This is a genomic window from Streptomyces sp. NPDC048590 (assembly GCF_043199535.1).
Lineage (GTDB): Bacteria > Actinomycetota > Actinomycetes > Streptomycetales > Streptomycetaceae > Streptomyces.
In genome coordinates this window covers 762,831-818,859 of sequence record NZ_JBICWC010000002.1, presented here as the reverse complement: position 1 = coordinate 818,859, position 56,029 = coordinate 762,831, and the positions used below count along the sequence as shown (strand labels likewise).

Genomic DNA, 56,029 nt, shown 5'->3' with positions numbered 1-56,029 from the left:
GAGCTCGGCCTGCCCTCCACGGTGCCGGAGGTGGTACTCGATCCGACCGGTGCCGAGGGGACCGAGGGGGACGCGGTCCTGCGGGTGGGATTCGTCCCGCGCGCGGACGGGGCCCTGCTGCGGTTGCGGTACAGCACGGAGGTCCTCGACGAGCGCTGCGCGCGTCGGATCGCCGGATACCACCTCACCGCCCTCGGGCTCATCGCCGCTGATCCGGATGCGGAGCACGGACGGCAGAGCCTGCTCTCGCCGGACGAGCTCCGCCACCAGCTCGACGGACTCGGCGGGCCGCACCGCGAACTGCCGGACGTACGCTTCCATCAGTTGTTCGAGCAGCGGGTACGTGCGCACCCGGAGTCGGTCGCGGCGGTCCAGGGTGCAAGGCGGTGGACGTACCGCGACGTCAACACCCGGGCGAACAAGCTGGCGCACGCCCTGCTCGACGCGGGACTGAGCAGGCAGGACGTCGTCGCGGTGGTGTCGGAACGCAGCCTGGAATGGCTCGTCGCGGTCATCGCCGTCCTCAAGTCCGGTGGTGCCTACCTGCCGGTCGAGCCCCGCTTCCCGGCCGAACGCGTCGAGAGGATGCTCGACCGGGCCGGCTGCCACCTGGTCCTCACCGAGTCCGGCAGCACCCGGACGCTCGACACCGCTCTGCACTCGCTGCCGGAAGTCCGGACGCTCGGCATCGACGCGGTCTGCGAGGGGAGCGGCGAGGAGACCGATCCGGGCGTGCCGGTGGGCCCCTCCGATCTCGCCTACGTCTTCTTCACCTCCGGCTCCACCGGGGAGCCCAAGGGCGCGATGGTGGAACACGCGGGCATGCTCAACCATCTCCTCGCCAAGACCGGCGATCTCGGCATCCGAGAGGGTGACGTGGTCGCCCAGACCGCGCCCCAGTGCTTCGACATCTCCCTCTGGCAGCTGCTCTCCCCGTTGACGGCCGGAGGGCGCACCCTCCTGGTCGCGCAGGAGGCGGTGCTGGACGTACGGCGGTTCGTCGGCACGCTCGCCGACGGCGACGCCGCCGTGCTCCAGGTGGTGCCGTCCTACCTCGACGTGGTCGTCTCCTTCCTGGAACGTCACCCGCGCCGACTGCCCGCACTGCGCTGCGTCTGCGTCACCGGCGAGGCGCTGCGGAAGGACCTCGTCGAGCGGTGGTTCCGCGTCATGCCCGGGGTCCGGCTGGTCAACGCGTACGGGCTCACGGAGACGTCCGACGACACCAACCACGCCGTCATGGACCGGGCTCCGGACACCGAGGTGGTACCGCTCGGCCCCCCGGTCGCCAACGTGCGCGTCTACCTCGTCGACGAGCATCTCTCGCCCGTCCCCCTGGGCGCCCCCGGTGCTATCGCCTTCTCCGGGGTCTGCGTGGGCCGGGGGTACATCAACGATCCCGAGCGCACCCGGGCGGCGTTCCTGCCCGATCCCCACCGCGCGGGCGAACGGCTGCATCTGGGAGGGGACTACGGCCGCTGGCTGCCCGACGGCAGTCTGGAGTTCCTCGGCCGCCGCGACTCACAGGTCAAGATCCGGGGGTTCCGCATCGAACTCGGCGAGGTGGAGAGCGCCCTGCTCCGCCAGGACGGTGTGCGCGACGGAGCGGTGGTGGCCGTCGAGGGTTCCGGCCACGGCCGGCGCCTGGTCGCCTTCTGGACGGGCGGCCCCACTGTGACCACGACGGCCTTGCGCGACCGGCTGAGCGGCACGCTTCCCCCCTACATGATTCCGTCCGCCTTCCACCGGAGGGAGACTCTGCCGCTGACCGCCAACGGGAAGGTGGACCGGCGCGAACTGGCCGCCCTGGCCGAGCAGTCGGAGACCTCCGACGGGCACGGCGCGGACAGTTCCCCCCGCACCCCCACCGAACGGCGGCTGGCGGCGGCCTGGGCCGAGGTGCTCGGTGTCCCCGAGGACCTGGTGGGCCGGCGGGACGACTTCTTCGACCGCGGGGGCACCTCGCTGTCCGCGGTCCGCGTGGCCGTGTCCATGGACCGGGAGCTCTCGCCGAAGGACCTCGTCCGCCATCCCGTGCTGACCGACCTGGCGGCGCTGATCGACACACGTACCGACCGATGACTTCCGCCCACTTTCCGAAGGAGACGCAGATGCCTTCCATCGACACGACCACCCGTCCGCTCGGTCCGGTGCACGGGCCCGGAGGTCCCGCGAAAGTGCGGATACCGGAGGACGAGGACCCGGCCCGCTGGGTCGCGGAACACCGTGCCGGGATCGGTGACACGCTTGAGGAGCACGGCGCGGTCCTGGTCCGCGGACTCGGTCTGCGCACCGTGGACGACGTCGGGGCGGTCCTCGGGCAGCTCGGCGCCGAGCCGGTGACGGAGCGGGAGTCCTTCGCTCCCAGGGTCACCCACTCCCCGGGCATCCACTCCTCGTCCGCCTGGCCGCCGAACCAGCCGATGTGCATGCATCACGAGCTGAGTTACACGCTCGGCTTCCCCGGCCTTCTCCTCTTCGCCTGCCTCGGCGAACCGACCAGCGGCGGAGCCACCGGGCTCGCCGACGCGGCGGCCGTACTCGACGCCCTTCCCCGGGAACTGACGGAGAGGTTCGAACGGGAGGGCTGGCTCCTCACCCGCAGCTACAACGGCGAGATCGGGGCGACGGTGACCGAGGCCTTCGGCACCGACGACCGCGACGAGGTGGAGCGCTACTGCCGGAGCCACGCCATCGACTGCGCCTGGCAGCCCGACGGAACCCTGCGCACCTCCCAGCGGCGCGACGCCGTCATCACCCACCCGGCCGGCGGCCACCGCTGCTGGTTCAACCAGATCGCCTTCCTGAACCGCTGGACGCTCGCTCCGGAGGTGGCCGAGTACCTGGTCGACGAGTACGGCGTCGACGGCCTGCCGTTCAACACGTGGTACGGCGACGGCGCGGCCGTCGAGGAGGACGTCGTCCGCACCATCAACGAGGTGTACGAGGAACGGACCGTGCGCGAGCCATGGGTGGCGGGCGACCTGCTGTTCGTCGACAACATCCGTACGGCACACAGCCGTGAGGCGTACGAGGGACCGCGCGAGGTGGTCGTCGCCATGGCCGCTCCCACCGGTCCGGGCAGCTCCTCGCCGGCGACGGCCGGGACCGGGCGGCGATGACGATGACGGACCACACCACCGCGTCGGCGTACGCCGCCCCCGGGGAGGCCGTCGTCCCCCCGTTCGCCGTGATCTCGGGATCCCAGGTCAGGCAGGCTCTCGACGGCCGTGAGAAGGAGATCGTCGAGGTGGTCGAAGCCGCCTACCGGCTCCACGGTGCGGGACGGACGGTGAACCCGCCCTCCTCCTTCCTCCGTTTCCCCGACCGCCCGGCCTCCCGGATGATCGCCCTCCCCGCCTCACTGGGCGGCGAGTCGCCGGTGGACGGGATGAAGTGGATCTCCAGTTTCCCGGGGAACGTGACGTCCGGGGTTCCGCGGGCATCGGCCGTACTGATCCTCAACGACCCGGCCACCGGTTACCCGTTCGCCTGCATGGAGAGCTCGATCATCAGCGCGACCCGCACGGCCGCGTCCGCGGCAGCGGCGGCGGACCGGCTCAGCCGGGACCGGCCGCGCCCGACCCGGGTGGGATTCTTCGGAACCGGTCTGATCGCCCGTTACATCCACACCTTCCTGGTGGGTTCGGGCTGGTCGTTCGACGACGTCGGGGTGTACGACGTCTCTCCCGGCAGCGCGGCCGGATTCCGCGTGTACGTGGAGCAGTCCGGCAGCGCGGCTGCGGTCACCGTGCACCAGGACCCCGAGGAACTGATCCGGACCAGCGATCTGGTGGTCTTCGCGACGGTGGCGGGACAGCCGCACGTCCACGCCCCGGAGTGGTTCGCCCACAACCCCGTGGTGCTGCACGTCTCGCTGCGGGATCTCGCTCCCCGGGTACTGCTGGCCTCCACCAACATCCTGGACGACATCGAGCACTGCCTGAGGGCGTCCACCTCGCCCCATCTCACCGAACAGCTCACGGGTGGGCGGGACTTCGTGCACGGCACGCTCGACGACGTGATGGCGGGACGGGTGGCCGTGCCGGGCGACCGGCCCGTGGTCTTCTCCCCCTTCGGGCTCGGTGTGCTGGACCTGGCGGTAGGGAGCTATGTGCACGACCAGATATCCCGTGCGGGTGAGCTCCGCTTCGTCGACGACTTCTTCCATGAACGGAGTCGCTACGGATGACGGAGCCCCGTCCCGATCCGCCGCCCTGCCCGGGCGCCGGCCGCAACAGGAGGAGGAGTTCACCGTGTCGGTCATCACCGTCCCTCAGGCCTTCAACGAGGAGGATCTCTACGTCGACGTCGAGCCGGTCTTCGGCCGCTCGCTCCTCCTCAAGTGCGAGGGCTTCAACTTCGCGGGATCCATCAAACTCAAGGCGGCCGCCGAGATGGTCGCTTCGGCGGAGCGCGACGGCACACTGCGGCCGGATTCCGTCCTGGTCGAGTCCTCGTCCGGGAACCTGGGCGTCGCGCTGAGCATGATCGCGGCGAGCAAGGGATACCGGTTCATCTGTGTGACGGACGCCCGCTGCAACCTGGCCACACGGCTGATGATGGAGGCTCTGGGCGGCGAGGTGCATCTGGTGGGCACCCAGGAGGCCAACGGTGGGTTCCTCGCCGAGCGACTGGCCCATGTGCGGCAGTTGTGCGCCTCCGACGACCGGTGCGTCTGGCTGAGCCAGTACTCCAATCCGGCCAACTGGAGGGCCCACTACCGGACCACCGCGCCTGAGATCGCACGCGCGTTCCCGCACCTGGACGTCCTGTTCATGGGCGCGGGCACCACGGGGACCCTGATGGGTTGTGCCCGCTACTTCCGTGACCGGCGACGCCCCGTCCGGATCGTGGCGGTGGACATCGCCGGTTCGGTGGCGTTCGGCGGGGCACCCGGGCGCCGGATGATCCCCGGCCTCGGCATGAGCATGCGTCCGCCGCTCCTGGACGAGTCGTACGTGGACGAGGTGGTCAGGGTCGAGGAGACCGACACCATCCGCGCCTGCCGCCGTCTGGCCCGGCGAGGCTTCCTGTTCGGCGGCTCCACCGGCACGGTGGTGAGCGGAGCTGTCGACTGGCTGGCCCGGCAGGGGACCGATGACCTCACCGCGGTGGCGGTCGCTCCGGACCTCGGCGAGCGCTATCTCGACACCGTGTACCAGGACAACTGGGTCGAGGACCTCTACGGCAGCCGGACACTCGACGTCCCCGGCTCCGCCCCTGGCAGCGCGAATCTGACGGTGTCCGGGCCCGAGCCGGCCGCCCGCGCCGCCGCACGGGAAACGGGATGAGTGAGCGGGCCACCTCGGCCCGGCGGTCCGGCACCCCTCACCTGGTGCCGGACCGCCGGCACGAGGAGCGTGCGACACCCTCGGTCCTCGGTTCGCGAGGACTCCTGAGCCCGTCGTTCGCCGTCCTGCGTGGGCGCCCCGGGGCCGTACGCGAGGTCGCCGCCGCGGCGAGCGGTGATCCACACGGTCCGGCGAGGCCGACGAACGTGAGGAGTCGGTCCCGGTCCTGTGAACGAAGAGGCACCACTCCGCCTCGTCGGCTCCCCGCCACGAGGGCTTCCCCGTGATCATGGTTGTTAGCCTTTTCAGCATGACTGCCACGTTCGACGAAGCCGTTCGCGCCCGGCTGCGGGCACCCCACATCTGGTACGTCGGGACCGTGTTCCCCGACGGCGCACCGCAGGTCAGCCCGATGTGGGTGGATCTGGAAGGCGAGGGGGAGCTGAGCTTCAACACCTCGGTGGGCCGGGTGAAGGAGGAGAACCTGCGGAGTGATCCGCGCGTCTACCTCTCGCACGCGGACGCCGAGGACCCCTTCGACCGGGTGCAGATCAGCGGGGTCGTCGCCCGGTTCGTCGAGGGCGAGGAGGCGCGCACGCACATGGACCGGCTGGCACAGAAGTACCTGGGCAGCGAACGGTTCGAATGGCTCATGCCGGGCGAGGAGCGGGTCGCCGTGGTCGTACGTCCGCTCAAGGTGCGGCACATCGTCGGGGTGGAGCGCTTCCGTCCCGGCGGCCCCGTCCCCGCGCCCTGACCGTCGTCGGCCGGCAACATCCGTTCGCGGAGCCGGCCGCGCTCCCCCGGCCTGTTCCGTTCATGGACCCGGTGGTCCGATCGGGCGGGCGCGGACATCGCCGACTCCGTGCTCCGCCAGCGGTCCCACGCTCAGGCCGCGTTCACGGCACGCTGCGAGCAGACCCGGCAACGCCTCCAGCGTGGCCCGCCAGGCGCCAGGCGCGCTCCAGTTGTCCGCGTCGTGCAGGAGGACGGTGGCTCCCGCGCGCAGATCCTTCACGACCGACGCCCCTACCGAACGGGCGTCGGCGTCTCCCGTCCAGTCGCGGCCCCACGCCGACCAGAGCACCGGCCGCAGACCCGCGCGTCGGGCGGCGGCCAGCCGGCCGCCCGTCAGAATCCCGTAGGGCGGCCGGTACCACAGCGGATCGGCCCCGCAGACCCGGCGTACCGCTTCGGCCGCGCGCGCCACCTCCCGCAGATCGCGCGAGGGGTGCGGCAACCACGGACGGGAGTGGCGCCAGCCGTGCACGGCTACCTCGTGCCCTGCCGCCACGAGTGTCCGGCCGAGCTCGGGGTGGCGCGTGAGCGAGGTTCCGACGAGGAAGAAGGTGGCCCGGACCCCGTGTGCGTCGAGGAGCCGCAGGAAGTGCGGGGTGCTGGCCGGATCCGGGCCGTCGTCGAAGGTCAGCGCGACGTGATCGGCGCGGCCCCGTCCGTCCAGCGAGGGGGCGAGCGCCCTGCGCACGGGCGGAAGCCAGGTGGCGGCGGGGCCGATGTGCCAGGCGGCCACCGCTCCCAGCGCACACGCCGCCACGGCACGGGCCCGGTGGGAAGCGTCCGTGGATCCGATGTCCCTCACCATCGTTGCGCCTCCTTCCCCGAGACGAGCGGCGATCTGCTGAGATGCACGCAGGCGTACGCGATCAGACCGAGGGACGCTGCCTCCGGCAGGACGAGCAGGCCGAGTTCGATCCGTTCCTCGAACAGCGTGACGCCCAGGATGACGCTCAGCAACGCGTCCCCGAGGGTGAGTGCCGGCTGCGACGCCGCGAGCGAGCCCGACCTCAGGGTCACCTGGAGGGCCAGGAACGAGCCCAGGCCCACGGCCACCGCGGCATAGATCTGCCAGGTGGTGGGCAGGGCACCCGCTCGGCCGGACACCGTGCCGAGGCCGTCCTTGAGCAGCGCGGCGGTGAAGGCGAAGCCGATGGCCGTGGCCGACCCCAGCACGGCCGCTCGTGCGGAGCCCCGAAGCCCTCTGCCCACGACGCCCAGCACGGCGGACACGGCGACGGCGGGCACGGCGCTGACGGGCCACCGTCCGGGCGGCACGGTCTCCGTTCCGCCCGAGGGCGCTGCCAGCAGCAGGAACGCGGCCAGCCCCGCCGCCATGGCGAGGAACGCGCCCCAGGCACGGGCACCCGGTGGCCGGCGGAAGACGACAGCCGCGAGTACCAGGGTGAAGAGCAGCTCCGTCGTCATCACCGGTTGCACCACCGCCAAGGGGCCGGTCGCCAGGGCGGCAGCCTGCGCCACCCCGGAGAGGACCAGCATGCCCGCCCCCCACAGCCAGGCCGGGCGCCGGACCAGCCCCCGCCATCCCCGGGCACGGACCGGTCCGGCGCCCGCGGGCGGCGCGGGCTCGGCCGCGGCGGCTCGGCGCTGCAGCACGGAGGCCGCGGCGTTGCCGGTCGCGGCTACCAGTGCCAGGACGACGCAGAGGATGATCACGGAGCACCGGCCGGGGTCGCCCGGGCGTGCGCCGAGGGGTGCCCCGGCCGTCCGGCCGGCGGGCACCGCACAGCGGCGGGCGGGCACGCGGTGCGCCACCGTGCGGACGGCGTCGGCGCGGGCCGTGCCTCCCGCCGGCCCGCGGTCCGCTCAGCCAAAGCGCGCGGCCAGCCTGTGAAAGAGGTGCGGGGCCACGCCTTGCAGCCGGGCGGGTACCTCCATCCACCGCGGCACGGTGATCTCGTGCCGCTTTCCCGACAGCGCCTCCTCCACGGCCGCGGCGACCCGCTCCGCGGGGACCGGCCGTGGCCGGGAGCGGGTGTACGGGGTCCCCCGCCGGGCGAAGAAGGGGGTGTCGACGGGGCCGGGCATGACCAGGCAGAGACGTACTCCCGTGCCCTGGAGTTCGTAGCGAAGACTCTGGACGAAGGGGATCAGCGCGCCCTTGGTCGCCGCGTACGCGGCCTCGCCGCGCACCCCGAAGCGGCCGGCCACGGAGCCCAGCACCACCAGCCGGCCCGAACCCCGGGTGAGCATCGGCGGCAGCAGCTCGCTGACGAGATGCATCACCGCGCAGACGTTCACCTTCACCAGGCGGTTCACCAGGGCGGGTGTCATGTCCGTGTAGGTGCCCGCCCAGCCGAGCCCCGCCGCCGCGACGAGCGCGTCGACCCGGCCACCGACCGCAAGCGCTTCCTCCGCCAGGCTCCGGCAGCCCTCCTCCGACGCCAGATCCCAGGGCAGCGCGCTTCCGCCGGTGCGTGCGGCCACGTCGGAGAGCCGCTCCACGTCGCGGCCGTTGAGCAGGAGATCCCACCGCCCGCCGACGGAGAGTCGGTCCGCGACGGCCGCGCCGATACCGGACGAGGCTCCGGTGATCAGTGCCACCGGGCGCCCGGGGTGCGGGGACGAGTCGGTACCGGCCGCCTGTGTGCCGCGGTGTGGGGGGATCGCGCGCATGGGCCGTCCGTTCTCGGGGATCGCCGACATGCTGTGTTCCATTCCGGGCGGGACGTCCGGGCGAACCGGGCTGATGAATCCTTCATGCGACCGGCGCACGAGTGGCCCGGCGGGGCGTGCGGGACCGGATCTCCCGGGGCCGGGTGTGGCGGACCGGCCGGTCCGGGCGGAACATGCTGAAGTGAGCAGGTTTCTGGTGGTCAGCGCGAGTATGGGTGCCGGTCACGACGCGGTCGCCGCGGAGCTGGGCCGACGGCTGAGGGCGGACGGGCACCGGACCGCGCACATGGACCTGCTCGATCTCCTGCCCGCCGGTGCCGGCCACGGCCTGCGCGCCGGGTACCGGACCGCGCTCCGGCACTTCCCATGGGCCTACGAGGCGGTCTACTCGGCGTTCTTCCGCGACCGCGGCCCCGTCTGCGGCCTTCGGGTCCGGGCACCGGACACCGGTCCCCTGGCCGCCTGCCTCGAACCCCGGCTGCGCCGGGTCGTGGAACAGCGGCGTCCTGACGCGATCATCACCACCTTCCACCAGGGTGCGCAGGTCACGGGACGTCTGCGGTCGGCCATGGGTTCCGGGGGTCCGCCCAGCACGGTCGTGGTCACCGACTTCGCCGTGCACCGGCAGTGGCTCCATCCGGGCAACGACCTGTACCTCTGCGTGACGGGCACCGCCGCGTCGCACGTCCGGGCCGCGACCGGGTGCCCTGCGAAGGTGTGCGGCCCCGTCGTACCCGTCCGGTTCACCGTTCCCGCACCGGCCGGAGGGCAGGGTACGGACTCCCGGTGGGCCGGAGAACTGGCGCTGAGAGGCGCCGGCCGCCCCGCGGTCCTGCTGTCGGCGGGTGCCTGGGGTGTGGGGCGGGGGCTGACCTCGACGGCGCTCATGCTCGCCCGCGCCGGACATCTTCCGGTGCTGCTGTGCGGCAGGGACGAGAAGCTGCGTGCCCGTGCCGCCAGGCTTCCCGGCGTCCTGGCGCTGGGCTGGGTCCATGATCTGCCCTCGCTGATGGCGGCATCGGCGGCCCTGGTGGACAACGCCGCCGGACAGACCGCCGTGCAGGCGCTGGCCGCCGGGGTGCCGGTCGTCGGCTACCGGCCGATCCCCGGGCACGGCGCAGAGGGAGTGCTCGCGATGGCTGCCGCGGACCTCACCGAGTACGCCGCCGACGGGCCGGCGTTGCTGCGCTCGCTGGACCGGCTGGTCGGCCCCGGTCCGGTGCGGGAGGAGCGGATCCTGGCCGGACGGGCCGTGTTCGGCCGGGACGCGGCCCGCCTGGTGGCCCGCTGAGCCTCGTTACGCCCGGGCCGCCTCTCCCCGCGCCGGCCGGATCAGGACGACGGCGAACCCGGCGGATCCGAACGGGACGATCTGGACGGGGTGTGTGTTCCGTACTCTGGTGTCATGCGTATGCGCCCCACTCTGAGCTGGACGCCCACCGGGGACCCTTCGCCGGGGACCACGGATCTCGGGCCGCTCGCCGACGCGCTGGGTTCCGGAGGCGTGCTGGTGCTCAGCGGGGCGGGCATGTCCACCGAGTCGGGCATCCCCGACTACCGCGGCGAGGGCGGCAGCCTCAGCCGGCACACGCCGATGACGTACCAGGACTTCACCGGCGGCGTCCGGGCGCGGCGCCGGTACTGGGCGCGCAGCCATCTGGGCTGGCGCACCTTCGGCCGGGCGCGGCCGAACGCGGGGCATCTGGCGGTGTCGGCGTTCCAGCGGGAGGGGCTGCTCTCGGGTGTGATCACCCAGAACGTGGACGGGCTGCACCAGGCCGCCGGAAGCGCGGACGTCGTGGAGTTGCACGGGAGCCTCGACCGCGTGGTCTGCCTGTCCTGCGGCGCGTTCAGCGCGCGTCGTGAACTGGCCGTCCGGCTGGAGGAGGCCAATCCGGGCTTCGGACCGGTGGCCGCCTCCATCAACCCCGACGGTGACGCCGACCTCACGGACGAGCAGGTCGGGGACTTCCGCGTGGTGCCGTGCGCGGTCTGTGGCGGTGTCCTCAAGCCCGATGTCGTGTTCTTCGGTGAGGCCGTCCCCCCTCAGCGGGTCGAGCACTGCCGGCACCTGGTCCGCGAGGCGCGGACGCTGGTCGTCCTCGGCTCCTCGCTCACGGTGATGTCAGGGCTCCGGTTCGTCCGGCAGGCGGACCAGGCCGGTACACCGGTGCTGATCGTGAACCGCGACCCGACGCGGGGCGACCGTCACGCCCTCGTGCGGATCTCCCTGCCTCTGGGCAAGGCCCTCACGACGGTGGCCGGCCGCCTGGGGTTCGCCGTCGACGACGCGGCGGCCGGGAGCGCGTGACCTCACCGGACGGACCCGGCACGACGCGGGCCCGGGTCCGTCCGGGGGTGCTCACGCTTCTCGGTGGCGCGGGGCGCGGTACGACTGCGGCAGGGGCAGGCCCCTGGCGGCCATGATCTCGCGCACGCGGTCGGGGTAGTCGGTGATGATCCCGTCGATGCCCATGTCCATGAGCGCCTCGATGGTGGCGGGGTCGTCGCACGTCCAGGGAATGACGGCGAGTCCGCGCCGGTGGGCGTCGCGGATCATCTTCCTGTCGGGGTAGAACCGGAAGCCGGGATCCGCGACCGTTCCGTTCTGGGGGAAACCGTAGTTCGGCGACAGTGCGGTGACACCGGGGACGGCTGCGGCGGCCCGGACGAAGTCTCCGTCGTAGTCGTCGGCGTCGATGCCGCCGAGCCAGGGTGAGGCGCCGGGCTCGCCCACCTGGAGGAAGTCGTAGTTGGTGAGGGCCACCAGCGGATAGGAGGGGGCGAGCCGGTGCATCTCCCTCAGGGCTCCCCAGTCGAACGACTGGATGGAGACCTGCCGCTCGATCCCCGACCGGTGGATCTCCTCGAAGACGCGGCGGACGAACAGCTCGCGCGGCGCGGTCTGCTCAGGCGCTCCGGCTTCCACCTTGGTCTCGATGTTGAGCTTGACGTTTCTGGCTCCGTAGCTCTTCACCAGGCCCAGGACGTCCTTGAGCTCGACCATGCGGAAGCCGGCTGCCCGCTCCTGCTCCGGATAGCCGGGGAGCTGCTGGAAGCCGCAGTCCAGCGTCTTGATCTGCTTGAGGGTCAGGTCCTTGATGTACTTGCCGACGTACGGGTACATCGGGTCCCCGGCGGTGAGCGGACCGGTGTCCGCGCACTTCTGCGCGCTGATCTGCCGGTCGTGGTTGACGACCACCTTGCGGTCCTCGGTGATCTGGGTGTCCAGCTCCAGTGTGCTGACACCCAGGCGCAACGCCTTGCCGAAGCCCTCGAGGGAGGACTCCGTGGTGAGACCGAGGCCTCCGCGGTGGGCCTGGAGATCGAACGCCGCCCGGTGGACCGGCCGGTGCTCGTGGGAAACGGTGGCCGCCTGCGCCGACGCGGGAACCGCGAGCGCGGGTAGCAGGGCCAGGCCGGCGACTGCGTGCCTCAGGGACATGTGTGCCTCGTCTGTTGCGTGTAGCTGGACACGGCGAAGCCAAACCGGCGAATCCGGCCCGCGGAGGGACCGGACGTGAGGACGACGTGAACCCCGGGGGAACGGCCGCTCCCGGGACGTCCTGCCCGGAACGTCTCGGGCCGCGCCGCCTCCCCGCCCGGAAACACCCTGTTCAGAAGGTCCACCGGGTGTGGGTGTAGACGCCGTCCTGCCTTCCGAAGCCGTACGCCGTCGCGGGGGCCAGTGCGAACACGATCGCGCTCCCCGAACGGAAGGAGTCACCGATGCCGTGGAAGGTCCCTTCGGTTGAGGTGATGTGCTCCCCGTACTTCGCCTCGTGGACCGCGATCACCCGCTCCAGCTCCGCCGGACCGGAGACCCGTTCCGCGATCCCCTCGACCACGAGGTCGAGGCCCTCGCCGAGGGAGTTCCTTCCCGTGGTCAGGGCGCAGTGTCCGTCGTGAGCCAGGTTCTTCGCCTTCTGCTCCTCGGGACCCGTGGAGAAGTACACCACTCCGCGGTCCCACGCCGCGATCACCGGGGTGACGTGCAGCCGACCGTCGGGCCGCACGGTGGAGGCCCAGAAGATCTCGGCGGTCTCCAGCTGCCGCTGGGCGTCGGCCCACTCGGTCGCGGTGACGTCCGCGGCACCGGGACGGGGCTGGAGCGCGGAGCTGTAGCGTGCGTCGAGCTCGGTCCTCGGCCGCTGCGGAGGCTGCTGTTCCGGCATCTTGGTTTCCCGTCTCCTCGTCGTGAGCGCTTCCCCCACGACGGGGCGCGCGCTCTCACGCAATCCGTCACGAGACCCGGGTGTCCATCCGCACCGCCGGATCCGGACCCGATCGGTGGCCGCCGCCACCCGGATGGTACGAAGTCAGGTGTGGAGGAACAGAACCGGCCCGCGACCGTACGCGTCTTCATCGCCCTCGCCCCTCCGGACGAGGCGAAGGGGGAGCTCGAAGACGCTCTGCTTCCCGCCTACGCGAGTCACCCGCGGATGCGGTGGAACCGTATCGAGGACTGGCACATCACGCTGGCCTTCCTCGGAGAGCTCCCCGCCACGACCGTGCCTCTGCTGATCCCACCACTGGCCGGCCTGGCGGCGGCACACCGGCCACCCCTGCTGAGCCTGCGCGGCGGCGGGGCCTTCGACGACCGGGTGCTCTGGAGCGGCGTCGACGGGGACCTCGACGCTCTCCACGCGATCGCGGACGACGTGCGCGGCGCCGTCAGGGACTGCGGCATCGCGTTCGAGGGACGGCCGCTGCGCCCGCATCTGACACTGGCCCGCGCCCGCCGGGGCGACCGCTCGTCGGTGGCCGAGATCGCCGAGGGGATCGCCGGGTTCAGCGGGCTGCCCTGGGCGGCGGAGTGCCTGCACCTGGTGGGTAGCAACGCCGGCCGGAGCCCCGGCCCGATCCACTACCGCGACGTCGAGGCGTGGACGCTCGGCAGTGGGAGGGCGCGGAGCGGCACCTGACCGGAGATGCCTCCGCGGACCCACGGACGCGGTCGCCGACCGGCCTTCAGGGACGCTCCGTCTCCGCCGGCGCTCCTTCGGGTACGACGATCCGGGCCAGGGCCTCGGCAGCGGTGGGATAGGTGGGGATCAGGTGACCGACTCCCGTGATGTCCAGCAGCCTCGCGAGGTGCGGGGGTGCTCCGGCCAGGGACAGGGAGCCGTGGCGGTCCTTCGCGTACCGCAGGATGCCGATCATGGTGTTGAGGCCGGAGGAGTCACAGAATTCGACCGGTGCCAGGTCGAGGACGAGATGCGGTTCGCCCTGCCGGATCAGCTCCATGGCTCTGGACCTCAGGGCAGGCGCGCTGTCCACATCGATCTCGCCGGTCACCTCGAGAACGGCGATCGAGTCCGCCGGATGCCGGACGGTGAGGACGAGGGGCGGGTTGTGCGTCATGGTTGTCAGTACTCCAGGCCGGTGGGCGGTCGCCGTCGTGGCGGATCGGCGGTGACTGCTGGAAGATCACGCATCGGTTGTCGCTGCGAAACCGTACCTCATGGCAACTATTGCCATGAGGAAACAGATGAAGGACGTTCACAGCCTCGGAGGCTGCTGCCGACCGGGGTAGGATGTCCGGGGCCACGGACATGTCCCGAGATTCGTTGTCCTGGTCTTCCATACGAGCGCATCGGATGCCCGGCTCGTTCCTCGGTCCGGTGACGGGACGGACGAGTGAAGCGATGCCGGATCGGAGTGTCATCACCATGGGCCTGAGCCCCGAACCCGACCATCGGTCCCGGGAGGCGGCCCGCGAGGGTTCCGAGTTCGTCGAACTCCTCGAAGTCCTCTGGGAACAGGGCCGCGAAGCCGTCCCCACGGGCCCGGTCTCCCCCTCCCAGCTCCGCGTGCTCTACACGCTGGACCGCGACGAGGGCATCAACCTGCGCATGCTGGCCGAGGCGTTGGGGTCGGCGCCGCCCTCGGTCAGCAGACTGTGCGACCGACTGCAGGCGACCGGGCTGGTGGAGCGCACGCCCAGCCCGGTGAGCCGCCGTGAGCTCGAGCTCCGGCTGACCAGTCACGGCAAGGCCTATCTCGTCGATCTGCGCCTGCGCAGGGAAGCGGTGCTGATGTCCACGATCGACGCCATGCCGGCCAAGGCGCGGCGCGCGTTGCTCGAAGGGTTGCGGGCCTTCCGGAACGCGGCCGCGGCGCAGGACGACGACGGGGCGAGACCGTTGCGGTCGACCGGATAGGAGTCGGCCGACCGGTACAGCTCACACGGACACGTCGCCTGCGGAGGAACCCCGGCCGAACCAGTCCAGGCAGACCACGAGGGCGTCGTCGTCGAGCGGCACGGAGGACCGGTAGTCGCGCAGATCGCGCAGGACCGCCAGCGGCACCTGCTCGGACGGGAGCAGACGGTGCGCGGAGAGCGAGCGCGCCAGGGCACGTTCCCCGTAGCGTTCACCCGCCTTCGAAGCACCGTCGTAGACACCGTCGCTCCCGATGAGCAGCCGGTCGCCCGGCTCGACGACCAGGCGCTCGGTGACGTACTCCGTCTCCTCGAACATCCCGAGCGGAAGCTGGGCGTCGAAATCGAACGACTCGACGCCACGCCCTCGCAGCCGCCACATACGGGGGGATCCGGCGTCGACCGCTTCGACCTCGCCCGTGGCCAGGTCGAAGCGCAGCAGCAGGACGGACGCGTACAGCGCCCCGCGGTGCTGGGCGTACACGGCCTGATCGGCCAGGCTGGCCTGTCCGGCGAGGTCGAGTCCCGCCCGCCGCGCGTTGCGCAGCGAGTTGACCACCAGGTTGGTGAGCAGAGCCGCCTCCATGCCCTTGCCCATGCCGTTGGTCACGGTGAGCGTGAGGTGATGGGCGGAGACCGACCAGTCGAAGTTGTCACCGAAGATCGCGTACGCGGGCTCGAGATGAGCACCCATCGAGAACTCGGGGCGGGTGACGGAGCGTCCGGGCAGCAGTTGCCACTGCATCTCCGCCGCAAGGGTCAGCCGTGTGGCACGACGCGCCAGGAGGTAGAGGTCCGTGTCCCGCTCGGCGACGAGGATCTCGTGGCCGAGAGCCTCACAGATCTGCTGCATGCCCGCGAGCTCGTCGGGGGAGCAGGAAGCACGCGGAGCGGTGACACTGAGCACCCCCATGCGGTCGCCCCGGACCGACACCGGCAGATGAACAGTGGCCGGGCCCGTCTCGGCGAGAGGTTCCACATAGGGCTCCTGGGCGCCGAAGGCCCGCCCCTGCGGGCTGTCATGAACGGGCACCGGCTCGGCGAGCGGCGCCTCGGACACGACCTGGAGCGTGGTCATGCCGTAGTCGGCCAGCCTCAGTTCGACGCCCTCGACGTCGTACCGCTCGCGCAGGGCCGCCGTGGCGACGTCGAGAAGCAGATGGGGTGCGGCCTTGCGCAGTTCCCGCTCGACGGCAACGAATCTGTCCACGTGATCCTGTTTCTCATCGTGCTGCGCCGAAACCCGGACCATCCGAGGGCGCCTGGTCGTCGGCCTCCAGCGTACGGGGCCTGAGCCCGGTCCGATGCGTAGCACGCCAGGTCGCGCCGCCGGCCGGGGCTGCTCATCTTACGATGTCCAGGGACAACTGTTTCCACGCAGCAAGAAAATTGGGGAAGGTGACGCATGGGGATCCCGGCGCCGGGAAGGGGCTCGTCAGGAAGCGCTCGTGCGAGCAAGGGTGGGAACGAGAATGATCACTGAAGAGACTGTCGGGACCATACCGGCTGACGGGACGTCGACCGTGGAGGCCGCACCGGAGCATGTCGGTGAGCTGCCCTGGATCGAGGACACGGGCAAGGTGTCACCGAAGGACGCCCGTGCCCTGTCGGCCCTGTTCTTCGAGAAGCTGCAGGTCCTGGAAGAGGGCACGCACGAGTACCAGTACGCGCGCAACACCCTCATCGAGATGAACATCTCCCTCGTACGGTTCGCCGCACGCCGCTTCCGCAACCGGGGCAGCGGCGACATGGAGGACATCACCCAGGTCGGGACCATCGGCCTCATCAAGGCGATCGACAGGTTCGAACTCTCCAGGGAGGTCGAGTTCGCCACCTTCGCCGTTCCGTACATCGTGGGTGAGATCAAGCGCTTCTTCCGCGACACCACCTGGGCGGTCCACGTTCCCCGGCGACTGCAGGAGTTGCGCGTGGACCTGGCCAAGGCCAAGGACGAGCTGGCCACCGTGCTGGACCGCGATCCGACCGCGAAGGAGCTCGCGGAGCACATGGGGCTCAGCGAGGACGAGGTCATCGAGGGCATCATCGCGTCGAACGGCTACACCGCCGGCTCCCTGGACCTTCCGACCTCCGCCGGCGAGGCCACGGGATCCTCGGCCCGCACCTTCGCCGACATCCTGGGTGAGCCCGACGCCGCCATGGAGACCGTGGAGAACCTGCACGCCCTGGCCCCGCTCGTGGAGCAGCTCGACGACCGCGAGCGCCGCATCATCGAGATGCGTTTCGGCCAGGAGATGACGCAGGCGCAGATCGGGCTCGAGCTCGGCGTCTCGCAGATGCACGTCTCCCGCCTCCTCACCAAGACGCTCGGGAAGCTCCGTACGGGCATGCTGGAGTCGTAGGAACGACCGCCCCCACCGACCGGCGTCCTCCCGCCCGGAGGACGCCCTCCGGCTCCGGGTGGGGTCCGGTTGTCAGTGGCGGGTGCGAGACTTCCGGCATGATCGAAGCGAATCCGAAGGCGGAGCTCCTCAGGTATCTGCAGGAGGGCCGCGACGCGTTGCTCTGGAAGCTCGAAGGGCTCCCCGAGTACGACGTGCGCCGGCCGCTGACGCCCACCGGCACCAATCTGCTGGGGCTGGTCAAGCATGTCGCGGGCGTGGAGCTGGGGTACTTCGGCGACACGTTCGGCCGGCCCTTCTTCACCGGGCAGCCACCGTCCTGGTGGTGGACCCGGGATCCGGATCCCAACGCGGACATGTGGGCCTCCGCCGACGAGTCACGCGAGGAGGTCGTCGAGCTGTACCGGGCGGCGTGGGCACACTCAGGCGCGACGATCGAGGCGTTCCCCCTCGAAGCCGTCGGCCATGTCCCCTGGTGGCCCGAGGAGCGCCGGGAGGTGACGTTGCATCATGCGCTGATACGCGTCATCTCCGACACCCAGCGGCACGCGGGCCAGGCGGACATCGTGCGTGAGCTGATCGACGGCGCCGTGGGGTGCACGCGGAGCACGGACGCCATGCCTCCGCAGGACCGGAAGGCGTGGGAGGAGCACCGGCGACGGCTGGAAGAGGTGGCGCGGGAGGCGGGTGCCTGAGCGCAGGCCGGTCCCGCCGCCGACCCGGGGGCCGTGGGACGCCGCGGTGGCGGGCGCAGCCCCACGGCTCCCGGGTCAGGGGTCGGTTCCACGGTCACTCGAAGAACTTCAGGCTCCAGCCGGTGTCACTGGTCGGCCCCGGCACATTGGCGCGGCTGTAGGTGGTGTTGCCCCACCAGGCGAACGTGCCGGTGTACCAGTACCGGTTCTCCCAGGCGTACGGAGTCCCCTTGGGCACCGCGTGGAACATGGAGGGGAACTTCGGACCGGCGGGTGGGCTGGTGGCGATGTCACCGTTGAGCAGCACGAAGCTGTGGTGACCCGGCCCGTTGACGTACAGCGTCGGGTCCCAGCCGGACATCATCGTCGCGCGGTTGGAGCCGAACAGGCAGCCGTTGGACTTGTACCAGTCCCATACATACGTCGGGTCCCCGCCCGCACGCAGCCTGAGGTCCGCGAGACAGTACTGGTCGCTCCAGCTGCCGTTGGCCGAGTAGACGATGTGCAACTGGCCGTTCGGGTCCTTGATCGGCTCGGGCCCCTCGTTGATGAAGGGGTTGCCGACGACGCGTTCCCAGCTTTCCCGGGGCTGCGAGATGACGTATCGCGCGCCGGTCGGAGTGGTCGGGCTGCTCATGCGGGCTATGTAGAGGTTCTGTTCGACGTTGGTGTCGCCCGCCCAGCCGGACCAGACGAACCAGCGCTGCCCGTTGAATGTGAACAGCGCACCGTCGATGGCCCACTTGTCGTCGGGCAGCGCCAGCTTCGTCTCGGCGGTGTATCCGGTGTCGGGGGACGCCGAACTGATCGCGTACATCCGGTGGGCGGTGCCCCGGCCCGCGGAGAAGTAGACGTAGTAGCGGCCGCCGTCGACGACGATCTCGGGGGCCCAGACCTCGCCGAGCCCCCGGGTGTCGGACCAGATCTGCCGCGCCGCGGCCGAGGCGAGGGCAGCGGTCGACGACGCCTGCCGCACGGCGATGCCACCGCCGGTCGACTGTACGGAGATGTAGGTGCTCCCGACCCGCACCACGCTGGGGTCCGCCGCTCTGAGGCCGGTCTGTTCGGCTCGGGCGGACTCGGCGGAGGGCAGGGACATCAGGACGAGCAGAACGCCTGACAAGAGCAGGGCCGCGGCGCCGTACAGACAGCGAGAAATTCTCATGGCCTCGTTCCCGGGTTGGCCGCCGCCATACCGACGCCGACTTTTACATCGATGGAAGAGTGTCGTAACAGGATCGTGTTTTATCCTGAACATGTCAACCACTCGGTGCGGTGGCCGCTACGGATGGAGCAACTCCCGGGCGGTGCCGCCGCATCGGGGCGGCGGCACCTGTCGTCGCGGACCTCGTAGGCGAGAGGAGCGCCCCGGTCAGGTGTCCACGCGTGAACCGGGGCCGTCGGTCGCCCGCGGGGGCGCCGTACTCCCCCGCACCACCAGCTGGGTCGCCAGTTCCAGCCGGAGCTGGTCCGCGGGCTCGCCGTCGATGATCCGCAGGAGCGCGTTGGCCGCCACCGTGGCCATGTCGAACAGGGGCTGCCTGACGGTGGTCAGAGGAGGATGGGTCCACCGCGCGACCGGGAGGTCGTCGAATCCGACGACGCTGATGTCCGTGGGGATGGAGTAGCCCCGGTCCCGCAGGGCTTCGAAGGCGCCGAGCGCCTGGAGGTCACTGGCCGCGAACACCGCGGTGGGGGGTTCCTCGCCCGAGGCGCCGAGCCCGTCGAGCAGCCGCGCGGTCTCGGCCCTGCCGGAGGTGTCGTTGAACTCGCCGTGCACCACCCACCCGTCGGGCATCGGCAGCCCCGCGCGTTCCATGGTCGCCCGGAACCCGTCCGCGCGCGCCCGGCTGCAGAGCACCTGCCGTGGCCCCGCGAGGTGAGCGATCCGGGTGTGCCCGAGCGCGATCAGGTGTTCGGTGGCGCTCACCGCGCCGGCCCAGTTGGTGGCGCCGACCGTGGGTACGAGCGCGTCCACGTTGCCGACGGGGTCGAGCAGGACGAAAGGCACGTCGAGCGCGGTGAGGCGTTTGCGCTGCTGCTGGGTGAGGTCGGAGACGACCAGGATCGCTCCGTTGCTCCGGCGGGCGGCGAGCTGGTCGATCCACTCGCGGGTGTCGGAGCTGCGTCCGTGGACGGCGGAGAGGACCATGCTCGCCCCCGCCCCGTGGAGAACCTCGTCGACGCCCCGGATGATCTCCACCGACCAGAGGCTGTCCAGTTCGTTGAGGACCAGGTCGACGACCGCGCCGCGCCTCCGGGCGGGCCTGCGCTGGTAACCGAGCTGGTCCATGACTCCCTCGACCCGCTCCTTGGTGTCCGTGGACACGTCGGAACGGCCGTTGAGCACCTTGGACACGGTCGAGACGGAGACCCCGGCCTCGGAGGCGATCATGGTCAGGGTGACCCTGCCCGGCGCGTCCGGTGTGTGCGCTGTCATCCGAGGTGTCCGTTCGAGTGAGGGATTCGCCTGGGGCCGGTCAGGTCCTGACTGCCGAGTCTGCCACGGCCCCGAGGCCGCTCTCACCTGCCCTCATGAGGGCCGGGCGTCTCGCGGTACTCGGACCAGGCGAAGTCGGCGTGAAGAGCCGCGCCGGTCAGGTCCTGGACGCACAGCCCGGCGAACGCTCCGGTGAAGCCCCAGGACGAGTAGTGCCCGGAGGCCGGGTCACCCTGGGTCGCGCTCTCGTCGGACAGCCGGGTGACGTCGAGTTCCTGTCCGGTCTCCCGCCACTCGGCCGTGCCTCCCGGACGCCAGCCGAACCGTCCGCTCTCCCCTCGCACCACGAGCGTCAGCTCGACCGGGCCGACCGGGACCTGGACGGCCGGCACCTCCTCGGTGTATCTGCCGTGGTCGCACTGCCCGACGCGCAGGACGCGGCCCAGTTCCTCGTCCCAGGTGAGGTGAAGGTAGTGCCAGAGGGCGGAGTTGTAGTAGTGGACGATGCCCGCCATCTGCCGGGGTGAGGACGGTTCGGCCTCCACGCGCGCGGAGAAGTCGAAGGACGCTGCCTGCTGCCGTCGCGCGACCATGCTCTGACCATGGGTGGATCCGAGGGACTGGCCGCCTCTCAGCCTGAGGTGTCCGGGCCGGTCGGTGAGGCTCAGCCAGCTCGGATCCGGGTGGCGGCGCAGGGTGGACCAGGCGGCGCGGAGCCGCGGCTCGTCGAAGTGGTCGCGGGCACGGGGCACGGTGACCGGAGCCGGAGGCAGCGCGGGCCCCGGCACCTCGGTCCGCGGGAGCGGACTCGGGAGGGCCTGCGAGGCGGCGTCGGGAAGGGAATGAAGGCGCGGCCATCCGTCGGCGCTCCACACGACACGCTGGATCGCCGTCTCCCGGCCGAGCACACACGGGCCGAGCGGGGTGAGGGGACGGGCCGTGAGATGCGCCAGGTACCACTCGCCGTCCCGCGTCCGTACGAGACTGCCGTGCCCGGCCTTCTGAAGGTCCCAGGTGTCCCGGCCGGCCGAGGTGAGCAGTGGCCCCGCGGGGTCGGGCTCGTACGGGCCGGTGAGGGTACGGGAGCGGGCGACGGTCGCGGCGTGAGCCCAGGACGTGCCGCCCTCCGCCGTGAGCAGGTAGTACCAGCCGTCCTTGCGGTACAGGTGCGGTCCCTCGGTGTGGGCCAGTTCCGTGCCCTGGAAGACGCGGTGCAGCGGACCCGTGACCCGCCCCCCGGCCCGGTCCCACTCCTGCATCAGGATGCCGGCGAAGGGGTGGCGCCCCGGCCGGTGGTCCCACTCCATCCACAGCGCCCAGCTTCTGCCGTCGCCTTCGGGCCCGTCGTCGTGGAAGAGGGACGGGTCGAACCCGTGGGAGGGGAACGGCACGGGATCCGACCACGGCCCGTCGAGCGAGGGTGCGGTGATGACGAGATTGCGGACGTCCTTGAACGCTCCGGAGAGGTTGGTGACATCGCTGTAGACCAGGTGGAACAGGCCGTCGGTGTGGCTGAGGCAGGGTGCCCAGACCCCGCCGGAGTCCGGACGTCCGGCGAGGTCGACCAGCCGCTGTTCCCGCAGGATCCCTCCGAGCGGGCGCCAGTTCACAAGATCGCGCGAGTGGTGGAGGGCGACACCGGGCAGCCACTCGAACGTGGACGTGGCGATGTAGTAGTCGTCCCCCACGCGCAGGATCGAAGGGTCGGGATGGAAGCCCCGGAGCACCGGGTTGGCGATCGTGCCGGCCGAAGGGGCGGCGGGCTCCGAGGGGTGGGAGCGGCTCTGGCCGGGGACGGTGGGCACGGCGGTCATCGGTTCTCCCTGAGGTGGAGTGCACGGGTGGAAGGCACGCTCAGCCCTTGACCGCGCCGGCCATGACGCCGGAGACGATCCGGCGGGCGAGGACGGTGAACACGACCAGGACGGGCAGCACGGAGACGACGACACCGGCCAGCATGAGGGTGTAGTCCGTGTAGTAGCCCGCCGCGAGCTGGTTGAGCGCGATCTGCACGGTGCCGTTCTCGGGAGGCAGCGCGATGAGGGGCCAGAAGTAGTCGTTCCAGGCGAACATGAAGGTGAACATCCCCAGGACCGTGGCCGTCGTCCGTACTCCCGGTACGACGACGTACCAGTAGGTGCGCAGCAGTCCGGCCCCGTCCATGCGCGCGGCCTCGATCAGTTCGTCGGGGATGTTCTCCTCGACGGCCTGGCGCATCCAGAACACACCGACGGCGGAGACCAGGGCGGGCACGATCAGGGCGGAGAGCTTGCCGTAGAGGCCCATGTCGGTGACGAGCATGTACAACGGGATGATGCCGAGCTGGGTGGGCACCATGACGGTGACCACCACGCAGACCAGCAGCGCGTTGCGGCCGGGGAAGCGGAGCTTGGCGAAGGCGAACCCGGCCAGGGAGGCCAGGAGCACGTTGCTCACCGCGGTCGTCGAGGCGACGATCAGGGAGTTGCCGAGCGCCTGCCAGAAGGCGGAGAGCTCGAAGACCCGCTGGATGTTCTCGATCAGGTGACCGCCGGGTACGAGCGGTGGCGTCGTGCCCGCGAGTACGGAGTTGTCGTCGTGCGAGGCGACGACGAAACTCCAGTAGAGCGGGAAGACGGAGGCGGCGGTGACGGCCGCGAGGATCGCGTAGGCGAGCGGGCCCGCCCTGTCGAGCCGGCCGGGTCCCCGGCGGGGGACGGCGCGCGCGAGCGAGCGCGCGCTGCGGACGTCCGGGCGCGCGGCGGATGCCCGGGACGGTGTGGTGAGGGCCATGCGATTCTCCAGTCTGCTGCCGTGTCAGCCGCGGTCGGAGCGGCGTGCGAGCAGGAAGTTCACCGCGGCGACGACCGCGATCACGAGGAAGAGGACCCATGAGACGGCGGATGCGTATCCGGCGTCGTTGTTGATGAATCCGTACTTGTAGAGCATCAGCGTCAGTGTCTGGAACTGGTGCTCCGCTCCACCCTCCGCGTTGCCCTGCTGGTCGAAGAGGAAGGGTTCGGCGAAGAGCTGGAGACCGCCGATGGTGGAGATCACGACGGTGAAGACGATGGTGGGGCGGATGGAGGGCAGGGTGACCTTCCGGAAGGTCAGGAACCGTCCGGCGCCGTCGATCTGCGCCGACTCGTACAGGTCCCTGGGCACGGCCTGCATCGCGGCGAGGAAGATCAGGGCGTTGTAGCCGGTCCACCGCCACATCACCATGAAGCTGATGGCCAGGTGCGAACTCCAGGTGTCCGCTGTCCAGTCGACGGGGTCGCTGATCAGGCCCAGGCCCTGAAGCGCCCAGTTGACGATTCCGAAGTCGCGTCCGAAGAGCTGGGAGAAGACCAGGGCCACGGCGACGACCGACACGTACTGCGGCACCAGGACGAGTGCCCGCCACACGCTTGTGGCGCGCAGGTGGCGGTCGAGGAGCCAGGCAAGCGCCAGGGCGGCGACGAGCTGGGGAACGGTCGACAGGAGGAAGATGCTCAGCGTGTTGAAGGTGGCGGTGTAGAAGTCCGAGTCCTCCAGCAGCCTGCTGAAGTTGCCCAGGCCGACGAAAGCGCCCTGGCCGGCCAGCCGGTCCCAGTCGTGCAGGGAGACCCAGAAGGTCTGGAGCAGCGGATAGAGCCCGAAGACGCCGAAGACGACGAAGAAGGGCGCGATGAAGAGGTAGGGCAGAAGATGCCGGTCGGTGCGCAGCCGGGGTGGGCTGCTCCGGGGGTCCGGGGTGGTGCGGATGGCCTGGACCGCCATGCTGGTTCTCCGGGAGGTGGGAGGGTCGGGTCGGGGGACGTCCGGGGCCCGGCGGCTTTCGGCGCGGATCGGGCCCCGGTTTCGCCATGCGCCGCCCGCCGCTCGCCGTCCACCCGCGGCGGGGCGGGGCGGCGAGGGCGGAACGGGCTGGGAAGTGCGGTCAGCGGAGGTTCTTGTCCGCTTCCTCGATGGCCTTGTCCCATGCCTTGCCGGGATCGGCCTTCCCCTGCTCGACCAGCTGGAGAGCGTTGCCGAAGGGGATGCGGGCCTGCTGGTCCTTGGTCCCCCGGTAGTTCGGCTTCAGGCTCTTCGCGGACACCGCGAACAGCTCACCGGTCGGCGCGTCGTTGAAGTAGGCCTGCTTCGTCCCCTTGACCTCGGGATCGTCGAGCACGGTGACGAGCGAGGGCAGTGCGCCGACGGGGCCGGTGAAGATCTTCTTCTGGGACTCGGCCGACGTCAGGAAGTCGGCCAGTTCGGCAGCCTCCTTGACGTGCTTGCTCTGCTTGGGCACCGTCAGGAAGGACCCGCCCCAGTTGCCACCGCCACCAGGCACGGCGGTGATGTCCCACTTGCCCGCGTTGGCCTCGCCGGCCGCGGTCTTGATCTGGCCGGTCATCCACGCGGGACAGGTCATGGTCGCCATGCGGCCGAGCTTGATACCCGCGTTCCACTGCTGGCTGAAGGGCTGCAGGTTGGCCGACTGCTTGTCCGCGGTGGCGCGGGCCGTGGCCTCGAAGAACTCGCGCACCTTCGGGTTGGTGTCGCCTATGTACGTGTCCTGGGCATCGAAGAAGCCGAACTCGGTCTGGTTCATCATCGCGGTGAAGATGTTGCCCGAACTGTCGAACCAGGCCTTGTCCTTCACCTTGTCCTGGAACTTCTTCCCGGTGGCGAAGTAGTCGTCCCAGGTGGGCCAGAGCTTGGCGACCTCGGTCCGCTCGGTGGGCAGGCCCGCCTTCGCGAACAGGTCCTTGCGGTAGCAGATGGCGAGGCTTCCGACGTCGGTGCCGTAGCCCATGACGAAGTCCGAGGTGCCGAGCGTCCCCTGCTTCCACTTCCAGCCCAGGTACTCGTCGCTGCGGCTCAGGGCACCGTAGTCGGCGAGATTGGTGAACTTGTCTTTCACCGCACGGAACTTGGGGAGATACCCCTCTTCGATGGCCACCACGTCTGCCGCGCCGCTGCCGGAGGAGATCTGCGTGGAGAGCTGGTTGTGGTGCTGGTCGAACTGGGAGATGCGCTCCTTGACGACGATGTCGGGGTGGGTGCGCTTGTACTCCTCGATGAGCGGCTTGTAGCCGAAGTCGCTGAACGTCGCGACGGTGAGGGTGATCTTCCCGTCGGCCGCGTCCGAGCCCGACCCGCAGCCGGGGAGGGCGACGAGAGCGGTTGCGGCGGCGAGCGCGACGGCGGTTCTGCGGGCACGCGTACGGCCCATGGTGATCCTCCGGACAGGAGAGCTGGATGAGTGCGACCACGGTGCGGTTCAACCGAAACCACTGTCAATAGTTTCGCGAAAATTATCGCCAGCTAACTACCGGATTACCGACAGACGGACCGTCAGGCACCCCCGCGTAGAGGCAATGGCTTTGACCTGCATCTTTATATGCGGCCCCCGGAACCCCTGGCGAAGTTTCGTAAGCGCAGCCCGCTGAGCTGCGGCAAGTTACGAAACTTTCGCGAGCTGTTGACCTGGCTGCGTCAAGGCCTCCACCATGCGAACGCCCTGCGGCGACCGCCGGGGGCGCCCCACCCGCACAGACACAGACGGAGAAGCCCATGAGGTACTCGGGACATCGGCCTGCCCGAAGAGCGCTGGGAGCGGCGGCGGCCGCTGCCACCGCCCTGATCTCCCTGGCAGCACTGCCTTCCTCGGCCGAGGCGGGCACGGCATCCGCCGCCGCAGCCGTCCGTGGCGTGCCGGCGGACGGCAAGGTCATGATGGTCATGGGCCAGGACAGCGACACGCTCTCCGACTACCGTGCCGACGTGCTGGACAAGCAGTCGCTCGGAGCACCTGCTCCAGGTGGTGTGACGCTCTACACCAATCTGGTCCTCGGCGGCTCGCCCGAACCGCTCGCCGGGATGAACTCCCCCGCGAACTGGGGCGCGGGAACCGTCGACTTCGCCCGCACCATGCGGGAGTACCCCGACGCCACGGTCGCCGTCGGGCTCTACCTGTCGGACGCGACGTCCGGCTGCGGCAACCAGCCGCTGCGTGCCGTCATCGGGCGCGACGACGCCGATGTGACGGCCGGCAACCCCAGCCTCATCACGCAGTACCGCGCCAAGGTCGACGAGATGGTCAAGAAGCTCAAGGGTTACGACCGCGACGTGCTGCTGCGGATCGGCTACGAGTTCGACGGCCCGTGGAACTGCTACAACTCCGGCTACTACAAGGACGCCTTCCGCTACATCAAGGGGCGCATCGACGCCCTCGGGGCGTCGCGTGTCGCCACGGTCTGGCAGAGTGCCGCCTGGCCGGTGAACACCAGCACGGACCACCCCGAGTGGAACTACATCGTGACCGACCCCGGCCACCTCGACGCCTGGTATCCGGGCGACGCGTACGTCGACTGGGTCGGACTCTCCTCCTTCTACAACTCCCGTTCCGTACAGACGCAGTGGGGCTGCGGCTCGCACGACACCGATCCCGTGGGCCTGCAGAACCGGGTGCTGGACTTCGCCCGCGCACACGGGAAGCCCGCGATGGTCGCCGAAGCGGCTCCTCAGGGCGCCAGGACAGGGGCGAAGACGTCGAGCTGCATCTTCCGCAACAGCCCCGCGGCAGCGAGTGGGCAGGCGATCTGGGACGGCTGGCACGCGGGCTACTTCGACTGGGTGAACCGGAACAAGGATGTCATCCGTGCGGCCGCGTACATCAACACCAACTGGGACGCCCAGACGCAGTGGCAATGTGCCGCGGGAGCACAGGCCGGTGGACCGGGCTGCGCCAACGGAAACTGGGGTGACTCCCGCGTTCAGGCGGACTCCACCGTGCTGGCCAACTTCCTGACCGAGATCAAGAAGCCGATGTGGACCGGCGGGACGTCGGGGCCGGCGCCCACGCCCACTCCGACGCCGACCTCGACGGCGACTCCCACACCCACACCGACTCCTTCATCCCCGGGTCCCGAGGACGGCGGCTACACGCACGGTGTCACGGGTGGAGCGGGCACGACGGTCTGGTTCGCTCCCAAGGGGTTCACGGCCACCTTCGTGACCGTCCAGTACCGCATAGGCCAGGGCGCTCCGCAGAACTACTTCCTCACCTACGACTCCGCCGACAAGCGCTGGGAACTCCCGGTGAGCGTGCCGTCGGGGGCCGAGCTCTCCTACTCGTTCAACTACCAGCCCACCACGCAGACCAGTCAGAAGACGACACCTGTCTACCGGTGGACGGCCGCCTGAGCGGCCGGCACCGGCCCGAATCCGGGTGCCGTACACCGAATCCCCCGTGTGTACGGCACCCGGTCCTCCCTGTCCCCCCACCTCCCGAGCGGAACACCCATGCGACGACGACCATTCAGGACCGCGCTCCGGTCCCTCGCCACGACCGCCCTCGCCGGACTGCTGGTCTGGCCCGGCGCCACCACCGCCCAGGCCGACTCCACTCCCCCTGCAGGGGCTGCTCCCCGGGCAGCCGCCGCGGAGGCTGCCCCCGAACTGCTGCTGGGCCAGTCGACCCGTGCCGCCTGGGACGACTTCAACAGCTTCGGCCAGAACGCCGACGGCGGTTCCGTCTACTACGAACTGCGCAGCGGCAACTGGGTCAACGACGCCCACCGTGACTACGCGACCCTCCTCGCCGATCAGGGGAAGACGGTACAGATCGGGATCAGCTGGAAGGACAATCCTCCCGGGTTCGAGGGTGGGGACGAGAACGCCAAGGCCGCCCGGTCCCGGGCCGTCACCGCCGAGATCGCCGCGGGCGGCCACACGGCCGCCCTCGACCGGCTGCTCGCCTTCACCAACGCCCATCCGACGGCACGGTTCAAGCTGCGCCTCGACTACGAGGTCAGCAGCTTCTACCACTGCACGGACGCGAGTTGCTCCTCGTACAAGAACGCCTTCAACCGGCTCGCCGGCTATCTGGACGGCAGGTCCACCGCGCACAACCTGGAGTACGTGTTCCACCCCGTGCGGGGCGAGTTCGAAGCGATGTACCCCGGAGACGCGGCGGTCGACTGGATGGGGGTCTCGGTCTTCGCACATGAGCTCTGCCTGCCGATCCACGACCGGGGCTACCTGTACAACGGCACGCCTCCCCAGAACTACGACACCGGCACGAGCCAGTGCCGCAACGCGTACATCGGGACGGACCAGGCCGGGAACCCGGCGGCTGTCTGGCGGAACTTCGACCACGACGCGAACGTGCTCAAACTCGTGAAGTTCGCGAAGGACCACGGCAAGCCAGTCGTGCTCTCCGAGGCGGGGATGATGAACTTCACGGCGGACGGCACGACGACGGACGGCCTGGAGCAGACCCGCGGTGACCAGTGGGTCAAGCGTCTCTTCTCGCTGATGAACTACCAGGGCCCGATTCCCAACATGGCGGGTCAGTACGACCTCCGCGGGGTGATCCGGTCCGTCGTCTACATCGATCTCGACTTCCGGTACGGCTGGGACGGCATCGACGACGGCAGCTTCGACTTCCCGCCGGACACCACCTGGTTCGTGGACGGCAGGCTGTCGCGCTACACGGCTGCCCGGGCATCCTTCTGCCAGGGTCTGGCGGCGAACGGATTCACCGCCCGCTGCCGCTGACCTCCGGGGGTGCGGCAGGCCGGGGCCTCCCGCGCGTACCGCACCCCCGCTCGCGCGTCCGCCGTCCGTCCCGCGTCATACGAGAAAGGAAGTACCGCGTGTTCCGGTTACGTCTACCCCGCTTCCGTTCACATCGCCCGGTCACCGGCGGCACGTCCGCCACCCCCGGCTCACCAGGCTCCTCGGGCACAGCGGCGAGTGCCGCACCGCGCGCCTCCCGGGCATGGGGCGTACTGCCGGTGGCCGTGCTGCTGGTCCTGGCGCTTCCGGGATCCGCCGCGGTGGCCGTGCCGAGTGCACCCGCGGCCGCTCCCGCCCCGGCGGCCGCGACCGGCACCCCGCTCCGGGACGGCACCGGGCTGTATCCGCGCGCCGTCCGCCTCGCCCACAGCGGGGCCGCGAACGGCCGTGTCCTCGCGAGTGTCGTCACCTTCGCGGGGAACAGCGGGGTCGGCGCGATCCATGAGAGCACCGACGCCGGGGCGAGCTTCAGGGAAGTGGGCAGGGTAGGGGACCCGGAGTCCGCCGGGGGCCAGGGTCTCTGCTGCACAACACTGTTCGAACTCCCCCGGCAGGTCGGCGATCTCCCCGCCGGCACTCTGCTGTGGGCGTCCTCGGCCGGACAGGACGAAGGCGACCGCCGGATGGCGCTCCGCGTCTGGCGCAGCAACGACATCGGCCGTACCTGGTCCTATCTGTCGTCGTGCGCCGTCGCCACGGGGACGGGCGGGTTGTGGGAACCCGAATTCTCCGTGGCCTCGGACGGGGCGCTGGTCTGTCACTACGCGGACGAGACGGATCCGGGCCACAGCCAGAAGCTTTCGGCCGCCCGCTCCTACGACGGTGTCCACTGGCAGGACCGCCACGATGTCGTGGCCAGTTCCTGGGCGCCTGACCGGCCCGGCATGCCGGTCGTCCGGCGGCTTCCGGACGGGTCGTACTTCATGACCTACGAGATCTGCAACCCCGGCGGGCAGTACCAGTGCGTGGTCCACTACCGGACGTCCGCGAACGGCTGGGACTGGGGTGATCCCGCACACCTGGGATTCCGTCCCGAGACGGTCGACGGGAAGTACTTCCGGGCGGCGCCGACCATCGCGTGGTCGCCGTCCCCGGGCGGCGGCGCGAACGGCAGGATCCTGCTGATCGGGCAGCGTCTCCTGAACCGCGACGGCACGACGGCTGCGGACAGCGGCCGGACGGTCCTGGCGAACACGGAGAACGGGACCGGCCCCTGGTACGAGATCGAGTCGCCCGTGAAGATCACCGACCCCGGTGCGAACTACTGCCAGAACTACAGCTCTCCGCTCCTTCCGTCCGCAGACGGCACCCAGGTGCTGCAGATCGCCACCGACTGGGACGGCGACGTGTGCAGGCCGTACTTCGCGACGGGCCGGATCACCGGGAGCGCGGACGCCTCGGGGGTCACCGGCGGTGCCCTGCACCGGCTGGTCAACGCGAACAGCGGCCACTGCCTGGACGTCGCCGGTGACTCGCGGGTGGCCGGCGGCAATGTGCAGCAGTGGACGTGCAACGGCCTCGGCCCGCAGGACTGGCTGGTCACGTCGCGCGGTGGCGGCCGGTTCACCCTCACCGGCCGCAACAGCGGTCTCTGCCTCGACGTCGAGAACGGCTCCGAACTGCCCGGCGCCGATGTGCGGCAGTGGACGTGCAACGGCCAGGCGGCGCAGGACTGGCGGTTCGAGAACGTAGGCCGCGGCTACTACAGGCTGGTTTCGGCGGCCGGCAGCCGCTGCCTGGACGTCGAGGCCGGCTCACGTGCGCCGGGCGGGGACGTCCGGCAGTGGACCTGCAACGGTCTCCAGCCCCAGATCTGGCGGCTCGAGCGCCGCTGAGCCGCGCCGGACACCGACGGACGGAGGCCTCCCCTGGTCGCGGGGGAGGCCTCCGGTCGCGGTGCGCGCGTCAGTTCACCTGGGAGCGGCCCTCCTGCTGCTCAATGGCGGCAGGGCGCAGCTGCGCCGCGCGGATGCGGTCGATGTCGAGCTTGGTGCCCCGGTCGAAGCGGTAGACGCCGTTCTGCTCCTGGAAGACGTCGGTCAACTGGGTGTAGCAGTAGCCGAACATGGCCGGGTCGTCGAGCAGCACGCCGGTGAGCCCGCTGAAGCGGGCGTGGAACTCGTCCTCGTCACGTACGCGTTCGCCGTATCCCCATGACTCCGTGCGGTCCTCGCCCGACTGGGCGGCGGCAGCCTCCGGGTCCCACCAGATCCCGCCGAACTCGCTGACGAAGTAGGGCTGGCCGCGGTAGGGCTGGGAGTAGGCCTTGCCGTTCTCGTAGGCGTTGACGAACGGCGCGTCCTTCGCGAGGCCGGCCATCAGCCGGCGGAACGTCTCAGGGTCCTGCTCGTAGTTGTGGGCGTCGTAGATGTCGGTCTCGGCGACCCGGTGCGCGTAGCCGGACGCGTCGATGACGGGCCGGGTGGTGTCCATGGCCTTGGTCGCCAGGAACATGGCGCGGGTGACGTCGTCGAGTTGCGTGAGGCGGTCGTGCAGCTTCTGGTAGGTCTCGTTCAGCGGGCACCAGCCGATGATCGAAGGGTGGGAGTAGTCGCGTTCCACCGCTTCCAGCCACTGGCTGACGTACGAGGCGTCAGGCCGCTGGTTGTCGCCGGACGAGCCGCCGGTCTCGCAACCCCAGTCGCCGAACTCACCCCAGACCAGGTAGCCGAGGCGGTCCGCGTGGTGCAGGAAGCGCTCCTCGAACACCTTCTGGTGCAGCCGGGCGCCGTTGAAGCCGGCCTCCATGGCGAGCTCGATGTCACGGACCAGGGCCTCGTCCGTCGGCGCGGTCATCAGGCCGTCCGGGTACCACCCCTGGTCGAGCACCAGACGCTGGAAGACGGGGCGGCCGTTGAGGGTGACGGCCTTGCCCCGGAGACCTACGGACCGCAGACCGGCGTAGCTCTCCACACGGTCGACCACCTCGCCGGACCCGTCCAGGACTTCGAGGACCAGGCCGTACAGGTGGGGGTCCTCGGGGCTCCACTCCCGCCGGCGGGACGAGTCCACCGGGAGGTACAGCCGCGGCGCGAGGTCGAGGTCGGCCCGTGCCTCGGCGCTGTTGACCTCGCCTTCGGCGTCGGTGAGGACGGCCCGTACGCGGTGGCCGGGCCGGTTGCCGGACAGGGGCAGCTCGAGGTGGAAGGCGGAGCCGGCCAGGTCGGGCGTGATCCGCGGACGCCTGAGGTGGACCTCGGCGACGGGCTCCGCCCAGACGGTCTGCCAGATTCCGGTCACCCGGGTGTAGTTGCAGTCGTGGTTCGCGTACCGGATCGCCTGCTTGCCGCGGGCCTGTGGGCCTGAACGGGGATCGCGGGCCCGCACCGTGATGACGGTGTCCTCGCCGGAGCCGGCGATGTCACCGAGGTCGGCCGTGAAGGGGGTGAAACCACCGCGGTGACGAGCGACCTCGACGCCGTCGGCCCACACCGTCGTGTCGTGGTCGACGGCTCCGAAGTGGAGCAGCACACGGCGTCCGGCCCAGGACGCCGGCAGGGACAGCGTACGCCGGTACCAGACCGCCTCCAGGAAGTCGGTCTCCCCGATGCCGGAGAGTTCGGACTCGGGCGGGAAGGGCACCAGGATCTCCCGGCGCAGCTCACGCGTGAGGAGACCGCGTTCGAGTCCGCTGTCTCCCTGGTCGGTCTCGAACTGCCAGGGACCGTTCAGGTTGATCCAGTCCTGGCGGACGAATTGCGGTCGGGGGTACTCCGGACGCGGTACGGAGTGAGTGGACACACGTGCTCCAGTCGATCGGCGGGGCGGCGGTGGGCCGCACCCGGTGGTGCGTGGGGGTGGTGCGGAGGGCGCGGTTCCCGAGGGGCTCGGTCGTCGGTGACCGGGCCCTTCGAGAACCGGGGGTTTCGACGGGCCGGGGATGGTACGGCCGGGTGGCGGCGCAACGGGCCGCTGCTGTCACGCGCCGCCGAGGCCGGTGGTGGCGACCGAGTTGACGATGCGGCGCTGGAAGACGAGGAAGACCACGATCAGCGGGAGCGCGGCCAGCAGGGCGGCGGCCATGGACTGCGCGTACTGGATGCCGTACGCGTCCTTGACCGTGGCCAGGCCGACCGGAAGCGTCATCAGGGAGGGGTCGTTGGTGACGATGAAGGGCCACATGAAGTTGTTCCAGGCCCCGATGAAGACGAAGATCGCCACGGCGGCGACGATCGGCCTGGAGAGCGGCAGCACGACCGACAGGAAGACCCGCAGCTCGGAGGCCCCGTCGATCCGGGCGGCGTCCTCCAGCTCACGCGGGACGCTCTCGAAGAACCGCTTGAGGATGAACACCATCATCGGGGCGACCACCTGAGGCAGGATCACCGCCGCGTAGGTGTCGACCAGGTTGAACAGCAGCATCTGCTTGAACAGCGGCACCACCAGCAACTGCGGCGGAACCATGATCGCGGCGACGGTGACGGCGAGCAGTGCGCGCCGGCCTCGGAACGTCCCGCGGGCGAAACCGTAGGCGGCGAGTGTGGAGACGGCCACGGTCAGCACCGTGACGAGCCCCGCCACGAGGAGGCTGTTGAACGCCCAGAGCGCCACGTTCCCGCGTTCGAGGATCTGTGTGTAGGAGTCCAGGGTGAGCGCGCCCTTGAACGGGGACAGCCCGGGGGTGGCCACGTCCTGTTCGCTCTGGAGCGAGGTGGCGACGGCCCAGACGAAAGGCAGGAGCCACAGCGCGGCCAGGACGGCCAGCGCGGTCCCGGCGAGGACGCGGGGCGTCCTGCCCTGTCCGAGGAGCAGCGGCGAGCCGGCTCCGTGGGACAGCCGTCGTCTGCGGGGTGCTGTGACGGTGGCGGACATGATCAGTCCTCCCTGCGGAAGAATCGGAGCTGCGCGACGGAGACGATGACCACGATCGCGAAGAAGAGGTACGAGATGGCCGAGGCGTAGCCGAGCCGGTAGCCGGTGAACCCGACGTCGTAGACGTACTCGAGGATCGGGCGCGTCGAGGCGTTCGGCCCGCCCTTGGTGAGGATGTAGATCTGGTCGAACACCTTGAGCGAGGCGAGTATCTGGAGCATGGCCACCAGCACGGTGGTCCTGCGCAGTTGGGGCAGGGTGACCGACCACAGGCGGCGCCAGGCCCCTGCTCCGTCGAGTGCTGCAGCCTCGTCGTACGTCGAGGGCAGGGACTGCAGCGCGGAGAGGTAGAGCAGGAAGTTGAAGCCGACGGTCCACCAGACGGTGAGTGCCGCGATGGCCCACATGGTGACGGATTCGTCGGAGAGCCAGCCGACGGGCTCCAGGCCGAGCGTGGTCAGGAACTGGTTGCCGAGGCCCAGGTCGGGCTGGTAGAGCCAGGTCCAGATCAGCGTCACCACGGTCACGGGCAGCAGGTAGGGCGCGAAGAAGGCCAGGCGCCAGACCCATTGACCGGCGAGTCCGCTGTGCACGAGGAGCGCCATGGCCAGGGCGACGAGGACCAGCGGCACGCAGGAGACGGCGGTGAAGAAGGCCGTGTTCCCGAGGCTGCTCCACACATCGGGGTCGCCGAACGCCTCGGTGTAGTTGTCGAAGCCGACGAAGGTGGTGTCGCGGATCGCCAGGGAGGTGTCGGTGAAGCTCATCCAGAGGCCGTGGAGGACGGGCCAGACGAGGAAGAGCACGAAGACGATCAGGAAGGGCAGGACGAAGAGCAGTCCGCTGCCCGTGCGTCCGCGGGCCGCCCGGCCGGACGAGACGTTGCCGCCCGGTGAGGGGGTGGCCGTGCCGGCGGGCGCGTCGGCGCCCAGGGGTGCGGTGGTGGTCACAGGATGACTCCTTCGGCTCTCGGTCAGGCCACCGGGTTGGGCTGCCGGAGCAGCGAGTCCGCTTCACGGACCATCTGACGCACCGCCTTCTCGGCGGAGATGTTGCCCAGCAGGGCCGACTGGAGCGGCTGGCACATCCGGTTCTGGAAGTTGGAGCCGGCGCCGACGAACCAGTTGGGGGGATCGAGTACGGCGACCTCCCCCGCGTCCGCGTAGGACGACTGCGGGTCGAGCTCGGCGTATCCCGGTTCCGCGAGCACCGGCTGGTAGGCGGGTATGTGTCCGGCTCCCGCCCAGGTGAGGCTCTGCTTGATGATCTGCGCGATGTAGCGGTGGGCCTCCCGCCTGCGGGCGGGGTCCGGGTCGTTCTGGTGCGGGAGGACGAAGCTGTGGGAGTCCGTGTAGACGGCGGGCCGCTCGAAGACCTGCGGGAACGGCGCGGCTCCCAGAGGGACGGAGGACTTCTTGAGGGTGGGGAGCTCCCATTCGCCGAGCATGACCATGCCGCCGCGTCCGCCGATGAAGTTGGCCAGGGCTCCCTGGTAGTCGAGGTTGTTGGGGTTGGTCTTCCCGTCGAAGAGCTGCTTCATGAAGTCCACGACCCGGACCGCCGCATCGACGTCGATCTTCGGCGGCCCGCCGTCCGGGAGCGTGAAGGAGGCGCCGGTCTGTGCGTAGAACGCCGCGAACTGGCGCCAGTTCTGGGCCGTGTCGGTGACATGCCCGAAGAGGATGCCCGACTCCCCGGTGGCCTCGGCGAGTGCCTTCCCGGCGTCCAGCAGGGCCTGGGGCGACCCCATCGGAGCCAGGTTGCCCGCCGTGTCGAGGAGTCCGGCCTTGTCCGCCGCCTCCCGGTCGTAGAAGACGATGAAGGGGTGGACGTCGAGGGGTATCGCGTACACGGTCCCGGCGTGCTGGGTGCGCTTCCAGACGGCCGGTGTGAAGTCCTTCTCCGTGACCCCGAACTCGGCGAGCAGGTCGAGATCGAAGGGGTCCAGCAGTCCGCCGGGTGCGTAACCGGCCAGCCGGGACAGGTGGAGTACAGCGACGTCGGACGCCCTGCCGCCGGCCGCGGACATGGCCAGCTTGGTGTAGTACGACGGGCCCCAGTCGAGGATCGTGCGGTCGATCGAGAAGCCGTCGGGTCCCTTGGAGACGGCTTCGATCATCTCGTCCATCAGCATGCCGTCGCCGCCCTGGAAGAGGTCCCAGACGCTCAGGTCGGACGGACCCGAGGCGGCGGCCGGCGAGGCACAGCCCGCCAGTGATCCGGCGGCGGCGAGTGCCCCGGCACCGGCCAGGCCCGATCGCAGGATCCCCCGGCGGCTGACACCGCGTTCCGGGTCCCGCGCCCGGACAGGAGTCACCTGACGGGCAGGGAAATGAGAACTCATCGCGGACCTTTCGACGGCCGACGCTCATGCCGGAGGTGCGGAGGACCCTGGTCAGAACGGGGCCACCGCGCACGGCAGATGGTGGGCGCACCGGCTGAAACAGTGCGGTGGCATGTTTTTACATCGATGTACATTCGCTGTAAAGGGTTCGGTACGAACGTCTGCGAGACGCTCAGGTACCGAAGATCGCGCGAGGTGGTCCGGTGCGTGCGCGCCGCGCGGCCGGTCATAGACTCGGCCGCACACCAGGGAAGGGAGGGTTCGGTGGCACGGCCGAGGATCAAGGACGTCGCACGGCACGCCGGGGTGTCCGAGAAGACGGTGTCCAACGTGATCAATGACTACATCCATGTCTCCGAGCGCACCCGCAGGACGGTGCAGGAGTCGATCGCCCATCTCGGCTACCGGGTGAATCTGGCCGGACGCCACCTCCGCAAGGGCCGCACGGGCATCATCGCCCTCGTCGTACCGGAGCTGGACGTCCCGTACTTCGCCGAGCTGGCGCGCCATGTGGTGCGCGAGGCGGGTGAACGCTCGCTGACCGTGCTGATCCACCAGTCGGGAGCGGACCGTGAGCAGGAGCTGACCGCGCTGGCCGGCTTCGGCTCGGACTTCGTCGACGGGATCATCCTCAGCCCGCTCGCGCTCACCCCCGACGACCTGCGCCGCCGTCCCGGGGCTCCGCCGACCGTCCTGCTCGGCGAGCTGCTGGAGGAGGGCGCGGACCATGTCGCCATCGACAACGAGATGGCCGCGCGCGAGGCGACGGAGCACCTGATCGCTCTCGGCCGACGGTCCGTCCTGGCCGTCGGCGGGCGCGACGCGCCCGGCCTGGGCACGGCCGAGGCACGCACGCGCGGCTTCCGCGCGGCACTGTCGGCGGCCGGTGTCCCGTATGCCCCGGCGTCCCTCCTGCCCGTCGAGTCCTTCCGTATGTCCGACGGCGCCGAAGCGGTGGCACGCGCGCTGAACCTCGGTGTGCGGCCGGACGCGCTCCTGTGCTTCAACGACCAGTTGGCGCTGGGCGCCCTGCGCGCCCTGTACGACCAGGGCCTTCGTGTCCCGGAAGACGTCGCCGTGATCGGTTTCGACGACGTGGAGGGGGGCCGGTTCAGCGTGCCGACGCTCAGCACGGTGGCACCCGACAAGGCGGCGGTGGCCAGGACCGCGGTCCAGCTCCTCCAACGCCGCATCGACGAGGCCATGAGCTCGCCCACCGGGGAGGACGCCACGGGCAGCGGGAGCCCGGCCGTCCTGTCCACCCAGGATCGTGTGGTGGCGCACCGGCTGGTGCTGAGGGAGAGCACCGAGGGTCGCGCGGGGCGGTGAGACGGGCCTCGGGGAGCCGCGTCCGCCGGCCCGGGCGCGGAGCGAAACCTGGCGGCCCCTGTGCTTGCCACAAGCGCTCCACCAGCGGTTGTCCCCGAGGCCGGCCACCGGCAGTAGGACCGGCGGGCCGGCCCGAGCATCTGGCACGTCACCGGCACCCGGCCAGAGGCAGCGGCGGCGGCCCGGCCCGCGGACGACAGGTTCGCTTGCGACAGATACACCGCAGCCCTCCGCAGGACCTCGTTCCGAAACGATCAGTGAACCCATCCCTGATCGAGGTGGACCGTCCAGGTGTCTCCCACTGCCTTGTGCAGTTCGACCAGAGCCGCGACATCGGCGACGACTGCCGGGGCATCGGACAGGTGCAACGGGGAGTCAGGGACCCTGTTGCGGGTGTAGATCGGCAGCTCGCCGTCGCAGTGGAAGGCGTGAAGCGACGGGGGAACATCGTTGAACCATGCGGGACAGTTCTCCTCGGCCCATGCAGCGGCGGCGTCGACGAGATCCACATGCACCAGTAGATGCTCAGGGGCAGGCCCGCCACTGAACTGTACGAGGAAACCCTGAGCGTCCACCGCCCACCAGTCCCACGTGAATCCAGGTCGGGGGTGCCGCAGGACTGTCGTCATGCCCTCACCGTATCCAGGCCGGGCACGACCGTTGAAGGTGATCCGAAGGAAGCGGCCTGGCGGCCGAGGACTGTCCGGGCAGCCCTCCCCCGGGCCGACGCGGCACGCGCAGGCCGCCGGGATGGGCTTCCCTCGCCTGCAGTGCCTTCCTGACGCTCGGTCACATCTCGGGTGGCACCCGCCGGAAGGCATCGTTCGGCTCACCTGCGGTCGGACGGGAATAGCCCGCTCGGTCCGCTGTTGACGCCACCATGACCTCAGAGACACGCAGCAGTTTCGGACGGATCGGCATCTGGAGCAGCTCCCTCGCGTCGTCGCGGGCCGACGACTCGGGCAGGAAGGCCATCGCGGAGGCCGTCGCGGAGCTCGACGAGCTGAAGTACGGCACGCTCTGGATCGGCGGAAGCCCGTCGCCCGAGGACGCGGCCGCGGTCGTCGGCGCCACACGTAGGACGACGGTGGCCACCGGGATCCTGAGCATCTGGGATCACACCGCGGAGGAGGTGACGGCCGCGGTGGCGGCACTGGGGGCGGAGTCACGCGGGCGCTTCGTCCTCGGCCTCGGCGTCAGCCACGGTCCGATGGTTCCGCAGTACGAGAAGCCCTACAGCTCGATGGTCTCCTACATCGACGCGCTCGACGACGCCGCCCCGCCCGTCGACGCCGGGCACCGGCTGCTCGCCGCGCTCGGGCCCAGGATGCTGAAACTGGCCGCGGAACGGACACTCGGCGCCCATCCCTATCTCGTCACCTCCGAGCACACGGCGCAGGCTCGTCGGACGCTCGGCCCGGACGCCCTGCTGGCGCCGGAACTCTCCGTGGTCCTGGACACCGACCTGGACCGAGCCCGCACCACGGCGCGGAGCATGCTCGCCATGTATCTCCGGCTGCCCAACTACACCGAGAATCTGCTGCGTTCGGGATTCACGACGAGTGACTTCGACGGAGGGGGCAGCACCCGGCTGCTCGACGCCCTCTTCGCGCTGGGGGACACCGAGCGGGTGAGGTCGCGCACACAGGAGTATCTCGACGCCGGAGCGGACCACGTCGCTCTCCAGGTCCTCACCGCCGAGGAGGGCGGCGGAGGACTTCCGCGCGCCCAATGGCGTGAGCTGGCGACGGTGTTCGCCGACAAGCTGTAGGACGGCGCCGGAACGAAGGCAGCGGGCCCGTACCCTGTGAATCGCCCGCCGTCCGCACTCCGGGCCGGCGGCCCGGGCGGCCCCGTCGCGGCACGCCCCGGGCCGGCCTCCTGCCGTCCGGTGCGAGCCACGCCGGAGGGTGCGGACCGTCGGGCCTGCACGGGGCAATGGCATCAGGGCCACGAACCGGGCACCCAACCCTCTCATCGCCGGACGGCCGGGGTGCGGGGTGCCGTTCGGTGACGGCGCACGGAGGGACACTTCGTGCGCATGCCCGGACGGGTCAGGTTTTCGGGTGTGAGAACCGGACGGTGCGGTTGCGGGCCTGGACGCGACGACGCGGTATGGATGCGGCGACCTGAGTGCTGAGAGCGGCCGTTTGCGCTGGTTGCCCCAGGAGAGTGCCGTGACCGTTCTCCCACCTCGGGCGGCGGCCCAGGTACGGTCCCGGCCGGGGCCGCTAGTCGTGCACGGCTCCGGCCGGGGCTCAGACGGTGAGGTGCCGCTTGGTGCCGGAGTCGTCGGCAGTCGTCTCGGGGGTGATGCCGTGCTGCTCTTCTTCGGGGCGGCCCGTCTCGGGCAGCAGGAAGGTGATCGCGAAGAAGAGCACGAGCAGGCATGCCTGGACGATCAGCGCGCGGTGGAAGCCGCCGGTGAAGTCACCGGTCTCGGCCTGGGCGAAGAACACCGAGCCGAAGACCGCGACGCCGATGGAGCCGCCGACCGCCTGTACCGCCGACAGGACACCGGAGGCGGATCCGATCTCGTCGTCGTCCACCGCGGCCAGGATGAAGCTGAACAGGGCGGCGATCACCATGCCGGCGCCGATGCCCGCCACCGCGACACCGGGAGCGATGTCCCGGATCGAGAACGAGGCGGCGTCGAGGCCGTCGAGTTCGAACCACAGCACGGCAGCGCCGACCAGCTGGACCAGCGGTCCGATCTGCAGCACCTTGCGGCCGATCTTGTCCGCGAGGAACGCGCCACTGACCGCGCCGCCGATCGCGGTTCCCACCGCGAGGGGCAGGTTGCCCAGTCCCGCCTCGCCGGCGGTGAAGTGGTGTCCGATCTGGAGGAACAGGGTCAGCACGAGTTGGGTGCCGATGAGCCCGCCGAAGAACAGAGCGATGCCGCCGAGCCCGACGGTGAAGGCGGGCTTGCGCAGCAGGGCCGGGGTCACCAGCGGCTCGCGGCCCGCGGCGGCCGTGCGGCGCTGCTGGAGAGCGAAGAGGGCGAACCCGATGGCCGAGGCGGCCATGGACAGCCACGTCCACAGCGGCCAGCCGTTCTCCTGGCCCTGGTTGAGCGGCAGCACGAGTAGGGCGCAGGACGCCACGATCAGTGCGGCGCCGGTCATGTCGACCCGTACGGTGCGGTCACCCGCCTTCTTGGGCACGAATTTCGCGGCGACGATCAGTGCGGCGATTCCGATGGGCAGGTTGATCAGGAATACCGACCGCCAGCCCAGGCCGAAGAAGTCGCCCTCGACGAGGAAGCCGCCCAGGACCGGGCCGATGATGCCGCCCAGGCCGAGGACGGGTCCGAAGATCGCGAAGACCTTGGTGAGTTCGGGGCCGGAGAAGTTCTCCCGCAGCAGGCCCATGCCCTGCGGCAGCAGCATCGCTCCGGCGATGCCCTGCAGCAGGCGGAAGGCGATCAGCGACCCGATGTTCGGCGCGATCGCGCACAGGAGCGAGGCCGCGGTGAAGCACGCGAGCCCGAGCAGGAACATCCGCCGCCGCCCGTAGCGGTCGCCGAGCCGGCCGCCGAGTACGAGCCCGGCACCCAGGGTGAGGGCGTAGCCGCCGATCACCCACTGCAATCCGACGGAACCGGCGCCGAGGGATCTCTCCAGGTCCGGTCCGGCGACGTTGACGATCGAGGCGTCCAGGAGATCCATGATCTCCGCGACGATCATCACCGCCAGGATCAGCCATCGCCACCGGTAGGGCTCGGTCGTCTCCTCGGGGATGGGGGACGGGTCACGCATTCCAGATACCTCCATGGTGAAGTAATTCCACCATGAAGGTAAAGTGGTGGCGGTAGGTTGTCAAAGCGGAGTAGCCGTGCGGACCGCGTGACGCGGAGGGAAGGGCGAAGGCGTGGAGGAAGCAGTGCGCGACGGCGTCGCGGAGCAGCGCGAGCGGCTGATGGAGTCGCTGAGGATCTACGGCGGTCACTACGCTGAGCTCAGCCGGCGCTTCGCCGCCTGGCTCGGCCTGCACTCCACGGACGCGACCGCGGTCCTGGAGATCGCCGCCGCCGAGGAGCGCGGCGCCCCCCTGTCACCGGCGCGACTGAGCGAGCGGATCTCGCTGTCCACGGGCGCCACCACCGCCCTGCTGAACCGCCTCGAAGCGGCCGGACATATCTCGCGGGCCCGCGAGCACTCCGACCGGCGCATCGTCACACTGCGCAGCGGCGGGCACGTCCAGGAGAGGGCGGACGAGTTCTTCGGCCCGCTCGCCCACCGCCTCGACGCCGCGATGTCGCACTACCCGCCCCAGTTCCTGAAGAAGGTCGAAGCGTTCATGGCCGACCTGAACACCACCATGGACAGCCACCTCACGGAACAGGACACGGCGACACCGCGTCCCTCTCGCAGCCCTGCTGAAGGAACTCCCTGACCGGCTTGATGCCGCCCGGCCGGCTCTTCTCGCCCCGCCCTGCCTGCGCACCTCGTGCAGGCAGGGCGCGCCGGGCCGACAAGGGCTGTCATCTCACACGACCGATGCCCGGAAAGGATCAGTGGGAACGATCCCCGCCTCGTCGAAGAGCTCCTCCAACGCCTCGTGGCCCTGATGCCTGCGGAACTCGATTTCGGCGGCCGTCACAGGCAAGGTCCACAGGATGCGGGCGTGCCCCCCGGGCAGCGGACAGCGTTCAAGGTCAGGTCCATGGAGATAGGGCAGGCTGATCAGCAGGTGGTCACAGTTCGAGCCCGGCACCCATGGTTCACCGATCGGCATGCTGTGCCCCAGGTCGAGCTGATGCCCACCGCAGTGGTAGTACGTGATCATGGCCATGAGGTCGATGAACTGCTGGTCGCGGACGTGGGCGGTCATGACGAACTCAAGCCCGTGACCGTCCTCCTCCATCGCGGCCCAGCACCCGGCGGTCACATAGGCCCAGCTATCGCTGCGTGGACCGGGGCCGACAACGAGAACCCGCAGGTCGGGCAGGACCTCGCGCCGTTCCGGCCCCAGGTCGCAGACGACGACCTCGACGGAATGCCCCTCGAAGAACGCACGGACATGTGACTCGACGGCCTCCACGGCCAGCAGCCTCGCATCACTCACCGCGCGATCATGCCAGACCCAGTCAACCGGCCCGACTTCTCACCCGACGTCATGGTCCGTGGGCCTCAGCCGCGAATACACGACACCTCAACATGCGGGCCTACCAGTCTCACACCCGGTTTTGGAGCCGGCAGGGGACGTGACGGGCAGGCCCGGCCCGTCCGGACCCCTCTGAGCGGCCTCTTCCGCCCGGGGCCCGTCCGCCGGGGCGATGCCGCTTCCGCGCAGGGCGAGATGCGCGAGCGCGGTGACGACCAGGTTCACCCCGAGCGCGATCAGGCCGGTGTCCACGGTTCCGACGTCCACGCCCCCGAACGTCAGCCAGCCCAGGACGGCCACCCCGGCGACGATGCCGAGCAGCGCGGGTGTGGCGCCCAGCCGGACCCGTTTCGCGAGACCCATCACGATGGCGGGAGCGAGCTGGGTGAGGCCTCCGTAGGTCAGCAGCAGCAGGTCGGCGAGGAGGCCCGGACGGGTGAGGCCGAAGACGAGGGCCAGGCACGCCGCGGCCACCACGCACAGGTGGTTGGTTCGCAGCTGCCTGCGTTCGTCGCGAAGGCTGAAGAGGTTGCGGGACAGGAGACTCGAGATACCGACGACGATGGCCGCGGACGGCACCATCGCCGCCGAGGCCGCCGCGACCGCGACCAGCCCGACCAGCCAGCCGGGCAGGGTCTGCCCGGCCAGGGTGAGTGCGACGGAGTTGGGGGCCGCGCCCTCCGGAGCGAGCAGGACGCCCGCGAAACCGACGATCACCGGGATGCCGAGGGCGATCTGGTAGAGCGGCAGCCAGACCGCGTTGGAGCGCAGGGCTCGTCCGCTGCCGGCGGCGAGCACCGGCGGCCACAGGTGCGCCATGGTGCCGAGGCCGCTGCCGAGCGCGGAGATGACGACCGCGGTGACGAAGAAGGTCGCGTCGAAACCGGGTTGATCGAGCGTCAGCATCTGCGGATGACTCTCGCGTACCGACTCGAAGACACCGGGTACGCCGCCCTCGACGGACACCGCGACACCTGCGATCAGCACCACGAGCCCGATGATCATCAGCGCGTCCTTGAGGTACGCGACGCGGGCGATGCCCCGGATGCCGGACCACAGGACGAAGCCGACGGTGAGGACGGTGGCGAGGACCATGCTCCAGTTGCCGCCGGTGCGGCTGCCGGTGGCGAGCTGCACGATCATGCCGAGCCCGGTGATCTGGAGCTGCAGGTACGGCAGCAGGAAGACCGCTCCGACCACCGCGACCACCTTGCCGAGCAGCGGGCTGCGGTAGCGATCGACGAAGAAGTCCGCCTGGGTCAGGTATCCGCCGCGCAGCCCGAGTTGCCGGATGCGCGGGGCGGTGAAGTACTGCAGTACGAAGTTGATGGCGAGGTAGCACAGGGCGTACGAGGCGGCGACACCGCCGCCGAAGGCCAGGCCCGCAAGGCCCAGGAAGCTGAACGTCGTGAACGCCTCACCGGCCTGCAGGAACCAGGTGGTGAAGGTGGAGAAGCGGCGTTTGCCCACCGTCCACTCCCCCAGCTCCTTGCTGGGGGCACGGCGCCCGCCGATGCCGACCACCGCGATGGCGACGATACCGACGGTCGTGATGACCATGGTGCTGTTCATGCGTGTTCGCCCTCCTCGGCGTCCTCGTCGGTGCGGGTGAGCCGGTCGACCGCGGCGAGCGCGACGGTGGTCCCGGCCGTCCAGATCAGGCACCAGCACAGGACGGACGGGATGCCGAACCACAGGTGCGGCCCGTTGACGAAGGGGAGATACGGAGTACTGAGAAAGGCCAGGACGGGCACGGCGGCCCAGAGCACGTGCGGGGATCTCATCGGGGCTCCAGCTGAGGGAAGTCGAGCTCCTACGGAAGGATGGGGGCGCGCCGGCCGTGTCCGGTGGCGGCCTCGTGGGCGGCGCCGATCTCGAGCACGGTGCGCTCGGCGCGCGGAGGGCCCACGATCTGCAGGCCCACGGGGAGTCCGCCGTCGGTGAACCCGGCAGGGACGGAAAGGGCGGGTGCGCCCAGTACGGAGAGGAAGTACGCGGAGCGCATCCAGTCGAGGTACGTGTGCTGCGGCTGCCCGTCGATGACGGTCGGGTACTCCAACTCAACGTCGAAAGGCGCCACTTGGCTGACCGGGGCGATCAGCACGTCGTAGCGCTCGAAGAACGCGACAGCCGCGAGGTGGATCCGGGTGAGTTCGGCGCGGGCGCGGGCGAGCTCGGCGCCGGTGAGCTTCAGCCCCTCCTCGATGTTCCGGACGAGGCTGGACTTGAGGGAGTCTCGGTGCGCGTCGAGGAGCGGGCCGAACCCCTGGCGGAAGGCGTGGGCACGCAGCGTACGGAAGGCGTACTCGGCGCCGTCCAGGTCCGGGCAGTCCTCGACGACGGTGCAGCCCAGGTCACGGAAGACCGCGGCCTGCCGGTCGACGACGGCGCGCACCTCGGGATCGACGGGGACGCGGCCGCCGAGGTCGGGCGCGTACGCGACGCGCAGGCCCTTGATGTCGCGCTCCAGCGGTGCACGGTACGCGGTCGGATCCGGGACCTCGAGGGAGAGCGGGCTGCGCGGGTCGGGACCCGCCATGACCGACAGCAGCAGCGCGGTATCGGCGACGGTGCGGCCCATCGGCCCGGCGACGGCGAGGGTCTCCCACACGTCTCCGGAGGGCAGCGAGGGCACGCGGCCGGGAGTGGGGCGCAGTCCGACGACGTTGCAGAAGGAGGCCGGGTTGCGCAGCGATCCCCCCATGTCACTGCCGTCGGCGATCGGGGTGAGCCGGGCGGCGAGCGCGGCCGCAGCACCGCCGCTGCTGCCACCGGCGGAACGCGAGGTGTCGTAAGGGTTGCGAGTCGCACCGAAGACAGTGTTGAAGGTGTGCGAACCAGCGGCGAACTCCGGCACGTTGGTCTTCCCGATACGAATCGCGCCGGCCTCCTGGATACGCCGGACGAGGAGTTCGTCCTCGTCCGGCACGTGGTCGGCGAAGATCGGCGAACCGTGCGTGGTACGCATGCCGCGAGTGAGGTGGGTGTCCTTGAAGGCCACGGGGAGCCCGTGCAGCGGGCCCAGCTCAGCTCCGGAGACCGCCAGCTCGTCGGCCCGGGAGGCGGCCTTCAACGCGCCTTCCCCGTCCAGCGTCACGATGGCGTTGACGGCCGGATTCACGCGCTCGACGCGGTCGAGGTGGGCGGAGACGACCTCGCGCGCGGACAGGTCGCGGCGGCGGATCCGCGCGGCGAGTTCGACCGCGTCGAGGGAGCAGAGCGCGTCGGCTTCAGCATGGCTTACGGGCATGGCGATCCTCGTACGGAAGGCGAATGTGTGAGCCACCACACTGAAGGCGATTGACCAGTTCAGTCAATGCCTTGCGCTTTATGAAGTTTTCAGACACGCGATCTACTCATTTGGCATTTTCGGTCACTCACCCACCATGGGCGCGGAGGAGGTCCCCCGCGCCGGCACGCCACTGCGCTTCCACGCCTCCACCACCAGGTGGGACTGCACGGACTCCGCGTACCGCACCCACGGCGCCTCCGTGAGGAAGGCATGCAGGCTCTGCTTCGACGGCTGGGTCACATCGGCCAGGAGCTGGTGCTCGCCCATCACCACGGCCGCGTACCGCACGAGCGGTGACTCGACGAGCAGGCGCCCCAGCTCCTCGACCTCGTCGGGCCGGGTCCTGATCCACAGGAGCGCCTCGACCGGCAGCCCGAGCAGCGCGGGCTCCACGGCGGCCCGGATGCTGACGACTCCCTGCCGGGTCAGCGACTCCACACGCCGCCGCGCGGTGGCCACCGACACGCCTGCCACGGCGGCGAGTTCGTCGTGCGTGCGCCGGCCGTCCTCGGCAAGGGCGCGCAGGATGGCCCACTCCTCCGGGGCGATCTCCACATCCGTCATCGAGACTCCGTCCACCGGCCGCGCCGCCGTGTCGCCCAGCGCCGCGACCTCGGAGTCGTCGAGGATCCCCGGCGCCCACTCGTGCACCGTACGGAAGTACCGCAGGACGGGTGAGACCTGCTGCTCGACGAGACCCGGAAACGCGGGCACGTCCTCCAGCATCAGTCGACCCAGCTCACCTGGGCGGCACTGCAGTTCAGCCACACAGTCGGCGGCGCCTGCGAGCACGTACGAGAAGATGGCGTCGGCCCGGCGAGCGGCGGCCGCGGCGGTGTCCCGCGCGGCTCCGGGCCGGCAGTTCATCCGCAGAATGACCGTCTCCCCCCGCACCACCAGTCCGCGCACCACCACGTCTCCACTCCCGAGCAGCCTGAGCCCCCGCCGCGCCACCTTTCGCTCGGGCTCTCCGAGCGCGGTGGCGATACGCCGCCAGGAGGCCCGTCCGTCGATCTGAAGGGCGGCGACGATACGACGGTCGAGGGGATCGAGCGGCGCGAGCGGGGAGAACGGGCTCGGCACGGTGCTCAGGTTCGGTTCGCTGGTCACGGGGCGACCCTACGCGGGGGCGGGAGGGTGGAGCGTGCTCGGTCGCCCCGCTCCACTCTGCCACTCCGCTCAGACGTGGCACGGGTCGGTGACGCCTGCCGCAGACCTGGCCCTCGGATACGAGATGGCCGTCGAGGCAGGCATACGGACCGGCGCTGTTCGAACCCGACGGCAGGCACCGGGCGGCGCCGGACTCACCCAGCGGGACCGTTCCTTCCCCAAGTCGCCACTGATCACTGGGACGGCGGCCTGCGCACGCCCTCACACTTCCCTGCGCATACAGACCCTCGGCCACCGGTCGAGGCCGTGTGCCGACTCCAGCCGACGGATCTCCCCCAGGCCGGGTCCGATCTCGCTCTCGTCAAGGGTGCGGAACCCGATGCGCCGGTAGTAGGGCGCGTTCCAGGGGACGTCGCCGAACGTGGTGAGGGTGAGAGCCGCCAGCCCTTCGGCCTCGGCGTGTACGGTCGCACGGTCCAGCAGAGCACGGCCGATCCCGTTACGGGCGTGGCCCGGGTGCACCGACACCTGCTCGACGTGGAGGGCACCGTCCACCTGACCGGCGATCAGGTAGGCGACCGGTACGTCCGCCCGGTCGACCGCCGCCCGGACGAGCCCTCGGCGAAGATGACCGGCCAGCTGACCGACGGAGGGCGGCTCGTCATCCGCCACCTCCGGCATGCCGATCTCCCTGAAGCACTCCCCCGCGGCTCGCTCGATGTCCTGGAGGAGCGGAAGTTCGTCGATGTCCACCGACCGGATTCGCATGCACCCATTGTCCCGGCCGGGACGGCGGTACAAGGACTACTGCCTCCTGGGCGACCAGGCGCTCAGGAGGCGTTCGCCGGGCCAGGCGTGAAAGCCGTTCCGGAGACGGCGACAGTCCGGCCCGCGCCCGAAGGCAGAACCTGATCGGTGGTCACCGCCGTCCGATGCGCCGCCCGTTGCCGACGCCCGACACGTGCAGGGCGAGCAGGAGCAGGCCGAGCAGCATCACGTTCGTCGACGCGAACACGTCATTCGTCGCTATGTCGGCGGCATTGATCAGGAAGGCGATGAAGAACAGTACGGCGGCGGCTATTCCCAGCATGGCTTGCTCCTTTGGTCGATGGAACACGTGTGCCCCTACGTGGCTGGTTCAGACCTGCTCGACGGCATCCGCGCGACGGCCTCTTCCAGATCCGCGCGTGCGTCCGGTCCGTTCGGCCGCGGCGGCGGACGACTGTCGGGGCGGGCGCGGTGGGCGTGCCGCCCGGATCGCTTGCTGGTGTGATCCGCAGGGCGGAGGCGGGGCCTGCCCCACCCTCGGTGGACCAGCCCACCGCATGGGCCGGTGAAGGTCTCTCCAGCAGGCTTGAGCGCATGCCGAACCGGATGCAGAACACAGTGTTCATGACCGTCTCCGTCGCCGTGGTGGCCGCCACGTTGACCACCACGCCGTCCGCCGCCCAGGCGTCGGGCGCCCCGTCGTCCCTCGACTGGCAGCCTTGCCCGTCGGCTCAGGCCCCCACCGGACAGGAGTGCGCCACCCTCCAGGTGCCTCTCGACTACGACCACCCGGGCGGCCGAACCGTCCCCGTGGCGGTGACCAGGCTGCGCAGCGACCGCCCCGAGAAGCGTCGCGGCACCCTGGTGGTGATCCCGGGAGGTCCGGGATCGTCCGGTGTCCAGCGGCTGGCCCAGAAAGGGCCCGCGCTGCGGGAGGAACTGGACGGGGCGTTCGACCTCATCAGCCTGGATCCACGTGGGGTCGGCTCCAGCGTCAAGGCACGCTGCGGTCTCCTGCCGGCCGACCGCCGGCTGGTGACCCTGCGGCCGTGGCCCGCGCCCGGCGGCGATGTCACGGAGAACGCCGACCGGGCACGCCGCACCGCCGAGTCCTGTGCCCGCAACGGGGGCGCAGTCCTGCGGTCCTTCACGACGGCCAACGAGGTCCGTGACATCGACCGTCTCCGTCAGGCGCTGGGCGAGCGCCGACTCAGCGTGTGGGGCACCTCGTACGGGGCGTACGTCGGAGCGGTGTACTCGCAGACACGGCCCGACAGTGTGGACCGGCTGGTGCTCGACAGCTCAGGAGACCCCGATCCGTCCCGGGTGGCCCGCGGATGGCTGGAGAACATGTCGCGGGGCGTCGCCGAACGGTTCCCCGACTTCGCGACGTGGGCGGCGGATCCCGCCCGTGACAAGGAGGGACTGCGTCTCGCCGAGGACGCCCAGGACGTGGAGGGGCTGTTCCTCCGGATCGCCGAGCAGCTCGACCGTTCACCGCGCGAATCGGGGACGCCAGGCGTTCCGCTGACCGGCAACGCGTTGCGCCAGGCCCTGCAGAACTCCTTGCCCGGCGACAGCTCCTTCCCGTCGATGGCCCGCCTCGTCAAGCAGGTCCAGGATCCCCAGGGGGTGCCGACCCTGCCTCCGGACCTGGCCCAGGCGATCCCCGACGAGGACGCCTCGCTCATGCTGGCGACGATCTGCAACGACGTACGCTGGCCCGGCCCCTCCCTGGACTACGCCGGCCGGGTCGCCACCGACCGGGAGCGGTATCCGCTGCTCGCCGGGATGCCCGTGAACATCACAGCGTGTGCCTTCTGGAAGGACCGACCGGCCGGGCCCCCCGTCCGGATCACGGACACCGGCCCCTCCGACATCCTGATGGTGCAGAGCCTGCGTGATCCGGCGACGCCCTACTCCGGTGCGCTGAAGATGCGAGCGGCACTCGGTGACCGGGCCAGGATGGTCACCCTGGACCAGGGAGGCCACGGAATGTACCTGGGCAACGGCAACGCCTGCGGAGACCGTGCGGTGACCCGCTTCCTGACCACTGGGCACCGCCCCGCTCACGACACCTACTGCGCGGGCTGACGGGCCGGCACCTGCGGTGCGGAAGTGATGGTCCTCCTCGGTGAACGGCGTTCACCGAGGAACGGCCCGTGTCTCAAGGGCTGTCCGCCTCCCATGCCCAGCGCGTCGGGTCGTCCGCCTGGGGCCCGTAGACCGCCCGTCCCCCGGCACCGAACTTTCCGAGTTCCGTCCCCAGCGCGGCCCCCGCCGCGAGGCGTTCCGCCGGCCAGCCGGTCACGTCGAGGAGCAGACCGTCGAGCGGACCGCCCACCAGCTCCACATAGGCGTGCCCCTGCCGGGGCCCCGGATCGGGGTCGTCGTGGTCGGCACCGTACACACGCCGTCTCATCAGCTCGTCCATACGTCCAGCATCACAGGCACCACCGACAGTCCGACTGCCGAGTCCGGATACGCCACGTATCGGCCGACCGGCCACGGCATGAGTCACGCGAGTCCCGGGAACGCGCGGTGCGGACGGTCCCGGCTGCCACGTCCGCCTTGTGGCAGCGTGGGACCGACGCCGATCATCCCGTGTGATCCACCGTCACAGGGAGACGTCACTCGAATCGGAGGAGAGAACATGTCGAAGCCGCCGCTTCCCGACGCCGCGGTAGCCATGCTGCGCAAGCCCAACCCCGCCGTCATCGCCACGCTTCGCTCGGACGGGCAGCCCGTGTCCACCGCCACCTGGTATCTCTGGGACGACGGCCGGGTGCTGGTCAACATGGACGAGGGCCGCAAGCGCCTCGAACACGTACGCCGGGACCCGCGTGTCACCCTCACGGTGCTCGACGAATCCGACTGGTACACCCATGTGACCTTGATCGGGCGCGTCGTGGAGATGAGCGACGACGACGGACTGGCCGGCATCGACCGCCTGTCCCGGCAGTACCTCGGTCAGCCGTACGCGGACCGTGAGCGCGGCCGGGTCAACGCCTGGATCGAGATCGACCGCTGGCACGGCTGGGGAGGCTTCCGGGACAGCTCGCAGGCCGCGACTTAGATTCCTTACGCGGTCGAGCCGCTGTTGCCCGAGATGGGGCTACGGCGACGGGCCTGCCGCCGGTACGGGGCAGGCGCCGCCGGCCCCCCGGCGCCGCACAGACGTGGTGCCGGGTGACCGCGGCTACGACGACGACACGTACCGCCGCCTGGTCCGGGACCTCGGCGTGAAGCCGCTGATCGCGCGACGTGGCGCCGAACACGGCTCCGGCCTGGGTGGTCGGCGCCGGGTCGTGGAGCGGGCGCCGACCACCTCCGCTGGTTTCGCCGCCTCCGGATCCGCCGGGAGACGGGCGACGATGTCCACGGAGCATTCCTCAAGCCGACACGCGCACGGACGCCGGAATCCGGACGCGCTCCCTGCGCGGGGGAAGACCGCTGCGAATTTCACCGCACGGTCGGTCGCCGGTGTGCGGACCAGTGTTCGGCAGCGGTGATTCCGAGAAGCACGACGTCGTGGTGGCTGCCGGCGAAGAACTCGTGCTCGCGCAGCCGTCCTTCCTCCACGAAGCCCAGCCTCCGGTAGAGGGCGAGGGAAGCGTCGTTGAACGCGTGCACCTCGACCTCGCACTTGTTGAAGCGCTGCTCGGCGAACATGTAGGTGAGGACGAGTTCGGTCGCCTCAGCCGCGTATCCCATGCGGCGACGATCGCGGATGATCTCGATGCCCGTCTTGAACCGTCCCGCTCGCCTGTCGGTCTCCCCGACCGTGACGGACCCTGCGAACGCGCCGTCGGCCAGCGCCTCGACCACCAGGCGGAACGCCTCACCTCCCGGCGGACGCCCGGCCCGCTCCGCGGTCCACAAGCGGAAGCCCTCGGCGGAGCGTGGCGGGTCGACCGCGTCCGCGTCACGGACGTCGCGGGTGTTGCGGGCGAGGTCACGGAAGCCCTCCCAGTCGTCGGGCTCGACACCCCGCAGCCGCACCCTCTCGCCGGTCCACATGTCACTCATGGCGCCCACCACTTCGGATTCGGTTGCAGGCACTCAGGCCGTGCTGGTCGAGGCGACACACTAGCGGCATGGCAGGCCCACCTTCGGGGCGCCGCCCTACGTCGCCGGACGACCGGTCCCAGCGTGCGTGCTCGCCGTGGCCCGTTCCGACACCTGTCCGCTCCGGTCCCCTGAACGGCCGAAGCGGATGAGCAGGTGGCGTTGCGGAGTGCGCTGGTGGCACTTCCTGGGCCACGGTGTTCCCTGGGGGCCCCGCCGTGGCCCCGCCGGGTCCGCGGCCGCGCCCAGGACGCTCCGCCCGGCCAGACACACCGGCTCTGCCGAGGAGGCTCCCATGAACTGGACGCTCGAGGTCGTACCCGTCCCTGTCAGCGACATGGACAGGGCGAAGGACTTCTACGCCGGAAAGGTCGGGTTCAAGCTGGACCTGGACGACCAGGTGGCGCCCGGTATGCGCATCATCCAGCTGACTCCCCCGGGATCACGCTGTTCCATCGCCATGCTGGACGGAATGCCCCCCTTTCCGGGTGAGAAGCCGATGGCTCCCGGGACCCTGCAGGGCCTCCAGATCTGCGTGACCGACATCGAGGCGGCGCGGGAGGAGCTCGTGGCCAAGGGCGTCGACGTCTCCCCCATCCGGCATGTGGGGGCCACTGGGTGGGAGGAGGGCAAGGGCGACACCTGGAACTCGTTCATGACCTTCGCCGACCCTGACGGCAACGGCTGGGTGGTGCAGGAAGCTCCGTCCGAGCTGTCCGCGCGCTGACAGTCCTGTCACCGCCGGCTGGAAGGGTCCACTCCATGGCGTCGGCGCTGGGCCGCAGCGCCGACGGTGGGCGCGAGGGTGACGCCGCCGGAGGTGGCGACCGGAACGGTGACTGCGGCCACGAGACGACCGCGGCCCCGCACAACGGGGTGCTGTCCTTCACCGCGCGCCCTCAGGACGGGCGCGCGGTAGGGGAACGCGGTCAAGCCCGAGACACCGGGTGACAGCGGGCTCATCTCCCGTCCCGACCGGCGTCACCCGAAGGCATCGTTCAGCGTGCCCGTGCTCCCTGACCAGCAGGGGCCGTCGCGGCGCCCGTGTGGGCCAGACCGACCTTGCCCGGGCGCAGCGTCCAGGGCACCGGCTCCGTGTTGGTGAGCCATCCCTCGGCGATCAGCCGTCGGATGACGAAGATCCTCAGCTGCCGGGACATCTTGCCCCAGCCCATGGCCTTGCACATCTGCTTCACGGACGGGCCGTGGCCGTGGGCCGCGCGGAAGCCGGCGGCGTATTCCGCGGCCGCCGGCCCCTGGCCGGGGTACTTCGTCTCCCATGCCTCGTACGCCGCGCGCACCTTCTCCGTGAACTGGGCGGGAACCGCCTTGCGCATGAACGCCTCCGACACGCGTGCCGTGGACACCGCGCACTCCGCGCAGGTCTCGACCGCCTCGACATGGCGCCGCAGCGCCACGCTCGCACGCCCCTTCCACTCGTCCCAGGTCAGCGCCTCCTGCTCAGGCTCCTCGGGACGGGAAGGCGGGGTGTCGGGCGCCGGCGGCCGCGATCCCGACAGGTGCCGCACGCTCTCGCCCAGCAGATACCGGCCGCCGCCGTCCAGCTCCCGCAGGAACCCCTTGGCGAGAAGCTCCGGAAGGGCGGCCTCGCACTCCACGGGCAGGTGCGCGGGGAGCATTCCGTGCTCGTCCGGCGGGCCGTGGGCCGCGACGAAGAGCGCGGCCAGCCGTACGGCGGACGAGCCCTTCTTGACCGGTTTGGAGCCCATGGTCCGCACGGTCCACCCCGACACCCGGGAGCGCATCACCTTCCCGAGGAGCAGCGGGGGCTCGGCCCCGGGTGCGAAGTCCGGCACGGTGATCGGGACCGGAGTGACCATGTCTCCATCGAGGAGAGGCTCGTAGCCACGCCACCCCAGGGCGCCCAGAGCGGTGACGGTCGCCTCGGGCTCGTCCAGGCGGAGCGATCTCAGGTCCTGGCCGGTCAGATTGCCGACGCCGCTCCGGGCTGCCCTGATCGCGACCACCGCGGCGAGGAGATGCGCATCGGCACCCTTCAGCGGCAGTGAGCTCAGATACGCCAGAAACGCGCGGGCCGCCTCACCCTGCCGGGGGGTGAGCAGGAAGGGCGTCACCCGCACCGCCGTCGCAGCCGGGGCGGGGGGCGAGAGGGGAGAGGAAGGGGACACGCCCTGAACAACGCGCGTCAGGACAGAAAGTCACCGTTCGAACTGTATGACGAACAGGAAACCCGCAAATCCGGCCCGCAGGGCAGACGTTGGCCCGGCCTCGGCCCTCTTCGGATCCGTCGGCCGCACCCGGCAACCTCCCGGGGACCGGTGACCACTGTCTCTCCGTCAGCACCTCATGAGGAAGCGGGAAAGCGTATGCGCGTCGTCGGTCTGTCCGTTGCGGTGATTCTGGGCGCCGCCCTCACGGCGACACCTGGCGAGGCGTCCGCCGCCGTGTCCCCCATCGTCGTCTCTCCCGACGGTGACGACTCCGCCGCGGGTACCCTCGCCGACCCGCTCCGGACCATTCAGAAGGCGGTCGACCGGGCAGGTCCGGGCGACGTGATCGCGATCCGGGGCGGCACGTACGCCCTGACGGACAACATCACCATCACCACTTCGGGCGAGGAGTCGCGGCCGATCACCCTCGGCGCGTACGAGGACGAGCGGGTCGTCATCGACGGCGAGTCGCTCCCGGCGAGTCACACTCCCGTCGGCGGCAGCATCCCCAGGGACGAGCGCGGCGCGATTCATCAGGAGGCCTCGCACTGGCGGCTGTCCGGCCTGGAGATCGTCAACGGACCTTACGGTTACTACTGCGACGGCTGTGACGACAACGTGTTCTCCGGGCTCACCACCCATGACAACTACGAAACCGGGTTCCAGCTCCAGGGCGAATCCAGCGGCAACCAGATCCTCGGCCTCGACAGCTACGGCAACCGCGATCCGCGGAAGAACGGCGAGAGCGCCGACGGCCTCGGCATCAAGGAGGGCGGCGGCGCGGGCAACGTGGTGCGCGGCGCCCGTTTCTGGAACAACGTCGACGACGGCTTCGACGCGTGGAAGTTCACCTCGTCCGTCCTGATCGAGGACAGCGTGGCGTACGGCAACGGGGTCAACCGCTGGGACTTCCCCGATTTCGCCGGTGACGGCAACGGGTTCAAGCTCGGCGGCGGAACACCGGCCCCGGCAGTGGGCCACACCGTGCGGAACTCCGTCGCGTTCGACAACGCGAAGCACGGCTTCACCGACAACGGCAATCCGGGTGGGCTCGCCCTGAGCGGTAACACCACGTACGGCAACGGCGGTACCGGCTTCGACGCGGACACCGCCGAGGCGCGGGCGGAGCTCACCACGAATCTCGCGGTCTCGGACGGCCGCCCCTCCGCGCTGGGGGCGGACACCGTCTCCACCGGCAACTCATGGGATCTGGGCGGAACATGGGACGACGACGCCGTCCTCAGCACGGACACGACCGAGGTCACCGGCCCGCGCGCCGCGGACGGCTCCCTGCCGTCCGCGCCGGAGTTTCTCGTCCCCCGGGACGGTACGGCGATCGGGGCCCGTCTGTGAACACCGCGACGCCCCGGCCCAGTCGGCCGGGGCCGGTACGCGTCACCCGCCTCGTGCCCCACCGCCCGTTCCGGTCAGGGCACGACGCGGGGTAACGTCCCCGGGTGACCGCCCTCGAACTCCTGCGTCCCGACCACGCTCCCGCGCTGCTCGCCTTCGAGCGCCGGAACCGGGCGTACTTCGCCGCGTCCGTCCCGGACCGGGGTGATGCCTACTTCGAGGAGTTCGACCAGCGTCTCGCCGTACTGCTCGCCGAGCAGGCGGCGGGAATGCACCACTTCCATGTGCTGACGGACAGCGACGGCTGTGTCCTGGGGCGCGTCAACCTGGTGGACGTCGCCGACGGCTCGGCCGAGCTCGGCTACCGCATCGCCCGGCACGCGGCCGGGCAGGGGCTGGCGACCTCGGGGGTGCGTCAGGTCTGTGCGCTCGCCGCCCGCCGGTACGGCCTGACCACCCTCCGGGCCAGGACCACGGTCGACAACGCGGGCTCCCGGGCCGTGCTCGCCCGTGCCGGATTCGAGGAGACGGACACGCTCGTCCTCATGGAGAAGCCCGGTCTGCGCTTCACCCTCGATCTCGCGCGTGCCCCTCTCTGAGACAGTTGTGCGGCGCCACGCCCAGGCCACGCGCGTCGGGGGGGGGGGGGCCCCCCCCCCCCCCCCCCCCCCCCCCCCCCCCCCCCCACCCCCCCCCCCCCGCGCACCCCCGGAAGGGAGACAAGCAGCGCGGGCGC

General features: G+C 70.5%; 52 protein-coding genes (1 of these 52 running past the window's edge). 23 read left to right on the top strand and 29 right to left on the bottom strand.

Translation table 11 applies throughout. The features are described from left to right. From ACGFNN_RS07945 to ACGFNN_RS07925, 5 genes are all read left to right on the top strand, one after another. Positions 1–2,082, top strand: partial view of an amino acid adenylation domain-containing protein gene (locus tag ACGFNN_RS07945; RefSeq protein WP_393553925.1) — the 3' portion only. It extends 399 nt beyond the left edge of the window; the window shows 2,082 of its 2,481 coding nt (coding positions 400–2,481); its start codon lies beyond the left edge, outside the window; it ends in the stop codon at positions 2,080–2,082. Positions 2,083–2,111: 29 nt separating this feature from the next. After that, a complete protein-coding gene (locus tag ACGFNN_RS07940; protein WP_393553924.1) occupies positions 2,112–3,122 on the top strand; it encodes a TauD/TfdA family dioxygenase in 1,011 nt (336 codons plus the stop codon). Positions 3,123–3,124: 2 nt separating this feature from the next. Next, positions 3,125–4,192: a 2,3-diaminopropionate biosynthesis protein SbnB gene (gene sbnB, locus ACGFNN_RS07935; RefSeq protein ID WP_393554039.1), complete on the top strand. Its 1,068-nt coding sequence runs from the start codon at positions 3,125–3,127 to the stop codon at positions 4,190–4,192. A 64-nt stretch (positions 4,193–4,256) separates the two neighbouring features. Beyond that, the gene (gene sbnA, locus ACGFNN_RS07930; protein WP_393553922.1) at positions 4,257–5,294 is read left to right on the top strand and encodes a 2,3-diaminopropionate biosynthesis protein SbnA; all 1,038 of its coding nucleotides are present in this window, start codon (positions 4,257–4,259) and stop codon (positions 5,292–5,294) included. A 310-nt stretch (positions 5,295–5,604) separates the two neighbouring features. Then, positions 5,605–6,051, top strand: a complete 447-nt coding sequence (locus ACGFNN_RS07925; protein WP_393553920.1) for a PPOX class F420-dependent oxidoreductase — start codon at positions 5,605–5,607, stop codon at positions 6,049–6,051. Between the two features lie 60 nt (positions 6,052–6,111). On the opposite strand, the gene ACGFNN_RS07920 is transcribed toward ACGFNN_RS07925, so the two are convergent. The 3 genes from ACGFNN_RS07920 to ACGFNN_RS07910 form a co-directional block, all read right to left on the bottom strand. Continuing rightward, complete coding sequence (locus ACGFNN_RS07920) at positions 6,112–6,897, bottom strand: polysaccharide deacetylase family protein (RefSeq protein WP_393553918.1); 786 nt, start codon at positions 6,895–6,897, stop codon at positions 6,112–6,114. Further along, complete coding sequence (locus tag ACGFNN_RS07915; RefSeq protein ID WP_393553916.1) at positions 6,891–7,766, bottom strand: DMT family transporter; 876 nt, start codon at positions 7,764–7,766, stop codon at positions 6,891–6,893. The genes ACGFNN_RS07920 and ACGFNN_RS07915 overlap by 7 nt, the downstream gene beginning before the upstream one ends. A gap of 150 nt (positions 7,767–7,916) precedes the next feature. After that, positions 7,917–8,726: an SDR family NAD(P)-dependent oxidoreductase gene (locus tag ACGFNN_RS07910; RefSeq protein ID WP_393554038.1), complete on the bottom strand. Its 810-nt coding sequence runs from the start codon at positions 8,724–8,726 to the stop codon at positions 7,917–7,919. A 181-nt stretch (positions 8,727–8,907) separates the two neighbouring features. Here ACGFNN_RS07910 and ACGFNN_RS07905 point away from each other — a divergent pair, with 181 nt between their 5' ends. Both ACGFNN_RS07905 and ACGFNN_RS07900 read left to right on the top strand, forming a co-directional pair. Next, positions 8,908–10,017, top strand: coding sequence for a galactosyldiacylglycerol synthase (locus ACGFNN_RS07905; protein WP_393553914.1), 1,110 nt, complete (start codon positions 8,908–8,910; stop codon positions 10,015–10,017). Between the two features lie 114 nt (positions 10,018–10,131). Continuing rightward, the gene (locus tag ACGFNN_RS07900; RefSeq protein WP_393553912.1) at positions 10,132–11,037 is read left to right on the top strand and encodes an NAD-dependent protein deacetylase; all 906 of its coding nucleotides are present in this window, start codon (positions 10,132–10,134) and stop codon (positions 11,035–11,037) included. Positions 11,038–11,088: 51 nt separating this feature from the next. Here the strand turns inward: ACGFNN_RS07900 and ACGFNN_RS07895 are convergent, their stop codons facing one another. Both ACGFNN_RS07895 and ACGFNN_RS07890 read right to left on the bottom strand, forming a co-directional pair. Further along, complete coding sequence (locus ACGFNN_RS07895) at positions 11,089–12,171, bottom strand: glycerophosphodiester phosphodiesterase family protein (protein ID WP_393553910.1); 1,083 nt, start codon at positions 12,169–12,171, stop codon at positions 11,089–11,091. Between the two features lie 172 nt (positions 12,172–12,343). Next, on the bottom strand, positions 12,344–12,901 hold the full coding sequence (locus ACGFNN_RS07890; protein ID WP_393553908.1) for a pyridoxamine 5'-phosphate oxidase family protein: 558 nt from the start codon (positions 12,899–12,901) through the stop codon (positions 12,344–12,346). 150 nt (positions 12,902–13,051) lie between these two features. On the opposite strand from ACGFNN_RS07890, the gene thpR reads away from it, so the two are divergent. After that, the gene (thpR, locus tag ACGFNN_RS07885) at positions 13,052–13,651 is read left to right on the top strand and encodes an RNA 2',3'-cyclic phosphodiesterase (RefSeq protein ID WP_393553906.1); all 600 of its coding nucleotides are present in this window, start codon (positions 13,052–13,054) and stop codon (positions 13,649–13,651) included. A 46-nt stretch (positions 13,652–13,697) separates the two neighbouring features. On the opposite strand, the gene ACGFNN_RS07880 is transcribed toward thpR, so the two are convergent. Continuing rightward, positions 13,698–14,090, bottom strand: a complete 393-nt coding sequence (locus ACGFNN_RS07880; RefSeq protein ID WP_393553904.1) for an STAS domain-containing protein — start codon at positions 14,088–14,090, stop codon at positions 13,698–13,700. Between the two features lie 308 nt (positions 14,091–14,398). Here ACGFNN_RS07880 and ACGFNN_RS07875 point away from each other — a divergent pair, with 308 nt between their 5' ends. After that, positions 14,399–14,890, top strand: coding sequence for a MarR family transcriptional regulator (locus ACGFNN_RS07875; protein WP_365519967.1), 492 nt, complete (start codon positions 14,399–14,401; stop codon positions 14,888–14,890). A 21-nt stretch (positions 14,891–14,911) separates the two neighbouring features. On the opposite strand, the gene ACGFNN_RS07870 is transcribed toward ACGFNN_RS07875, so the two are convergent. Then, positions 14,912–16,099, bottom strand: a complete 1,188-nt coding sequence (locus ACGFNN_RS07870) for a PP2C family protein-serine/threonine phosphatase (protein ID WP_393553902.1) — start codon at positions 16,097–16,099, stop codon at positions 14,912–14,914. A 262-nt stretch (positions 16,100–16,361) separates the two neighbouring features. Here ACGFNN_RS07870 and ACGFNN_RS07865 point away from each other — a divergent pair, with 262 nt between their 5' ends. Further along, positions 16,362–17,249, top strand: coding sequence for a SigB/SigF/SigG family RNA polymerase sigma factor (locus ACGFNN_RS07865; RefSeq protein ID WP_393553900.1), 888 nt, complete (start codon positions 16,362–16,364; stop codon positions 17,247–17,249). Between the two features lie 98 nt (positions 17,250–17,347). Then, entirely contained in the window at positions 17,348–17,944 is a 597-nt protein-coding gene (locus tag ACGFNN_RS07860) for a DinB family protein (RefSeq protein ID WP_393553898.1), read from the top strand. A gap of 94 nt (positions 17,945–18,038) precedes the next feature. Here ACGFNN_RS07860 and ACGFNN_RS07855 read toward each other — a convergent pair whose 3' ends face one another. The 6 genes from ACGFNN_RS07855 to ACGFNN_RS07830 all read right to left on the bottom strand — a co-directional run bounded on the left by ACGFNN_RS07855 (position 18,039) and on the right by ACGFNN_RS07830 (position 25,566). After that, positions 18,039–19,109: a glycoside hydrolase family 43 protein gene (locus tag ACGFNN_RS07855; protein ID WP_393553896.1), complete on the bottom strand. Its 1,071-nt coding sequence runs from the start codon at positions 19,107–19,109 to the stop codon at positions 18,039–18,041. A 207-nt stretch (positions 19,110–19,316) separates the two neighbouring features. Then, the gene (locus ACGFNN_RS07850; protein WP_393553894.1) at positions 19,317–20,384 is read right to left on the bottom strand and encodes a LacI family DNA-binding transcriptional regulator; all 1,068 of its coding nucleotides are present in this window, start codon (positions 20,382–20,384) and stop codon (positions 19,317–19,319) included. A gap of 83 nt (positions 20,385–20,467) precedes the next feature. Beyond that, positions 20,468–22,198 carry a glycoside hydrolase family 43 protein gene (locus tag ACGFNN_RS07845; RefSeq protein ID WP_393553892.1) on the bottom strand — a complete coding sequence of 577 codons (1,731 nt, stop codon included), beginning with the start codon at positions 22,196–22,198 and terminating at the stop codon, positions 20,468–20,470. Between the two features lie 40 nt (positions 22,199–22,238). Then, positions 22,239–23,156, bottom strand: a complete 918-nt coding sequence (locus ACGFNN_RS07840; RefSeq protein ID WP_393553890.1) for a carbohydrate ABC transporter permease — start codon at positions 23,154–23,156, stop codon at positions 22,239–22,241. Positions 23,157–23,180: 24 nt separating this feature from the next. Continuing rightward, entirely contained in the window at positions 23,181–24,125 is a 945-nt protein-coding gene (locus ACGFNN_RS07835) for a carbohydrate ABC transporter permease (protein WP_393553888.1), read from the bottom strand. Positions 24,126–24,285: 160 nt separating this feature from the next. After that, positions 24,286–25,566 (bottom strand): extracellular solute-binding protein, encoded by a 1,281-nt coding sequence (locus ACGFNN_RS07830; RefSeq protein ID WP_393553886.1) that lies wholly within the window; start codon positions 25,564–25,566, stop codon positions 24,286–24,288. 341 nt (positions 25,567–25,907) lie between these two features. Between ACGFNN_RS07830 and ACGFNN_RS07825 the strand changes: the two genes are divergently transcribed. From ACGFNN_RS07825 to ACGFNN_RS07815, 3 genes are all read left to right on the top strand, one after another. Further along, positions 25,908–27,539: an endo-1,3-beta-xylanase gene (locus ACGFNN_RS07825; protein ID WP_393553884.1), complete on the top strand. Its 1,632-nt coding sequence runs from the start codon at positions 25,908–25,910 to the stop codon at positions 27,537–27,539. A 99-nt stretch (positions 27,540–27,638) separates the two neighbouring features. Next, positions 27,639–28,895, top strand: a complete 1,257-nt coding sequence (locus tag ACGFNN_RS07820) for a hypothetical protein (RefSeq protein WP_393553882.1) — start codon at positions 27,639–27,641, stop codon at positions 28,893–28,895. Positions 28,896–29,128: 233 nt separating this feature from the next. Then, positions 29,129–30,751 carry an RICIN domain-containing protein gene (locus ACGFNN_RS07815; protein WP_393554037.1) on the top strand — a complete coding sequence of 541 codons (1,623 nt, stop codon included), beginning with the start codon at positions 29,129–29,131 and terminating at the stop codon, positions 30,749–30,751. Positions 30,752–30,821: 70 nt separating this feature from the next. On the opposite strand, the gene ACGFNN_RS07810 is transcribed toward ACGFNN_RS07815, so the two are convergent. The 4 genes from ACGFNN_RS07810 to ACGFNN_RS07795 form a co-directional block, all read right to left on the bottom strand. Further along, entirely contained in the window at positions 30,822–32,657 is a 1,836-nt protein-coding gene (locus ACGFNN_RS07810) for a glycoside hydrolase family 2 protein (protein ID WP_393553880.1), read from the bottom strand. A 177-nt stretch (positions 32,658–32,834) separates the two neighbouring features. Further along, entirely contained in the window at positions 32,835–33,728 is an 894-nt protein-coding gene (locus ACGFNN_RS07805) for a carbohydrate ABC transporter permease (RefSeq protein ID WP_393553878.1), read from the bottom strand. Positions 33,729–33,730: 2 nt separating this feature from the next. Then, the gene (locus tag ACGFNN_RS07800; protein WP_393553876.1) at positions 33,731–34,678 is read right to left on the bottom strand and encodes a carbohydrate ABC transporter permease; all 948 of its coding nucleotides are present in this window, start codon (positions 34,676–34,678) and stop codon (positions 33,731–33,733) included. Positions 34,679–34,701: 23 nt separating this feature from the next. Further along, a complete protein-coding gene (locus tag ACGFNN_RS07795; protein ID WP_393553874.1) occupies positions 34,702–36,072 on the bottom strand; it encodes an extracellular solute-binding protein in 1,371 nt (456 codons plus the stop codon). Between the two features lie 264 nt (positions 36,073–36,336). Between ACGFNN_RS07795 and ACGFNN_RS07790 the strand changes: the two genes are divergently transcribed. Continuing rightward, the gene (locus tag ACGFNN_RS07790; protein ID WP_393553872.1) at positions 36,337–37,401 is read left to right on the top strand and encodes a LacI family DNA-binding transcriptional regulator; all 1,065 of its coding nucleotides are present in this window, start codon (positions 36,337–36,339) and stop codon (positions 37,399–37,401) included. A gap of 254 nt (positions 37,402–37,655) precedes the next feature. Here ACGFNN_RS07790 and ACGFNN_RS07785 read toward each other — a convergent pair whose 3' ends face one another. After that, positions 37,656–38,030, bottom strand: coding sequence for a hypothetical protein (locus tag ACGFNN_RS07785; protein WP_393553870.1), 375 nt, complete (start codon positions 38,028–38,030; stop codon positions 37,656–37,658). A gap of 251 nt (positions 38,031–38,281) precedes the next feature. Between ACGFNN_RS07785 and ACGFNN_RS07780 the strand changes: the two genes are divergently transcribed. Then, positions 38,282–39,172 (top strand): LLM class F420-dependent oxidoreductase, encoded by an 891-nt coding sequence (locus ACGFNN_RS07780; RefSeq protein ID WP_393553868.1) that lies wholly within the window; start codon positions 38,282–38,284, stop codon positions 39,170–39,172. A 487-nt stretch (positions 39,173–39,659) separates the two neighbouring features. Here ACGFNN_RS07780 and ACGFNN_RS07775 read toward each other — a convergent pair whose 3' ends face one another. Next, on the bottom strand, positions 39,660–41,162 hold the full coding sequence (locus ACGFNN_RS07775; protein WP_393553866.1) for an MFS transporter: 1,503 nt from the start codon (positions 41,160–41,162) through the stop codon (positions 39,660–39,662). Between the two features lie 160 nt (positions 41,163–41,322). Here ACGFNN_RS07775 and ACGFNN_RS07770 point away from each other — a divergent pair, with 160 nt between their 5' ends. Beyond that, positions 41,323–41,799: a MarR family winged helix-turn-helix transcriptional regulator gene (locus ACGFNN_RS07770; RefSeq protein WP_393554036.1), complete on the top strand. Its 477-nt coding sequence runs from the start codon at positions 41,323–41,325 to the stop codon at positions 41,797–41,799. A gap of 93 nt (positions 41,800–41,892) precedes the next feature. Here the strand turns inward: ACGFNN_RS07770 and ACGFNN_RS07765 are convergent, their stop codons facing one another. The 7 genes from ACGFNN_RS07765 to ACGFNN_RS07735 all read right to left on the bottom strand — a co-directional run bounded on the left by ACGFNN_RS07765 (position 41,893) and on the right by ACGFNN_RS07735 (position 48,002). Beyond that, positions 41,893–42,471, bottom strand: a complete 579-nt coding sequence (locus tag ACGFNN_RS07765) for a suppressor of fused domain protein (protein ID WP_393553864.1) — start codon at positions 42,469–42,471, stop codon at positions 41,893–41,895. A gap of 87 nt (positions 42,472–42,558) precedes the next feature. After that, positions 42,559–44,082 carry a sodium:solute symporter gene (locus ACGFNN_RS07760; RefSeq protein ID WP_393553862.1) on the bottom strand — a complete coding sequence of 508 codons (1,524 nt, stop codon included), beginning with the start codon at positions 44,080–44,082 and terminating at the stop codon, positions 42,559–42,561. Beyond that, entirely contained in the window at positions 44,079–44,294 is a 216-nt protein-coding gene (locus ACGFNN_RS07755) for a hypothetical protein (RefSeq protein WP_393553860.1), read from the bottom strand. The genes ACGFNN_RS07760 and ACGFNN_RS07755 overlap by 4 nt, the downstream gene beginning before the upstream one ends. A 29-nt stretch (positions 44,295–44,323) precedes the next feature. Then, on the bottom strand, positions 44,324–45,760 hold the full coding sequence (locus ACGFNN_RS07750; protein WP_393553858.1) for an amidase: 1,437 nt from the start codon (positions 45,758–45,760) through the stop codon (positions 44,324–44,326). Positions 45,761–45,883: 123 nt separating this feature from the next. Further along, entirely contained in the window at positions 45,884–46,912 is a 1,029-nt protein-coding gene (locus tag ACGFNN_RS07745; protein WP_393553856.1) for an AsnC family transcriptional regulator, read from the bottom strand. 261 nt (positions 46,913–47,173) lie between these two features. Then, positions 47,174–47,680: a GNAT family N-acetyltransferase gene (locus ACGFNN_RS07740; RefSeq protein WP_393553854.1), complete on the bottom strand. Its 507-nt coding sequence runs from the start codon at positions 47,678–47,680 to the stop codon at positions 47,174–47,176. Between the two features lie 151 nt (positions 47,681–47,831). Beyond that, on the bottom strand, positions 47,832–48,002 hold the full coding sequence (locus tag ACGFNN_RS07735) for a hypothetical protein (protein WP_362545997.1): 171 nt from the start codon (positions 48,000–48,002) through the stop codon (positions 47,832–47,834). 302 nt (positions 48,003–48,304) lie between these two features. Here ACGFNN_RS07735 and ACGFNN_RS07730 point away from each other — a divergent pair, with 302 nt between their 5' ends. Then, a complete protein-coding gene (locus ACGFNN_RS07730; RefSeq protein ID WP_393553852.1) occupies positions 48,305–49,774 on the top strand; it encodes an alpha/beta hydrolase in 1,470 nt (489 codons plus the stop codon). A 73-nt stretch (positions 49,775–49,847) separates the two neighbouring features. Here ACGFNN_RS07730 and ACGFNN_RS07725 read toward each other — a convergent pair whose 3' ends face one another. Next, positions 49,848–50,114, bottom strand: coding sequence for a hypothetical protein (locus tag ACGFNN_RS07725; RefSeq protein ID WP_362546003.1), 267 nt, complete (start codon positions 50,112–50,114; stop codon positions 49,848–49,850). A 219-nt stretch (positions 50,115–50,333) separates the two neighbouring features. On the opposite strand from ACGFNN_RS07725, the gene ACGFNN_RS07720 reads away from it, so the two are divergent. Next, positions 50,334–50,756, top strand: a complete 423-nt coding sequence (locus ACGFNN_RS07720; RefSeq protein ID WP_362546006.1) for a PPOX class F420-dependent oxidoreductase — start codon at positions 50,334–50,336, stop codon at positions 50,754–50,756. Between the two features lie 386 nt (positions 50,757–51,142). Here ACGFNN_RS07720 and ACGFNN_RS07715 read toward each other — a convergent pair whose 3' ends face one another. After that, positions 51,143–51,709, bottom strand: coding sequence for a GNAT family N-acetyltransferase (locus tag ACGFNN_RS07715; RefSeq protein ID WP_393553850.1), 567 nt, complete (start codon positions 51,707–51,709; stop codon positions 51,143–51,145). Between the two features lie 334 nt (positions 51,710–52,043). On the opposite strand from ACGFNN_RS07715, the gene ACGFNN_RS07710 reads away from it, so the two are divergent. Further along, the gene (locus tag ACGFNN_RS07710) at positions 52,044–52,475 is read left to right on the top strand and encodes a VOC family protein (protein ID WP_393553848.1); all 432 of its coding nucleotides are present in this window, start codon (positions 52,044–52,046) and stop codon (positions 52,473–52,475) included. A 35-nt stretch (positions 52,476–52,510) separates the two neighbouring features. After that, on the top strand, positions 52,511–52,699 hold the full coding sequence (locus ACGFNN_RS07705; protein WP_393553846.1) for a hypothetical protein: 189 nt from the start codon (positions 52,511–52,513) through the stop codon (positions 52,697–52,699). Between the two features lie 47 nt (positions 52,700–52,746). Here the strand turns inward: ACGFNN_RS07705 and ACGFNN_RS07700 are convergent, their stop codons facing one another. Next, positions 52,747–53,844, bottom strand: coding sequence for a hypothetical protein (locus ACGFNN_RS07700; RefSeq protein WP_393553844.1), 1,098 nt, complete (start codon positions 53,842–53,844; stop codon positions 52,747–52,749). 252 nt (positions 53,845–54,096) lie between these two features. Here ACGFNN_RS07700 and ACGFNN_RS07695 point away from each other — a divergent pair, with 252 nt between their 5' ends. Both ACGFNN_RS07695 and ACGFNN_RS07690 read left to right on the top strand, forming a co-directional pair. After that, positions 54,097–55,293, top strand: a complete 1,197-nt coding sequence (locus tag ACGFNN_RS07695; protein ID WP_393553842.1) for a right-handed parallel beta-helix repeat-containing protein — start codon at positions 54,097–54,099, stop codon at positions 55,291–55,293. 104 nt (positions 55,294–55,397) lie between these two features. Then, entirely contained in the window at positions 55,398–55,892 is a 495-nt protein-coding gene (locus ACGFNN_RS07690) for a GNAT family N-acetyltransferase (RefSeq protein ID WP_393553840.1), read from the top strand. Positions 55,893–56,029 lie beyond the last annotated feature (137 nt).

What these genes read in the sequence shown, in the direction of transcription:
- ACGFNN_RS07940 (WP_393553924.1), top strand. Translation starts at nt 2,112, where the DNA reads ATGCCTTCCATCGACACGACCACCCGTCCGCTCGGTCCGGTGCACGGG.
- sbnB (WP_393554039.1), top strand. Translation starts at nt 3,125, where the DNA reads ATGACGGACCACACCACCGCGTCGGCGTACGCCGCCCCCGGGGAGGCC.
- ACGFNN_RS07925 (WP_393553920.1), top strand. Translation starts at nt 5,605, where the DNA reads ATGACTGCCACGTTCGACGAAGCCGTTCGCGCCCGGCTGCGGGCACCC.
- ACGFNN_RS07920 (WP_393553918.1), bottom strand. Translation starts at nt 6,897, where the DNA reads ATGGTGAGGGACATCGGATCCACGGACGCTTCCCACCGGGCCCGTGCC.
- ACGFNN_RS07910 (WP_393554038.1), bottom strand. Translation starts at nt 8,726, where the DNA reads ATGCGCGCGATCCCCCCACACCGCGGCACACAGGCGGCCGGTACCGAC.
- ACGFNN_RS07900 (WP_393553912.1), top strand. Translation starts at nt 10,132, where the DNA reads ATGCGTATGCGCCCCACTCTGAGCTGGACGCCCACCGGGGACCCTTCG.
- ACGFNN_RS07895 (WP_393553910.1), bottom strand. Translation starts at nt 12,171, where the DNA reads ATGTCCCTGAGGCACGCAGTCGCCGGCCTGGCCCTGCTACCCGCGCTC.
- ACGFNN_RS07890 (WP_393553908.1), bottom strand. Translation starts at nt 12,901, where the DNA reads ATGCCGGAACAGCAGCCTCCGCAGCGGCCGAGGACCGAGCTCGACGCA.
- ACGFNN_RS07880 (WP_393553904.1), bottom strand. Translation starts at nt 14,090, where the DNA reads ATGACGCACAACCCGCCCCTCGTCCTCACCGTCCGGCATCCGGCGGAC.
- ACGFNN_RS07875 (WP_365519967.1), top strand. Translation starts at nt 14,399, where the DNA reads ATGGGCCTGAGCCCCGAACCCGACCATCGGTCCCGGGAGGCGGCCCGC.
- ACGFNN_RS07865 (WP_393553900.1), top strand. Translation starts at nt 16,362, where the DNA reads ATGATCACTGAAGAGACTGTCGGGACCATACCGGCTGACGGGACGTCG.
- ACGFNN_RS07860 (WP_393553898.1), top strand. Translation starts at nt 17,348, where the DNA reads ATGATCGAAGCGAATCCGAAGGCGGAGCTCCTCAGGTATCTGCAGGAG.
- ACGFNN_RS07855 (WP_393553896.1), bottom strand. Translation starts at nt 19,109, where the DNA reads ATGAGAATTTCTCGCTGTCTGTACGGCGCCGCGGCCCTGCTCTTGTCA.
- ACGFNN_RS07850 (WP_393553894.1), bottom strand. Translation starts at nt 20,384, where the DNA reads ATGACAGCGCACACACCGGACGCGCCGGGCAGGGTCACCCTGACCATG.
- ACGFNN_RS07845 (WP_393553892.1), bottom strand. Translation starts at nt 22,198, where the DNA reads ATGACCGCCGTGCCCACCGTCCCCGGCCAGAGCCGCTCCCACCCCTCG.
- ACGFNN_RS07840 (WP_393553890.1), bottom strand. Translation starts at nt 23,156, where the DNA reads ATGGCCCTCACCACACCGTCCCGGGCATCCGCCGCGCGCCCGGACGTC.
- ACGFNN_RS07835 (WP_393553888.1), bottom strand. Translation starts at nt 24,125, where the DNA reads ATGGCGGTCCAGGCCATCCGCACCACCCCGGACCCCCGGAGCAGCCCA.
- ACGFNN_RS07830 (WP_393553886.1), bottom strand. Translation starts at nt 25,566, where the DNA reads ATGGGCCGTACGCGTGCCCGCAGAACCGCCGTCGCGCTCGCCGCCGCA.
- ACGFNN_RS07825 (WP_393553884.1), top strand. Translation starts at nt 25,908, where the DNA reads ATGAGGTACTCGGGACATCGGCCTGCCCGAAGAGCGCTGGGAGCGGCG.
- ACGFNN_RS07820 (WP_393553882.1), top strand. Translation starts at nt 27,639, where the DNA reads ATGCGACGACGACCATTCAGGACCGCGCTCCGGTCCCTCGCCACGACC.
- ACGFNN_RS07805 (WP_393553878.1), bottom strand. Translation starts at nt 33,728, where the DNA reads ATGTCCGCCACCGTCACAGCACCCCGCAGACGACGGCTGTCCCACGGA.
- ACGFNN_RS07795 (WP_393553874.1), bottom strand. Translation starts at nt 36,072, where the DNA reads ATGAGTTCTCATTTCCCTGCCCGTCAGGTGACTCCTGTCCGGGCGCGG.
- ACGFNN_RS07785 (WP_393553870.1), bottom strand. Translation starts at nt 38,030, where the DNA reads ATGACGACAGTCCTGCGGCACCCCCGACCTGGATTCACGTGGGACTGG.
- ACGFNN_RS07780 (WP_393553868.1), top strand. Translation starts at nt 38,282, where the DNA reads ATGACCTCAGAGACACGCAGCAGTTTCGGACGGATCGGCATCTGGAGC.
- ACGFNN_RS07775 (WP_393553866.1), bottom strand. Translation starts at nt 41,162, where the DNA reads ATGCGTGACCCGTCCCCCATCCCCGAGGAGACGACCGAGCCCTACCGG.
- ACGFNN_RS07770 (WP_393554036.1), top strand. Translation starts at nt 41,323, where the DNA reads ATGGAGTCGCTGAGGATCTACGGCGGTCACTACGCTGAGCTCAGCCGG.
- ACGFNN_RS07760 (WP_393553862.1), bottom strand. Translation starts at nt 44,082, where the DNA reads ATGAACAGCACCATGGTCATCACGACCGTCGGTATCGTCGCCATCGCG.
- ACGFNN_RS07755 (WP_393553860.1), bottom strand. Translation starts at nt 44,294, where the DNA reads ATGAGATCCCCGCACGTGCTCTGGGCCGCCGTGCCCGTCCTGGCCTTT.
- ACGFNN_RS07750 (WP_393553858.1), bottom strand. Translation starts at nt 45,760, where the DNA reads ATGCCCGTAAGCCATGCTGAAGCCGACGCGCTCTGCTCCCTCGACGCG.
- ACGFNN_RS07740 (WP_393553854.1), bottom strand. Translation starts at nt 47,680, where the DNA reads ATGCGAATCCGGTCGGTGGACATCGACGAACTTCCGCTCCTCCAGGAC.
- ACGFNN_RS07735 (WP_362545997.1), bottom strand. Translation starts at nt 48,002, where the DNA reads ATGCTGGGAATAGCCGCCGCCGTACTGTTCTTCATCGCCTTCCTGATC.
- ACGFNN_RS07730 (WP_393553852.1), top strand. Translation starts at nt 48,305, where the DNA reads ATGACCGTCTCCGTCGCCGTGGTGGCCGCCACGTTGACCACCACGCCG.
- ACGFNN_RS07725 (WP_362546003.1), bottom strand. Translation starts at nt 50,114, where the DNA reads ATGGACGAGCTGATGAGACGGCGTGTGTACGGTGCCGACCACGACGAC.
- ACGFNN_RS07720 (WP_362546006.1), top strand. Translation starts at nt 50,334, where the DNA reads ATGTCGAAGCCGCCGCTTCCCGACGCCGCGGTAGCCATGCTGCGCAAG.
- ACGFNN_RS07715 (WP_393553850.1), bottom strand. Translation starts at nt 51,709, where the DNA reads ATGAGTGACATGTGGACCGGCGAGAGGGTGCGGCTGCGGGGTGTCGAG.
- ACGFNN_RS07710 (WP_393553848.1), top strand. Translation starts at nt 52,044, where the DNA reads ATGAACTGGACGCTCGAGGTCGTACCCGTCCCTGTCAGCGACATGGAC.
- ACGFNN_RS07705 (WP_393553846.1), top strand. Translation starts at nt 52,511, where the DNA reads ATGGCGTCGGCGCTGGGCCGCAGCGCCGACGGTGGGCGCGAGGGTGAC.
- ACGFNN_RS07695 (WP_393553842.1), top strand. Translation starts at nt 54,097, where the DNA reads ATGCGCGTCGTCGGTCTGTCCGTTGCGGTGATTCTGGGCGCCGCCCTC.